Consider the following 57,671-nt stretch of genomic DNA (forward strand, 5'->3'; position numbering starts at 1 on the left):
TAAATTCTGGAGTATATCGTTTACTGCTCATAAGCACCTCGTTAATTAGCCATTTTATCTAACTAAAAGGTGTCTACAAAATCGGTGGCTATTCAACGTGACTTCTCGGCATCGTTTATTTAAATATCGAAAATCCACGTAAAGATGCCCATATCGACTTGTTATGCTACCCATGTGATTTCTCTCCTATTGCAAACATAAACTGCTAAGATTTGCCAATAATGGTTTGGTCATGTCCTCCTCGATACGCTCCCAAATGTATAAAATTTTACGTCCACCAAAAGGACGAATATAGTGAACACCCTCGATCAAAACCGAATCCTTCAACTGATTACGAATAGTTCGTTCGTTGTAATGGATTCGCCCTGATAGCTCTTTGGTTGTCAGATATGTTAGACTCATGATATTGCTTCCTTATAAAATTTATCACAATTAAGGTAAAAATTAACCTTAAAATGATATTAACACAATTTTATCTCAAAGCAAGTTATTTTTACCACAAAGGAGGTAATTTTGTGATTACTTGTAATTTACCTGTTCTGTTGGCTGAGCGAAGAATGAAAGTTTCTGATTTAGTTCGAGCTACGGGAATGAGTAAAACCACACTGCATAAACTCTATAATGGTCAATCAACGCGGATTGATTTTGAGACACTCGATAAAATTTGCGACTTATTAGAAGTCGAGGTCGGAGATATTTTGGTACATACAAATGATGCACATTCATCTGCAGAATAGTTGCTAAAAAAGACGTGGACACTTTCAGTCAATTTTTGGTCACTTTTAGCCACTTTTTTCGAAGTCAGGATACAGGGCTTGACTTTTGGTAAAACTTAAAATTGAGAAACCCCGAACAATCAGCCTTTCTAAGTGATTGAAAGCAGGCATAAAAAAAGCCCCAATCTTTTGATTGAGGCTTTTAGAATTTGGAGCGGGAAACGAGACTCGAACTCGCGACCCCAACCTTGGCAAGGTTGTGCTCTACCAACTGAGCTATTCCCGCATGCGGCACATCATAGCGCATTGGCGATTTTGGTCAAGCAATTTTCCAGAAGAATCGATTTAAATGCACATTTATTCGTCTGTTATCAAAACTGCCATGCTTTGTTATCAAATTTTATACTTAATTGAGAATATCATCGTTATACACTGTATCCATAAAAGTAAAAATTTCGGAGTTTTGATGAAAAAGGTTTTGACTGCCTCTGTTTTGGCAAGCGCTTTGGCGATTACAGGATGTACCAGCACAACATCTACCAGCACCACGGGTGTAGACCGTAAGCAATTACTTTTAGTCTCTGACAGCGAAGTGAACGCTCTATCTGCACAGAGCTATAACCAATTGAAATCACAAGCCCAATCAAAAGGGGTGCTGAATACCAATAGTGCGCAAAAAGCACGCTTACAACGTATTGCCAACCGTTTGATTCCTCAAGCAAAAGTGCTTCGCCCAGAAGCCGCATCTTGGAAATGGGAAGTGAACTTAATTAAAAGTGATGAGCTGAATGCGTTCTGTGCGCCAGGCGGCAAAATCATGTTCTACACAGGTATTATCGATCGCCTCAAACTCACTGATGACGAAATCGCTGCGATCATGGGGCACGAAATGGCGCATGCACTGCGTGAACATGGTCGTGAGAATGTCTCTCGCCAATATGCACAACAAGCAGGTTTAAGCATTTTAGCGGCAGCGACTGGTCTATCTGAGGGTCAAGCACAACTTGCACAGATGGTCGGTCAGATCGGTATCAGCTTGCCAAACAACCGCACGCAAGAGTCTGAAGCGGATGTGCTTGGTACAGAGCTGATGGCACGTGCAGGCTACAACCCGAATGCCTCGATTAGCCTATGGAAAAAGATGATTGCAGCAAGCAGTGGTAGCTCTCCGCAATTCTTGAGTACCCACCCGAACCCAGCAAATCGTATTCAAAACCTACAAGCCTTGATGCCAAAAGTGATGCCACTGTATCAACAAGCCAAACGTTAAGCGTAAACTTTTAAGTGAAACAGAAAATACCGCATCGTTCATGATGCGGTATTTTTTTATGGCAATAAATTCGGGAACTTGAAGAAAAGATCGCTTTGATTGAAATATGCTATATTTATCGTCACTCATTGCACAGTTTTCGCATTACATCAATATTGAAGGTCGCCTCATGCAACTGCAAACTCAACTTGAAGCATTAGTGCAACAGCTTTCTCCAAGCCATTTGGAAATTTTAAATGAATCCTCTGGTCATGGTGGCTACTTCCCTGGCAAAGAAAGTCATTTTAAAATCACCATTGTCAGCGATGCGTTTCAAGGCTTACGGTTGGTACAACGTCATCAAAAAGTCTATGGCTTAGTTGGTGATTTACTTGCACCATCGAAAATCCATGCGTTGGCGATCCATGCCTATACGCAGGATGAATGGACAGGCGAACGCCCTGACAGTCCAGATTGTGCGCACGCACCAAAGCACACAAGCAATTAAATTTATTTAGATTTCCAGTCGAATTCAAATCCAAATTTTTCATCAGAGCGCCAATATGGATCAGCATCTCATCATCAAAATCATGCACATGTCGATCGCCAGTTTGGTGTTTATTTTATTGATTGTGCGTGCTTTTCCTGTTTTGATCTTAAAAAAGTGGACGGTTGAACGCACCGTGTCCAACAAGATCATCGTCGGTCTACAACATTTGAGCTATAGTGTGTTGATTCTGTCAGGACTGTGGCTGCTTTGGGACAATCAATTTCAGGTTGAAATGTGGTTTTATGCCAAAGTGATTTTATTTTTGGTGATTTTATCTGCATCATTCAAAGCATTTAGTCGCAAGTCAGAGCGCTTATTGGTGCAACGTCAAGCAGGCTTAGTGATTGCGATTGTGGCATTTATTGCGCTATTTGCATTGATCGGGATCAAACCTGAGCTTGGCTAAATACAGCTTGGCTAAATTTTGAATAGATTGTTTTTAGAGATGTCATTACGAACATATTTTTTTGACTGATTTTATTGACTTGTTTTTTGAATTGGTTCGATACAACCAAAAGAAGGAATGGAGAACAACATGCTAACTCGCGTTGTATTTAACCAAAAAGGTGGTGTAGGTAAATCAAGCATTACCGTCAACTTAGCGGCAATCAGTGCCGCACAGGGCTATCGTACCCTAGTCATCGACCTTGATCCGCAATCGAACTCCAGCCAGTACATTCTTGGTAGTGCGCATGACAGCACCCACTCGAGTGCAGAATTGCCGACATTTAGCCCGAATATGTATCATTTCTTTGAAGAAGTGGTGGCACAGCCTCAAAGCAAAGGCATTCTCGGTTCGGCAATCGGTTCGATCTTAAATAATAAAGTCAAAGGCTTAGATGCTGTGATTCATCAGAGTCCATTTCCAAATCTGCATGTGATTCCATCCAGTGCTGAGCTTGGTTCACTTGAACATGCGCTTGAATCGAAACATAAAATTTACAAACTGCGTGATGCACTACAAAAAATCGCATCACAATACGATCGTGTCTATATCGACACGCCGCCAGCATTTAACTTCTTTACCTTGTCTGCGTTGATTGCGTCAAATCGTGTCTTGATTCCATTTGACTGTGACGTCTTCTCACACCGTGCACTATTAACTCTACTTGAAAATGTCGTCGAAACTCGTCAAGATCATAATGATGACTTGGCTGTGGAAGGTGTGATTGTCAATCAGTTCCAAGCGCAAGCCAAGCTACCAAGAGAGATCGTAGCACAGCTACGTCAGGATCAACTGCCTGTATTTGACACCATGCTCCCGCCGTCTGTGATGATGAAAGAATCACACTTGAAGAATCTACCGTTGATTCACTTGGCTGCGGATCACAAGCTGACACAGACCTACCGCCAACTATTTGACGAGATTGAGCGTGAATAATGAATAAATTAACTCTATCAACCGCATTGGCTACTAGCCTATTCCTCGGTGCTTGTGCTACAGGTCCAGTCAAACCTGCCTATGTTTCACCAACACAATATCAATCGTGGAACTGCGCACAGTTGCACACCGAATACGCACGCATTGGCAAATATGTCAGTGACGGTGTTGAACCTGAAAAGCGTACCGGGATGGGCGTTGGGGTCGGACTCGGTGTCGGTGGTTGGGGTGGTGGCTGGGGCATCCGCCCGAATATCTCGGTGAGTATGGGGCAGTCCAGCAACAGCAAACGCACGGAAGTCGCCAAACTCTATGGACAACAAGATGCGATTGCACAGGCTGCACAATTTAAGAATTGTCCGATTCAAAACCTACGCCAGAGCAACTAGCAAATAAATATAACCTATTGTAATTTAATATTATTTAAAACTTATCCGAGTTACATACTCATACTTTGATGCAATTTTCAGCAGGCATGGCTTGGGATTTGCATCATAATTGGGGTAACTTAGCCCCCTGTTCACCAAGATCGGAATCTATGCTCGAATATAGCTTCGTTATTATTGCCCTGTTTGCTGTGATGATTATTCCTGGCCCGACCAATGCACTTTTGGCGAGTTCGGCACAGCACATCGGTATGCAAAAGTCACTACGCTTGATTCCTGCGGAGTTGATTGGCTATATCTATGCCATGGCATTATGGTGGCTGATCGTGGCATTTACCCATGATATTTGGCCTTTATTTATCGATATTTTGCATATCGCCAGTGCGCTCTATGTGTTTTGGCTGGCATTTCGACTGTGGAAAATGAAGCATCTGCACGCCCACAGCCAACGCTTCAAAAATATCAAAGCCATGCAACTGTTTTACTCTACCTTTAAAAACCCCAAAGCAGCGCTTTTCTCCGTCGGCGTATTTCCCAACTCCACATGGAACAATCTTGAAAACTATGCCATCAGCATGCTGTTATTTAGTGCGGTGCTGATCCCTTCGGCATTGTTCTGGATGTTTTATGGTAGCCGTTTGCTCACGGGCAAATTCAAAGGCATCAATCAAGAACAACTCTACCGCAGCTCTGCACTACTGCTCTTGGTTTGCATGCTACCGATCATTTTCCGCTTCTTTAATTAAGCCTTTTTAGATGCGCATCTGAACGAGCACACTAAAATTCGCCACAACTTCACAGCACAACGACACCACTTACAAAAATTGTCACTTTCTACCCTATAGTTACAAAAAACTTTAAAAAAATAGTGAAATAAATCAACATTATTTGTGACACGCTTAACAAAAATAGTAAATAAGGTTTGAAATCCGTCAGTAAGCATAGTATTTTAGTTATTAATGAGAATTTTTAACAACCGTGATTGCACCGCACATTCAAATGCAACAATCACATCATCGGGGGAGTTCATGATGCAATTTAAATCGGTAATGCTAGTGTTAAGCATGACTGCTGGTTTCGCGTCATATTCACACTCAGCACAACTCGAAGCGCCAAAGCAACCACAAGTGCAAAAGCAAGACGTATCGCTGATTAAAACGGTAGCAGATGCAAAGAAAAGTACCGCCACGGCAAAAAATACCAACCAATTGACGGCGCTAGACAAACTCATCGAAAGTGCCAAACTGGCTAAGGCATCGCAACCGTCGACTGAAGAAAGCCAAGCACTTGCACGCTTGAATAACCTAAAATTGAGTGTAGTTTCACGCAATAAACAAATCAGCAATCTGTTTCAAAATCTATTCGGTAGCTGATTTTTGTTAGAACCTACAACATCGTAGTAGGTTCAAAATAAATGTACCATCTTCCTCAAAAAGCTGTCTACGGACAGCTTTTTTCTATTGCAATCGCGCTAAAATTGTATGCACAGTGCGACATGATGATGGATAATGTTAATGATTTTGCTGTAACCGATATGCTCCTGGACTCACGCCTGTCCATTTTTTAAACGCACGGTGAAATGCACTTACTTCATGAAAATTTAACGCCTGACTAATATCTTGCAAAGACAATTGGCTATTTTCGAGCATTGTAATTGCCAAATCTCGACGTATCTCATTTTTAAGTTGCTGATAGCTACAGCCTTCACTTTTTAAACGCCGTTGAATGGTCGCCTCTGACATATTGAAATGAGGTGCAATTTCTGACAGTTCAAGCCATTGTGCTGGCGGTTCTTGCATTAAATAACGTCGAATTTGGGCACTGGTTGAATGCGGATTTTTATAACGAATCAGTAGGATATGTGGGGTTTGTTGAATAAACTGATACCACGATTGACGATCTTGTTTAATTGGTAATTTCAAGTAATTTGCATCAAACTGAATATAGTTTTCGGGCATTTGATAATGAATATTTTCGCAAAACCGCACCTTGTAATCGTCATCATCGACAGGCGCTTCACACTTTAGCTGTATTTGATTGAGACTAACTCGCTGTCCAACCAACCAGCACATCAACGCATGGATCAACATGATGTATGTGGCATAGCTGAACATCCGCTTCGGCTGCTGGCGATCATAGATCATAATATAGGCGTAATTCTCCTGCACCATCAGTTGTGCGGTAAAATCATCCAGTATCAGATTCATAAACTGTAGGATATGATGAATTGCCTGCTCGAGCTGGGTAGTGTATAGCAGGGATTTGGATAAAAACTGAAAACTTCCTCGGCGCATGGCATGCCGATCCATGCCAAAAAACTCATCATCGAGCGCATTTGCCAACTCAGTCCAAAGCTGTGCATATTGATTGACCGATACTCGCGCTTTATTTGCTTGTAATAGTGTGTGGTTAATGCCTGCTTTTTCTAATATTTCTCGCACAGCATAGCCCTGCTGCTGTGCTTCCCATATGGCTTCATGCACTAATGCAATGGAAATCGAGTCTTTATCAGCGCTTGCGTGTTCCATTGCAGTCATTTTGACGTCCATATTTCTTATTCTCTATCCAGCATTGCCCAAAACAGTCATCACGAATGCCATATTTGGAAATTGCACTCAACAGCTTCTATGTTTAAGTTTCTCCTATGGGCGAAGAAATTAATTTCTGATACAAGGCAGCAGAGCGAAGGTGTACAAGTCGTACTACGAGCAAGGTTAACGCTGTAGCAGGATTTAAGTTCTCTGGCTATATCGCTATCTTTCACATCATAAAGGGAAAATAAATGAAGATACAAGGGAAAGTCGTGATCGTCACAGGTGCTGCCTCTGGCTTGGGTGCAGCAACTGCGCAGTATTTGATTGCGCAAGGTGCAAAAGTCATCTTGGTCGATATGAACCAAGCGCTTGGTGAACAGCTCCAGCGTGCACTGGGGGAAAATGCCCAATTTAAACCATTGGATGTGAGCGATGAAAATGCGGTACAACACTTCTTTGATGAGGTCGCCTCTGACTACCAGCAGTTAAATGGTTTAGTCAACTGCGCAGGTGTGGCACCTTCAGCCAAAGTGCTCAGTCGTGACGGCATCCATGCGCTGGCGTTGTTTCAAAATGTATTAAATATCAATGTTACAGGCACTTTTAATATGTTGCGTTTTGCTGTGCAATTGATGGCGAAATACCCACCACAAGCGGACGAAGAGTGTGGCGTCATCATCAATACTGCCTCTGTGGCAGCCTATGAAGGTCAAATTGGGCAGACCGCTTATGCGGCATCAAAAGGTGCCATTGTCTCGATGACTTTGCCACTCGCTCGCGAACTCGCCCGTGAAAAAATCCGTGTCATGAGTATTGCGCCTGGCATCGTTGAAACACCAATGCTCAAAGCAATGCCTCAACATGTTCAAGATGCTTTGGCAGAAATGGTGCCATTTCCAAAGCGTCTGGCACAAGCCGAGGAGTTTGCCAAACTGGTTGGACATATTTTTGAAAATAGCTATCTCAATGGCGAAGTGATTCGCTTAGATGGTGCGATTCGCATGCAGCCGAAATAGGCTGGTAAACAATAATAAATAGGATAGGACAGTCCAATGTTACTCAATGACGAACAACAAATGGTTCAAGACACACTGCGTAGTTATTCGCAAGAAAAGCTCAAACCCACCGCAGCGGCACGTGATAAAACCGCTCAATTCCCAACCGAAGAGCTGCAAGCGCTTGGCAAACTTGGTGCGCTCGGCATGACGGTTTCAACTGAGTGGGGTGGTGCTGGTTTAGATTATATTTCACTGGTTGTTGCACTTGAGGAAATCGCCGCTGGTGATGGGGCGATTTCAACCATTGTCAGTGTACAAAATGCCCTGCCATGTGGCATTACCGAGCGCTATGGCAGTGATGCACAAAAGCAAAACTATCTGACCAAACTGGCAACTGGCGAGTGGTTAGGTTGTTTTTGTTTAACCGAACCACAAGCTGGCTCCGATGCAGCAGCTTTAACGTGTAGTGCTGTGCGAGATGGTGATGAGTGGATAATCAACGGTACCAAGCAATTCATTACCACAGGGAGGCATGCGCAACTTGCTTTGGTTTTTGCGGTCACGGACAAAACCGCAGGCAAAAAGGGCATCTCGTGTTTCCTCGTGCCGACCGATACTCAAGGATATATCGTGTCTCGCCTAGAGGATAAAATGGGGCAACATTGCTCAGATACGGCAACGATCGTCTTCGAAAACTGTCGGATTCCTGCGGATCACTTACTTGGTGCTGAAGGTGAGGGCTACAAAATTGCCCTATCAAACTTGGCGTCAGGACGTATTGGTATTGCAGCGCAGTCCGTTGGTATGGCTCGTGCTGCTTTAGATGCTGCGGTGGAGTACGCCAATCAACGCACAGCGTTTGGTGTTGAAATTGTACAGCATCAAGCAGTGGCTTTTCGTTTAGCAGATATGGCGACCCAAATTGAAGCTGCACGACAACTCGTTTTCCATGCGGCAAGCCTCAAAGATGCAGGATTACCCTGTTTAAAAGAAGCCTCTATGGCCAAACTTTTTGCGTCAACGATGGCTGAGCAAGTGTGCTCTGATGCCATTCAGATTCATGGTGGCTATGGTTATGTTTCTGACTTTCCTGTTGAGCGAATTTATCGAGATGTTCGGGTAAGCCAGATTTATGAAGGTGCATCTGACATTCAACGTTTGGTGATTGCACGTGAAGTAACCCAGCGCTAAACCGATGTGTTTTCGACCTTGGTAGATGCTCAAATCTTGCAAAATGTTTGCGGGTTTTGGAAATTGCAAGGACATTTAAAGCATGGTTAGCTAAGAACTGATTTGAAAAGATATACCGTCAAAGTGGATTTGACCGACTAGAAATGGATGATATGAGGTTGTCATGATGAAAACCCTAGAGCAAGCCCAACAAGAATTTAATTATGAGCAACTGATTCAGGATCAATTGGTTGGTCAACCCAATGCCATCAATGCCTATGTTGAATGCTGTCAACGTTATGTTGGACAACAAAAAATCGCCCTGTTTTGGGAAGGCAAAAATGGCGAGTCGCAACAGTGGTCCTTTGAACAGCTCGACACAGCATCAGCCCAATTGGCAAATTATTTTAAATCCATCGGTATTCAGGTCGGTGACTGCATTGCAGGCTTATTGCCACGGACACCTGAGTTATTAATTACCATCTTCGCAACATGGCGAATTGGTGCCGTCTATCAGCCGCTATTTACTGCATTTGAATCTAAAGCCATTGAACATCGAGTGCAGACAGCGAAAACCAAACTGATCGTTACCAATGCCGAACAACGCCCAAAGCTAAACCACGTTAAAGCGGAACACATTCTCACGGTCAATGCAGGGGCAAACCCAACCGACAATGAAGCTGACTTTTGGCAGGAAGTTCAAGGTCAATCCGATCAATGTGATGCGGTTTTGCGTACTTTTGATGATGATTTTCTGATGATGTTCACCTCGGGAACAACTGGCTTAGCCAAGTCCGTCCCAGTCCCACTCAAAGCGGTGCTGGCATTTAAAGGTTATATGCTGCATGCGGTCGATCTCAGAGAGGACGATGCCTTTTGGAATCTAGCAGATCCAGGCTGGGCTTATGGGTTGTACTATGGCATCACAGGCCCGCTCAGCCTAGGACACAGCATTATCATGGATGAGCGTGGTTTTAATGTCGATCATGCCATCGACGTGATCAAAAAATTTCGAGTGAGTAATTTAACGGGTTCGCCGACGGCATTTCGGATGTTTTATGGGTTTAAAGAGCGCTTTGATACATCGATCAAATCCCACCTGCGCGTCGTCAGTAGTGCGGGTGAGCCGCTCACCCCTGAAGTGATTCATTGGTTTAAAAATGCATTAGATGTCAATATTTTTGATCAATATGGACAAACTGAGCTGGGGATGGTGATTGCCAACCATCACGCCTTAGCCCACGAGAAAAAGGTCGGCTCGGCAGGATTTGCCAACCCTGGACACCGTTTTGCAGTGTTAAATGAACAGCATCAAGAGGTCGAGCGTGGCGAGATCGGGACGCTGGCAATTGACTTTAGTCAGTCCCCGTTGACGTGGTTTAAAGGCTACGGTGGCGGTAACCGAAAATCATTTGTTGGGCAATATTACTTAACTGGAGATACGGTAAAACTCAATGAAATTGGCGGAGTCGATTTTGTAGGCAGAGCTGATGATGTGATTACCACCTCAGGCTATCGTGTGGGTCCTTTCGACGTGGAGAGCACCTTGCTGGAGTGTGAAGAGGTTTTAGAATCCGCAGTCGTTGGTAAGCCAGATTTGGAGCGCACGGAGGTGGTGAAAGCCTTTGTTGTACTCAAGCCACAATATCAGGCCAGCAAAGCCTTGGATGAAAAATTACAAGCCTATGTTCGCTCACGCTTATCGAAACACGCCTATCCGAAAGAGATCGAATTCGTTGAAAGTTTACCGAAAACATCCAGTGGGAAAATCCAGCGCAATCTTTTAAAGCAACAAGAAGTGGAAAAAGTCGCACGTTCACAAAGCAAGATTTAAGCGCTCGTCACCATGAGCGCACTCTTCAACCCGCTTCAACTCTAAATCCTTCATTTGAGAATGCTTGAACCGATCAGCATTCTCAAAGTTTTGCATACTCGGCTTCATCAAAGCCAACCAGCAATTCTGTCCCCGTATCCAATACAGGGCGCTTAATCATACTTGGCTGTGCCATCAAGGTCGCAATCAATTGTTGCTCATCTGCCAAAGCAGCCTCTTGTTGCTCACTACTGAGCTTTTTCCATGTGGTGCCTTTTTTATTTAAGATCAGCGCTTGTCCAGCTTGTGCCAGCCATTTTTTCAAGGTGTCTTCGTCTATGCCTTGTTTCTTATAATCGTGAAACTGATAATTCACCCCACGTTCATCTAAAGCCTGAAATGCTTTTTTCATGGTATTACAGTTTTTTATGCCATAAATCGTGATCATTTGCTTTCTCCAACGATGGGTTTTAAAAATATAAAGCGGTGTTGTGGCGAATTACAGATTTTGCAAATACACTAAGCGCAATTGCAAACTCATTTGCCCACGAAATTCATTTTTTTCTAGGCTGTAGGCAATTCTCACCGTTTTGGCAATATCTTCACCTTCAAGTTGTTCACTAAAGTTAAACCCGATGGCGTCAATGCTGTGATTGTGATCAACCAAAAGTTTTAATTTTAAATGCTTTTCTTTAAGCCATTGAAAATCTGCAACCTGAAAAATCCCTTCAAATATCGGCGCTTCAAAACCCTGTCCCCACGGTGCTAAGCCGTCTAATTTGGCTAAGAATTGTAAACTGAGTTCCTCAGGCTTCAAACTGCCATCGGTAAAAATTTTCGCTTGAAATACATCAGGATGAGCTTGTGCGACCACTTGCCTGAATGCTTCTCGAAACGCCTCAAAATGCTGTTTCTCTATGGTTAATCCCGCTGCGGCAGCATGTCCACCAAAGAATTTGACCAAGTGCGGTTGTTGCTCTGCCACCGCTTCGATGGCATCTCGAATATGAATCCCTGTGATCGAACGTGCCGACCCCTTAAGATGCGTGCCATCTTCATCTAGCGCAAAGACGATACTTGGGCGATGAAAATGCTCTTTTAAACGTCCTGCGACGATGCCAATCACACCTTGATGCCATTCAGGTTCAAATAGTACAATCGCTTCAGGAATCTGATCTTGTGCGATTTGGATGTTTTGCAGTGTGTCAAAAGCCTGCTCACGCATGCCCTGCTCGACTTGGCGACGTTCGATATTGAGCCGATCCAACTGATAGGCATAGGGATACGCACGATTCAGATCAGGCGCTAACAAGCACTCGATTCCGATCTGCATATTGTCCATGCGCCCTGCCGCATTGATGCGAGGACCCAGCACAAAACCAAAATCGCTGGCTTGCAGTTGCGCTGCATTTTTTCCTGCAATCTCGACCAAAGCTAAAATACCCGCACGGCACTGCCCTTGTCGAATGCGCTCTAGTCCTGCCTGTACCAGAATACGGTTATTCACATCCAGCTTTGCCACATCAGCAACCGTGCCCAGCGCCACTAAATCAAGGAATTGGGTCATGCGCACGCTGGATTTACCATTTTTTTGTCGATGCGTTGCCAGCCGAGCCAGCAGATAAAATGCCACCCCCACGCCTGCCAACGATTTACTGGCAAAGGTGCAACCAAGCTGATTCGGATTGACTACGGCTTCGGCATTTGGTGTCGGCTTGGTGGTCAGGTGATGGTCGGTAATGATGACTTGCATCCCGAGTTCATGGCAACGTGTCACCCCTGCATGACTGGAAATGCCGTTATCCACCGTCATTAACAACTCAGGTTGGAAGCGTTCATAGGCAAGTTCTGCAATCGCAGGCGTCAACCCATAGCCATATTTAAAGCGATCAGGCACGATATAATTCACATCTGCACCCATCGCCTGCAAAGCTAAAATGCAGAGTGCAGTACTGGTCGCCCCATCAACATCATAATCACCAACAATTAAAATTTTTGTTTTTTTATCAATTGCTTGATCAAGCAGATCAACTGCTTGATCTATACCCAATAAATCAGGTTGCAACAGATTTTTTAAGTGTAAATCGAGCTGTTCAACCGCCATATTTCGTGCAGACAAAATCCTCGCCAACGTCTCAGAGGCAAGATGTTGGTATTGCGTTAAAGGCTGGTGTAAAGGACGTTGTTCGAGTTGAATCTGATGCATAATTAGTCAATGAACGTGTTTATAATTTTCTTCCAATTCGCTCAACCCTAAGGCATCAAGCGTTGAATTTGCCAAACATCATCCTGCTTTTGATAGCAAATTCGATCATGCAGGCGATTCGGTCGACCTTGCCAAAATTCATAATAATCTGGCACCAGACGATAGCCACCCCAAAAATTGGGTTTATCCAGTTGCGGTACATGTTCAAACTGCTGTACCGCCGCATCAAAGCGTTGTTGCAATGCTTCACGGCTCTCAATCACACCACTTTGCGGGGTGCTGACATGTGCTGCGACTTGGCTGTCCCGTGGGCGTTTATGGTAGTAAGCCGTTGATTCAATTTCTGAAATTTTCTCAACTCGCCCAGAGATGCGCACTTGCTGCTCATACTCTGCCCAATAAAACAGAATCTGCGCTTGTGGATTTTCCGCCAAGTCGAGTCCTTTTTTACTGTCATAATTACTATAAAAATCATAACCTTGCTGTGTTGCACCACGCAGTAAAACCGTTCGCACGTGCGGTACAGCCTGTGCATTGGCAGTGGCTAAGTACATGGCATAGGGCTCATGCAAATTGCCTGTCAGCGCCGTATTAAACCACAGTAAAAATTGTTCATGCGGTGTCTGTGCTACGTGATCTTCATGAAGTTCGCCACGTTGATAACTCAACCGTAATTCACTCAAATCTTTGATCTGATTGCTCGGCTCTGACGCTGTTGACATTATGTTTGACCTTATTTTAAAACGCTGAAATTACAGATGATGCGACAAAATAATCAGCTATCCTCATGACTCGTCATGAATGTTGGCTTGTTTACGAATTTGATCTGCCAAGTGTTTTGCCAATTGACTGACTTCATCCAGATCATCGCCTTCCACCATCACCCGAATCACAGGCTCTGTACCTGATTTACGGATCAGCAGACGCCCTCGCCCTTTGAGTTGTTGCTCAGCTTTGGCGAAGGCATCGACCAACACAGGATCGGCAAAAGGATCAATCATTTGCGCCAAACGGACATTTTCTAACACTTGAGGAAATAACTGAAAACCTTTGACCAACTCATCCAAGCTAGTATTTTGCTCAACCAAGACGCGCATTACTTGCAATGCCGCAATAATCGCATCGCCCGTACTACTGCGATCTAGAGTCAAAATATGTCCAGACGGTTCACCGCCGATAAACCATTCTTGTTCTTCTAGAGCCTGTAACACATAGCGATCGCCGACTTTGGCACGGATAAATGGAATCTCTGCCTTTGCCAATGCCAGCTCGAGCGCCATATTACTCATCACCGTACCGACGATACCTCGTGGTGCTTTCTTGGCTTTGGTGGCGAGAATATACAAAATATGATCGCCATCAATCAGTTTGCCATGACGATCCACCAACATCACTCGATCGGCGTCACCATCAAAAGCGATGCCCAAATCTGCGCCGTGTTTGACCACAGCCTGCTGTAGATTTTCAGGATGGGTCGAGCCACATTGCTCATTAATATTGGTACCATTAGGCTTGTCATAAATACTAATGACTTTGGCGCCGAGCTCACGAAATACCGCAGGACCGACGCTATACGCCGCACCATTGGCAGAATCAATGACGATGGTAAAATCTTGTAGATTCAAATGGTAAGGAAAGGTTGATTTACAAAATTCGATATAACGTCCTTGCGCATCATCCACACGAAAACTTTTACCGAGTTGATTCGGCTTATCGATCACGATGTCTTTTTCAAGCGCTTGATTAATTTGATCTTGCAAATCATCAGCGAGTTTTTTGCCTTCACTCGAAAAAAACTTAATACCATTATCAAAATATGGATTATGCGATGCCGAAATCACAATGCCTGCATTGGCATGTAAGGCACGAGTCAGATGCGCAATCGCTGGTGTCGGCAGTGGTCCGAGCAAATGCACATATACCCCAGCGGCGTTCAAGCCCGCTTGTAGCGCAGACTCCAAGATATAGCCTGATAAGCGTGTATCTTTCCCCAACACCACGATGGGCTTTTTCTTGGGAAAGGCACGTTTTAACACCGTTCCTGCTGCAAAACCTAACTTTAATGCAAACTCAGGCGTAATTGGGGTTTGACCAAACTGCCCACGAATCCCATCGGTGCCAAAATAACTCATTGAACGTCTCTTATATCTTGATGGTTTATGTCGAATTTTCCTCATTTTACAATAAAAAAACAGCCGCCCATAGGACAGCTGTTTTGTTTTATCGTAAAGCATTGGGAGATGACATCATCAGCCCGATCAGCTTCGCAAATTCATCTCAGAATTAGCCTAAACGATAGTTTGGTGCTTCTTTGGTAATGGTCACATCATGCACGTGCGATTCTTTCATACCTGCAGATGTGATTTTCACAAATTTGGCATTTTGGCGTAAGTCTTCTACGGTTGCAGAGCCTGTATAACCCATCGATGAACGCAAACCACCCATCATTTGATGCACGATATTGCCCATTGGTCCTTTGTACGGTACACGTCCTTCGATACCTTCTGGAACAAGTTTTTCCGCACCTGCTTTGGCATCTTGGAAGTAACGATCTGCCGAGCCACTTGCACCCGCCATCGCACCCAATGAACCCATACCACGATAGGCTTTGTAATAACGCCCTTGGAAGAATTCCACTTCACCCGGTGCTTCTTCAGTACCTGCCATGAGTGAACCAACCATGATGGTGCTTGCGCCCGCAGCGATCGCTTTCGACATATCACCTGAGAAACGAATCCCGCCATCAGCGATCAATGGAATTTGTTCTTTTAAGGCATTCGCCACATTATCAATCGCAGAAATCTGTGGCACACCAATACCTGCAACGATACGTGTAGTACAGATCGAACCCGGTCCGATACCGACTTTGACCGCATCCGCACCAGCGTCCATCAATGCCAATGCAGCATCACCTGTAGCAATGTTGCCACCGATCACTTGCACTTGTGGGAAGTTTTGTTTGACCCAACGTACACGCTCGATCACCCCCGCAGAATGTCCGTGCGCAGTATCGACAACGATCACATCGACACCCGCATCGACCAGAGATTCCACACGGCTTGGTGTTTCTGCACCCGTGCCAACCGCTGCACCAACACGTAAGCGACCAAGGTCATCTTTACAGCTATTCGGATACAGTTCAGCTTTGCGGAAGTCAGTCACGGTGATCAAGCCTTTGAGGTTTTGTTGATCATCCACCACCAGCACTTTTTCAATGCGATGCTTTTGCAATAAAGCCTGAATATTTTCTTTTGACTCACCTTCACGCACAGTCACCAAACGATCTTGTGGTGTCATGATATTGCGTACAGGCTGTTCAAGATTGGTTTCAAAACGCGTATCACGCCCTGTCACGATACCCACCACTTTTTCGCCTTCAACCACGGGCACACCGCTGATGTTGTTGGCTTGGGTGATTTCCATCAACTCACGCACGGTGGTCTCAGGGGTCACGGTAATTGGATTTTTCACCATACCCGCTTCAAATTTTTTCACACGACGTACTTCAGCCGCTTGTGCTGCAATATCCATATTTTTATGCAAAATACCAATACCGCCATGCTGCGCCATTGCAATCGCCATACGGGATTCTGTCACCGTATCCATTGCCGCAGAAACAAGCGGAATATTGAGTTGAATATCACGAGTCAGGCGTGTCTTTAGGGAGACATCTTTTGGGAGGACTGTAGAGTAAGCAGGGAGTAACAAGACATCATCGAAGGTTAACGCTTCTTGAACGATGGTCAGCATAATAATCTCACTGGTAATTTCCGTGCGCTATTATAACCAAATTTCGATCTGAATTGCACTGCTGATTACCAACTTTAGATAGTTTTCAAATAAATAATTTATGCTTTTTCCCACATAGTTTGTGCAAACCCACCGTCATCAGCCAAATATAATTTAAGATTTGATTTATATTTCCGATTGTCTAAATCACGGTAAACCACTTCAATCGGAAGTATTTCACATGCTTTCCATGAATCAGCTTTTCCAAGATGCCAAAATGCGTTTTTTACTGACTTTCCATTACCCAATACTGGGATACAAACATTACTGTAAAAACATCTAATTGCATCCTTAGGAATACTTGAATCTACGGATACCTTTCGCACATCACTTTCATTAACATTAAAAACAATATCTATTGCAGGTCTATTGCCAGTATTTTCAACAATTAAATCCAAACTTGTACCGCAGCTACCCGCCGAATGTGTTGTAACCCGAACTATAACTATGGGTCGATTTACATGCCTCAAAGCATAGAGAGCAAAGGATAAAGAGCAGAGTGACAAAATAATTGAAAGTAAACTAATGAGTATGGTAATGGACATTCGATAACCTTTTAAATATCTTAATTTTGCCGATCAATTAAATTTATCATGCTCGTGTATCAAAGATGCAGAGATTGCAAAATACATTTACCGAATCCAACCTGAAAACGCTTAAAAAAAATGTTAAGGTCATCACAAGTAACAATAAATTTGAGGACGTTATGCGTTTGGCATTTTTGAAATTCAACAACATGGCAACAGCGATGATTATGAGCAGTGGGCTGATGGCAGCAAGTTTAACGCATGCACAGCTCACCATTAATGGACAATCCATTCCTGTCACAGGCGCATCCAATACCTACAGCTCGAATAGCATCAGCAATAGTGACTATCAACCCCGAAATAACTTTCAAAGTTGTCTTGCCAACTTGCGCTCAAGCGCCATCGCCAAAGGCGTGTCGGGCTCAACTTATGATCGCTACACGCAGTCGTTGACACCAGACTATTCAGTGATTGAAAAACTCAACTATCAACCCGAATTCAGCACCGATATTTGGGACTACTTATCAGGTTTGGTCGATCAAGAACGTGTCGATGATGGACAAAAAAATATGGCGCAATATCGCAGTGCGCTGAATCGTGCGTCGACACAATATGGCGTACCCGCCGAAACCATCGCCGCAGTCTGGGGTGTAGAAAGTAACTACGGCAATATTTCAGGAAAATATCCACTGATCCAAGCACTCGGTACGCTCAGCTGTGAAGGGCGCCGTCAGTCTTATTTTCGTGGTGAATTTTTCACGACCTTGAAAATTTTGCAACGTGGTGACTTGACTGAAGATCAACTCAAAGGCTCTTGGGCGGGTGCATTTGGACATACCCAGTTTATGCCATCGACCTATGATCGCTTAGCGGTGGACTTTGATGGCGATGGTCGTCGTGATTTGGTCTCTAGCGTGCCTGACGCACTGGCGTCTACAGCGAATTTCCTCGACAAAGCAGGCTGGCAATCGGGCATGCCATGGGGCTTTGAAGTCAGCGTACCCGATGGCTATTATGTTGGCGGTGAAGGGCGTCGCAACAAAAAGTCACTCAGCTACTGGTCTGGCAAAGGCGTGACCCGCATCGATGGCTCACCTGTGATTCAAGGTAATCTGAGCAGCTCAAGTCAAGCTGGACTACTTGCGCCAGCGGGTGAAAATGGACCAAAATTTTTAGTCTTTAAGAACTTCGATGCACTGTATAGCTACAACGCCGCGGAAAGCTATGCGCTTGCCATCGCCATGCTATCAGATCGCTTACAAGGCAAATCAGGCATCCAAGCCGCTTGGCCAACCGATGATCCAGGCACATCTCGTGCACAGCGCCGTGAAATCCAAACCTTGTTGCTACAACGTGGGCATGCGATTGGCGATGTCGATGGTTTGATCGGTGATAAAAGTCGTCAGGCGATTCGTATCGAACAACAGCGTCTAGGGTTACCAACCACAGGACGTGCAGGTCAGCGTATTTTGACTGCGCTTCGTGCCGAAAGCGTGATGGGACAATAGTACTGAACTTTGCGAACTGAATGCGTGGCAACTTAGCCATTCAATCATCTCAATTACACTGTTACAGTGTGTAGCAGTGTAATATTTCTCTTGCGTTCAACCGCATTGAGATTACAATAATTCCTTTCATCCAAATTCTGTATAGAACAAGTATTTTTCACGTGACTGAACAAGCCTCAAGCCCTGCGACGACCTCTACACCATCTGCTTCTCCACGCCGTATTCTAATGATGGCGGCGGGCACAGGCGGTCATGTCTTTCCTGCACTTGCAGTTGCCAAAGCATTGCAACAGCGTGGACATCAGGTGTTTTGGCTGGCGACACCGCACGGCATGGAAAATCGATTATTACAACAACACGATATTCCTATTCATCAAATCGACATCCAAGGCGTGCGTGGCAATGGCATTGTCCGTAAGCTCAAAGCGCCTTTTAAAATCTTAGCCGCCACCTTGGCAGCGATGCGCATCATGAAATCACTCAAGATTGATGCGGTGGCGGGTTTTGGTGGTTATGTCTCTGGGCCTGGTGGTTTGGCAGCTCGTGCGTTAGGTATTCCTGTATTAATTCATGAACAAAATGCCGTAGCAGGATTCACCAATACCCAGCTGTCACGTATTGCCAAAACAGTATGTCAAGCCTTCCCCAAAGCCTTTGCTGGGCTGAATGAGTCGCCGAAATTGGTGACCACGGGCAATCCTGTACGTCAGGAAATCAGTGAGATTTTGTCCCCAAAATGGCGCTATGAACAGCGTGAAAGTGAGCAACAGCCCTTAAATATTCTAATCGTGGGTGGTTCGCTGGGTGCGCAAGCCTTGAATGAACATATTCCTGCCGCACTTACGGCATTAAATGTGCCCATGCATGTGCGCCACCAATGTGGTCAGCAACAGCTTGAAACGACACAGCAACGCTATGACACTTTGCCAAAGTGTGATGGTTTTGACAGCCAAGTTTTGCCGTTTATCGATGACATGGCAGCAGCCTACAGCCAAGCTGATTTAATCATTTGTCGTGCAGGTGCGCTCACAGTGACAGAAGTGGCAACCGCTGGCGTGGCGGCGATTTTTATTCCGCTACCTTCTGCGGTCGATGATCATCAGACGGCGAATGCACACTATTTGGCAGATGTTGGCGCAGCCAAGATTTGTCCACAGTCCACGCTGACAGCCGACAGTTTGCAACAGCTCCTTGCACCACTGATGCACCGAGCAACACTATGCGATATGGCTGTCAAAGCACGCCAACAAGCACAAAGCCAAGCTACAGCGCAGGTCGCCGAGCTGGTTGAACAGTTATAAATCGCACATTGCCCCAAGAGAATTTTTGAGAAGAATCATGACTGAAAACACACTGACTGCGAAACACGCCAAACAACTGATTAAAATTCCTGAAATGCGCCGTATCAAGCATATTCATTTCATCGGGATTGGTGGCGCAGGCATGTGTGGCATTGCCGAAGTGCTGAAAAACCAAGGCTATAAAGTCTCAGGTTCCGACATTCGTGCCTCAAAAACAACGGCACAGCTTGAGAAAAATGGCATTGAAGTGTTTATCGGGCATCACGCCAGTAATATCGATGGTGCCAATGTCATCGTGGTCTCAACAGCAATTGATTTGGAAAACCCAGAAATCCAAGCAGCTAATGAGCTACGCATTCCCGTGGTACGCCGTGCCGAAATGCTCGGGGAGCTGATGCGCTATCGTCATGGCATTGCTGTTGCGGGCACACATGGTAAAACCACCACCACTAGTCTACTGACCTGTATGTTGGCTGAAGAAAATCTTGATCCGACCTATGTCATCGGTGGTTTATTGAATCGGACTGGCGTCAATGCTGCGCTCGGTGCGAGTCGGTATATCGTGGCAGAAGCAGATGAATCCGATGCGTCATTCTTATATTTAGAACCGATGGCTGCGATTGTCACCAATATTGATGCCGATCACATGGATACTTATGGCGGTAGCTTCGATGTGCTCAAAGACACCTTTGTGCAATTCCTGCATAAATTGCCGTTTTATGGTTTGGCTGTGGTTTGTGGCGATGATGCCAACATCCGTGAAATCATGCCTCGCATCGGGCGTCCTGTACTGACTTATGGCTTTGAAGAAGGCAATGACATTCGTGCCGTTGATGTCGAGCAAGATGGCATGCAGTCGCATTTCACGGTGTTGCGTAAAGACCGTGAACCACTACGCCTGACGATTAACCAACCAGGTCTACACAATATTCTCAATGCCTTGGCGGCAATTGGCGTGGCTACCGATGAAGGCGTGTCTGATGCGGCGATTGCACGTGCTTTAGAGAGCTTTAACGGGGTCGGACGTCGCTTCCAAGTACAAGGCGAATACGCCAAAGATGATGGCAATATCAAACTGGTCGACGACTATGGGCATCACCCCAAAGAAGTCGAAGCCACCATCAAAGCAGCGCGTCAAAGTCACCCAGATCGTCGCTTAGTCATGCTGTTTCAGCCACATCGCTATAGCCGTACTCGTGATTGTTTTGATGATTTCGTGGAGGTGTTGTCGCAAGTGGATGCGCTGGTGCTGATGGAAGTCTATGCGGCAGGTGAAAAACCGATTGTTGGGGCGGATAGTCGCAGTCTTGCCCGAGCCATTCGCCTGCGTGGTCTGGTCGAACCGATTGTGGTTGATCCTGTGGAGAGTCAATTGCCAAGCGTATTAAAGAATTTGTTACAAGCCAATGATCTATTATTAACACAAGGTGCGGGCAATGTCGGCACAGTTTCGGTAGAATTGGCACAAAATGCGCTTTACCTCAATAGCTAAGCCTGTAATTACTCGGTTTTTCAATTGTAGGATTGGCTTTTTAGACAAAAATTTGTGGTTTAGTGTTTCATTTAGCAGTTAGAAATAAGGAATTCACCGTGTCTCAGGTGCAAGATAAGTTTGGAAAAGTTGCGGTATTACTCGGTGGAAAATCTGCGGAGCGTCAAGTTTCATTAAATAGCGGTCAATCGGTGTTAGATGCACTATTGCGCAGTGGCGTCAATGCGGAAGCCTTTGATCCACTGACTCGCCCAGTGACTGAGCTGACGGCGTATGATCGTGCCTTTATCGTATTGCATGGTCGTGGCGGAGAAGATGGACAAATCCAAGGGGTGCTGGACTGGCTCAACGTGCCCTATACAGGCACTCAAGTGCAAGGTTCAGCCATTGGCATGGACAAAGTCAAAACCAAACAAATTTGGCAAGGTAGCGAACTGCCGACTGCACCGTATCGTCTGATCACTGCCGACACCAATTTTAATGAAGTCATCGACAAACTCGGTTTACCACTCATTATTAAACCTGTGCATGAAGGTTCTAGCATCGGCATGAGTAAAGTCGAGAAAGCTGAAGATTTTCAAGCGGCACTGTCCAAAGCCACCACGCACGATTCGATCGTCATGGCAGAGCAATGGATCACAGGCTCTGAATATACCGTAGTGATCTTAAATGGTGAGGCACTGCCTGTGATTCGCCTTGAACCACCAAAAGATGTGGCATTTTATGATTATGAAGCCAAATATAAGCGCAATGACACCCAGTATGGCATTCCATCTGGCTTGTCCGATGCTGATGAAAAACATTTGCAAGAGTTAGCGCTTCGTGCCTTCCAAGCGGTGGGTGCATCAGGTTGGGGGCGTATCGATGCCATGCGTGATGCGCAAGGCAATTTTTGGCTACTTGAAGTCAACACTGTGCCGGGTATGACCGATCACTCGTTGGTGCCAAAAGCTGCACAAGCGATTGGCTTAAACTTCGATCAATTGTGTTTGACAATTTTAGAACAAACTTTGGACTAAAGCATTTAAGATATGGCTCAGCTTCCACTTTCACTCAAACGTCGAAAAGCTGCAACGACATCGATACATGACAAATCGCCGACCATCAGCGATACCGTATTGTCGTGGGGAAGTTGGCTGTTGCTGATTTTTGCGATTTTGGTGTTTTTATTTGGTGGTTATGCGCTGTATCAACGCTTTATGCATGCACAAATCGATCATATCGATGTGCTTGGTGTGTCTGCGAACGAACAACGCTTTTTGGTCAATTACCTGAAAGAAGACACCGAAAATGGCTATTTCACCACAGATTTAGAACAAATTCGTGATCATGCTTTACAACTTTCATGGGTGGAAAGTGTGGTGGTCTCTCGAGCTTGGCCTGATGCGATTGTGGTTCGTGTTACGCCTCGTCATGCGGTGGCACGTTGGGGTACAGGGCGTTACTTAAGTGATGATGGCACGGTATTTCAACCAATCGACAAGAACACACAAAAGCAATTGCCGATGTTGCACGGTCCAAGTTCGCAATCACGCATGATGATGAATAAATATCGTGACATCAATCAAATGTTTAGAGCACAAAACATGCACCTCAAAGAGCTCTATCTGACGGAGCGTATGACGTGGTTTATGCAGTTTGATAATGGATTACGTTTGATTGTTGACCAAGATCAAACCATGGGTAAACTCCAGCGCTTGAGCGAGATTGCCAAAACCGATCTCGGCTTGGTCTGGAATAATATTGCAGGGATTGATTTACGTTATCGTAATGGTCTCGCCGTACAGTGGAAAAATGCACAGCCTTTAAAAATTGAAAATGGGCAATTTGTCATTCCACAAATACAACCCACTGCGACACAGCCAAATACGATACAACCGAATCAGGTCAGCCCGTAATGAAATTTACATATATTAGCGCACTGAATATCGTGCAAAACAACTTAAAAAGCGGTAATAAACAATGAGTGAAGCTGTGCCATCAGTCGTGGCTATAGACATTGGAACACACAAAGTATCGGTGTTAATTGGTCGTGTCCATGCGCCAGATCAAATCGAAGTCATCGGCATGGCACATGCCCGCAATCGAGGCATGAGCAAAGGCAAAATCGTCAGCCTTGATAAGGTCGTCTCTGCAATTAAAAATGCCGTACAAGAAGCCGAAGACAAAGCAGAATGCCGCATCAATAGTGCGTGGATTTCGATTCCAAGTACAGGCTTACAAAGTTTTTATGCTTCAGGTCGCACACCGATTTCTAGCTTTGATAAAACCATCAGCACCAATGAAGTGGTGCGGGCACTGGAATTGGCAAAAACCAGTCATTTATTACCAGATTATTATCTCGCTAGCGCTGTGCCGCTGGGCTTTGCCGTCGATGACAATGAAGAATGGGTACACAATCCGATCGGCTTGTCTGGACAAACTTTAACTGGACATTATCAGCTGATGATGCTGCCGATCAGCACCATGCAAAACCTTGATAAAGCGTTGAAAAATGCAGGTATCGGGGTGGAGAAAATGGTCATTTCATCTTTAGCGACTGCCGAAGCCAGCCTGCTTAAAGATGAAAAAGAATATGGCGTCTGCTTGATCGACATCGGCGCAGGCACCACCAATCTTGCGGTCTATCTGGGCGGACACTTGGCATTTGCCAGTACGTTACCGCTTGGCGGCGAACACGTCACCCGTGATATTGCAGCGGTTCTGCAAACCACCACCGAAGAAGCCGAGCGCATTAAACATTTACATGGCTGTGTTGACCACAGTGTGATCAAACCCGATCATATGATCCAAGTGCAAGGCATCGATGGCCCACAAACCATTAGCCGTATTGAACTGGCAGATATTATCAAAGCACGCTATGACGAAATCTTTGATCATATCTATCAAGAGCTGAGCCAAAGCGGTGCCATTGCAAATCTATATCACGGCGTGGTACTGACTGGTGATGCCAGCCAAATCGAAGGTGCTGTCAATCACGCACGCCGTAAGCTCGGTGTATCTGCACATCTTGGTAATCCACCGCTACAGGTTTATTGCAAAGATGAAAATCTACCTGCGCTACGACGCTCTCTGTACACCACCGCCAGCGGTTTATTGATGTTTAGCCAAAGTGAAGCACAACAAAGCGTGGTTGAAGAAGATGCGCATCGTGGTTCGGTCTGGGATCGCATGGTCAACAGCAGTAATGATTTGCTCTCAAGGCTAAAGAATTTTTTCTAATACGGAGTTTAGTAAGTTCAGGTTTTTTGTTTGTAATAAATTGAGTATGTGATATTACAAACTGAAATCTGCATGCTAATATTTAACTTTTACATTTCGAGCAGTATACGGGCATAAGTGACTGCTATAACAATTTTGGAAGTCGGAAGGTCATGCCTACAAATTCAATTACTTATATAGACGATGATGAAATGGACAGTTACGGACAAGCACGCTTCACCGTTTTTGGGGTTGGCGGTGGTGGTGGTAACGCCGTTCAAAATATGGTCGAACAAAAAATCGCAGGGGTGAAATTTATCTGTGCCAATACAGATAAACAAGCGCTAGATCGCATGTCTGCACCAAACAAAGTGCAACTCGGCGAACAAAGCACCCGTGGTCTTGGCGCTGGCGCCAACCCAGAAGTTGGTCGTACTGCTGCAGAAGAAACCCGTGATGCCATTCGTCAGCACCTTGAAGGGTCTGACATGGTCTTTGTGACTGCTGGCATGGGCGGTGGTACAGGGACTGGTGGTGCACCTGTGGTGGCGGAAGTTGCCAAAGAAATGGGCTTACTCACTGTTGGTGTAGTCACTACGCCATTTCGTTTTGAAGGACGTCGTCGTATCAAAGCGGCTGAGCTCGGTATTGAAGAGTTAGAAAAGCATGTCGATTCGCTGATCATCATTCCAAACTCTCGTTTGTTGGATGTGTATGGCGACATCTCGATGAAGGATGCCTACAAAAAAGCCGATGATGTGCTACTCAATGCGGTACGCAGTATCTTCGACCTTGTGGTCAATCCTGGTCTGATTAACCTTGACTTTGCCGATTTAAAAACCGCCATGAGCACACGTGGCTATGCGATGATGGGTACAGGTATTGGTCGTGGTGAAAAGCGTGCTGAACAAGCTGCTGAAATGGCGATTCGTAGTCCACTCCTTGATAAAGTCAATATCAGCGATGCCAAAGGCGTATTGATCAACATCACTGGTGGTGAAGACGTTTCTTTACGTGAAGCTGAAACCATTGCTGACTATGTAGCGCAAATTGTCGATGAAGACGAAGTGCAATTATTCTACGGTACAGCAATTGATCCTGACGCACGTGACGAGATTCGTGTCACCGTTGTTGCTACAGGTCTCACTCGCAACAATGAGCCAAGCGCTGCCGTTGCTAGCAAAAAGCCTGTTCAAGCAGCACAAAATGCTCAATCTAATGAGACTGCGGATGCAGATGATGTACCTGCGATTAGCCGTCAAGCGCAAAACAATGCTGCCAATGATCAACCATCGCCTACATCAAACAATGGCTCGCCACGTCCTGCACCAATGAGTATTCAGGATTACCTGAAAAATCAGCAACGTAAATAAATTTTCAATTGATAATAAGGATAGTTCGCAAAAAGCAACTATCCTTATGTTTTTTTACAATCTATTTTGTGCTACCTTATTTACAATTGCTAAACTTGTAAGAAAATATGTTTAAACAGAGATCAATCCGCCGAGTTGTTCGAGCCAGCGGTATCGGATTACATAGTGGGAAAAAAGTCAGAATGAACTTTTTGCCTAGCGAATGTGATACGGGGATTGTTTTCCGTCGCATAGATCTTAACCCAGCAGTTGAGATTCCCGCTGAAGCGATGCTGATCCAAGAAGCCTATATGTGCTCCAACTTGGTGAAAAATAAAGTCAAAATCGGCACCGTTGAGCATGTCATGAGCGCCATTGCTGGACTGGGTATCGACAATTTGATCATTGAAATTGATGCACCAGAAATTCCGATTATGGATGGCAGCGCAGGGCCTTTTATTTATCTGCTACTTCAAGGTGAACTGACCGAACAAGCCGAAGCGAAAAAATTCATCAAAATAAAAAAAGAAATCCATGTTCAAACTGATGATAAAACCGCCTCTTTTCGTCCATTTGATGGCTTTGAATTGAATTTCACCATTGATTTTGACCATCCTGCCTTTGACAAAAAATACCAATCCACCTCAATTCTATTTTCCACTGAAAATTTTGTTGAACAAGTCAGCGAAGCGCGAACTTTTGGCTTCGTCAAAGACCTAGAGCTGTTGCAGGCCAATAATCTTGCCTTAGGTGCCAATCTCGACAATGCCATTGGTTTGGATGAACATGGGGTGGTCAATGAAGGCGGTTTACGCTTTTCGGATGAGTTTGTGCGCCATAAAATCCTCGATGCGATTGGCGATTTATATCTCCTTGGGCACCAGATTATTGCCAAATTTGACGCTTTTAAGTCGGGTCATGCACTCAATAACAAACTTTTGCGTGCTGTGGAAGCCGATGCTGACAGCTATGAAATTGTAACATTTTGTAATCAAGAATCTTGCCCGATTAAATATGTTCCGCTGAGCTAAACACCTGTCAGCAAACAACTTAATGTTATAATATTACAAAACCATCACGCCTTATATACTCTACAATTCCCCGATTTTCATGCTTCGGTAACATTTCATTCTTAGTCTTGGCTTGCCAAACGTAGCAAGGCTTCGCTAAGCTTGGCATCTTTCACGATTCGAGCGGCTTGTTGTATCTCTTCTTGAGTTTGATTTGACAATCGTTTCTTTCGTGTATATTTTTTGCTACTAGATGATTGTGAAACAGATTGCATAACTACTTTGATCTGTTGCACGTCGGCTAGAGCAGGGATTGCTTTTAGATTCCGAATATATTGGCTTTGCAAATAACGCACCTGACTGATCAATGCTTGATTGTCGCCCGCAATAATGAGCAAACCATGTTGATAACATACAACCTGCCACACCGCTCCAGCGGGAAATAAAGGTTGAATTAATTTTGTAAGTTGTTGCCATGCGCCAACTTGCTTTTGTAGAAATGTAAAATTTCCGACTCGTTGTGAAGATGGCTGAAAACGCCCTTGAAATAATGCTTTGGACTGTTGCATAAATTGATCATCTTCGATAGTTGATCTCTCTATGGTAGTGCCAAATTTTTTATACGCAAGTGATTCACGATCGAATTGGGATTCGAGGTTTTTATTTATGCATATTCGTCGTTTTTTACTTGCTTTGTCTTTCGCAAGCTCTGCCATGTCAGTGGCTTTTGCGGACTACCAATCATTAAACTCAATGGAATCGATGGATCGATTAGAACAATTATCACGCACCTTGGGAAAAGGTTCGTATTCTCAGGATGAGAAAACCATTAGCAATGCAACTTTAGTGTCTGCATCGCAAGATAATTCGGTCGAATTCAATAACGCTTCATTAAGTAAATATGGCAGTTCATCATCTAATGCTTGGATGTCTGCACATCCACTGCCTGACTCTCGTGTCAGCTCATCTTACGGCACACGCACCTTACTAGGCACGACTCGTAAGCATTCTGGAATTGATCTTGCTGCACCATCGGGCACGCCAATCTACACCACAGGCGCTGGTGTAGTGACCAAATCAGGCTGGGGCAGTGGTTATGGCTATTATGTCGAAGTCGATCATAACAACGGCTATAAGACACGTTATGCGCACGCATCTCGTTTGATTGCTAAAGTAGGCGATTATGTCAATGCAGGTGAACATATTGCCAATGTCGGCTGTACTGGACGTTGTACTGGACCTCACTTACACTTTGAAGTGGTGAAAAACGATAAGCGTCAAAATCCATCGACTTATCTCGCCTTATTGCCATAAGCCAAATATTGACCTATTTTTAAAGCGCTCAATCGATATTGGGCGTTTTTTATATCAAAATTAGCTTAATTTTTTAACAATTAAAATACTTTTATTTATTATTTTATTTTGTGATGATTTTTTAAGAATCATAGCCTCAACGCACCATTCTGTGTGAATATTTGTTTTTTATCACCTTTTGCCATTTATTTTAAAAATATAAGTTTTATGCTATTTGGTGTCGTCTTTTAGTCTTAGGATAGGCGACTTTTGTGGTGGTTTGTGGAAAGATAAATCAGGCTAAAGAAATAGGATAGGTGGCAAATATGGCTTTTTATGGTGACAAGGATGCTTTGGAAACAAAAGAATGGCAGGATGCATTTGACTCAGTCATCGAACATATGGGAACGGAACGTGCAGCGTTTATTTTAAAAGCATTATATCAGCGTGCAATCGCCAAACATGTCCCTGTACAGCGCTTAAATACCCCTTATTTAAATACTATTTCTGTCAATGAACAGCCTGCAATGCCCGGTGATCCAGATATGGAACGTCGTATTCGTGCCTTGATCCGTTGGAATGCCTTGGCGATGGTGCTTCGTGCCAATAAAGTCGATGATCTTGGTGGACATTTAGCGACTTTTGCCTCAAGTGCAACATTGTATGATGTTGGTTTTAACCACTTTTTCCGTGCCAACAGTGACAATTTTGGCGGCGACATGATTTATTATCAAGGTCACTCTGCCCCTGGGATTTATGCACGCTCATTTTTAGAAGGTCGCCTGACCGAAGATCAACTGGAAAATTTCCGTCGTGAAGTCGATGGCAATGGATTGTCGAGCTATCCACATCCGTATCTCATGCCTGAATATTGGCAATTCCCAACGGTATCCATGGGTCTTGGTCCAATCATGTCGATTTATCAAGCGCATATTCAAAAATACCTGATGAATCGTGGCTTAATCAAAGAAGAAGACCGTAAAGTCTGGGCATATCTTGGCGATGGCGAAATGGACGAACCTGAAAGCCTAGGTGCGATTTCACTGGCAGGTCGTGAAGGTTTGGATAACCTGATCTGGGTCATTAACTGTAATTTACAGCGCCTTGATGGTCCTGTGCGTGGTAATGGTAAAATCATTCAAGAACTGGAATCGATTTTCCGTGGTGCAGGCTGGCGTGTCATTAAAGTAATCTGGGGGCGTCATTGGGATCCATTGCTCAATAAAGATGATTCTGGCGCATTAAAAGCCGTGATGGAAGAAGCGGTGGATGGTGATTATCAGCGCCTACAAGTCAAAGGCGGTGGCTATGCCCGTGAAAACTTCTTTGGCAAATATCCTGAAGCGAAAAAATTGGTTGAACATCTGAGCGATCAAGACATCGATGCGCTAAACCGGGGTGGTCACGATCCGTATAAAGTCTTTGCTGCCTATGCTGCTGCGATGCAAGCTAATGGTCAGCCAACAGTGATTTTGGCGAAAACCGTAAAAGGTTACGGACTGTCCCATGAAGCAGAAAGTATCAACAAAACCCACCAAATCAAAAAACTCCCTGTTGAATCGCTAAAATACTTCCGTGATCGCTTCAATTTGCCATTTAGCGATGAACAACTTCAAGAGCTGCCATTCTTCCGTCCTGCAGAAAATTCACCTGAATTGAAATATATGAAAGCCCGTCGTGAGGCTTTGGGTGGTTATTTACCAGCACGTCGTAAAGAAAGTGAAGCGCTACCAATTCCTGAGCTGAGCGTATTTGACGCCGTGCTTAAAGGCAGTGGTGAAAAAGAATTGTCTACCACCATGATGATGGTACGCTTAATTTCAGCCTTGCTTAAAGAAAAAGCCATTAAAGATCGTGTGGTACCGATCGTGCCTGATGAAGCACGTACTTTTGGTCTAGAAGGCATGTTCCGTCAGCTCGGGATTTATGCGGTCAATGGTCAGCATTATACCCCTGAAGACAATGAACAGTTGATGAACTACCGTGAGGCCAAAGACGGTCACATGCTACAAGAGGGCATCAACGAAGCAGGGGCAATGAGTGCGTGGACTGCTTTGGCGACCAGTTACTCGACCAATGACCTGCCAATGATCCCTATGTACATGTATTACTCGATGTTTGGTTTCCAACGTATTGGCGATTTGGCATGGGCAGCGGGTGATGCACAGGCGCAAGGTTTCTTGCTCGGTGCAACCGCTGGACGCACCACATTGAATGGCGAAGGTTTGCAACACCAAGATGGTCATTCTCACATCTTGGCTGCAACTATTCCAAACTGTGTGGCATATGATCCATGTTTTGGTTATGAACTTGCGGTGATCGTACACGATGGCTTAAAACGCATGTATCAAGACCAAGAACGTGTGTTCTACTACCTGACTGTGATGAATGAAAATTACGAGCATCCTGCGATGCCTGAGGGTGCTGAAGAGGGTATTCGTCGTGGTATCTACCTATTTGAAAAAGACGATCAAGCCACTGTGCAACTGCTTGGCTCAGGTGTGATCCTGCGTGAAGTGATCAAAGCTGCGAAAATCTTGCGTGAAGAATACCAAATCCATAGCAATGTCTGGAGCGTCACTAGCTTTAATGAATTGGCTCGTGACGGTATGGCATGTGAAGAATACAACCGTAATCACCCGCTCAGCGAGGAACCTAAAGAAAGCTGGCTCTCCGAGCAGATGCGCCCATATCATGGCACGGTCGTCGCAGCGACTGACCATATGCGCATGTATAGCGAGCAGATTCGTCCATATTTACCTGACAATCGTCCTTATGCCACTCTCGGAACAGACGGCTATGGTCGCTCAGATACCCGTGAAAAGTTGCGTAGCTACTTCGAGGTGGATGCAGCACATATCGTTGTTGCAACCTTAAAACAGCTCGCTGACGAAGGTGAAGTGGACAATCGTTTGGTTAAAGATGCGATTACCAGCTTTGAAATTGATGTGGATCGTCCAATTGCTTGGCAACCTCAAGATCACGCTGAGATCAAACCTGTGGCTGAATATGTTGAACCAACATCAACAGAGGAGAAATAATCATGCAAATCATTACTCCTGATATTGGTGTAGATCAAGCGCAAGTCACCGAGATTTTAGTCAAAGTTGGTGATCAGATTGCTGAAAATGACAGTATTTTGGTCTTAGAATCTGACAAAGCCTCGGTCGAAGTGCCGAGCACTGCCAGTGGTACAGTAAAATCCATTTCGGTCAATGTAGGTGATACCGTGAAAGAAGGCACACTGTTGATCGAATTGGAAGCTGGAGAGTCATCACAAGCCAATGAGCAATCCGACGCCAAAGCTGAAGCTACACCAGAAACTGAAGCACCGTCAACTGACGATGCAAAAGTAGAAGAAGAACCTGCTAAAGATGCACCTCAAGCCGAAGCACCATCTGAAAGTCGTGAAATCCAACTGAAAGTGCCTGATATTGGCGTGGAGAAAGCCTCTGTTGCCGAAGTCTTGGTCAAAGTCGGCGATGTCATTGCCGAAGACGACAGCATTATCGTGGTGGAATCGGATAAAGCCACGGTCGAAGTGCCAAGTACTGCCAGTGGTGAAGTACTCTCTATCGCTGTTAAAGCTGGCGATATGGTGAAAGAAGGCGTGTTGATGTTGACGGTGAAGTCAACATCAGGTGCAGGCGCACAAAGTGGCGAGAGTGCGACCACAACAAAAGCGCAACAGCCTTCTGAAGAAAAAGCGCAAACGACCTCCGCTGAAAAACCACAGGCTGAATCTGCGCCAGCAGCGTCATCTAGTACTGAACAAAGTACAAGCACCACAAAACTCACTGATGCTGAAATCGAAGCCAATGCCAAAGTCTATGCAGGACCTGCGGTGCGTCAAATGGCACGTCAACTCGGCGTCGTGCTCAGCCAAGTCAAAGCAACGGGTTCAAATGATCGGATCTTGAAAGAGGATGTTTATGCCTATGTCAAAGGTCGTTTGAATACATCGTCGCCGTCAGCAGGCACTGCTGGTGTAGCACAAACCTCAGGCCTACCAAAACTACCTAGTTTTGATGCGTATGGTGGTGCTGAAGTCAAAGCAATGACTCGCTTGCAACAAGTATCCGTACCACAGCTGTCTTTAAACAATTTTATCCCGCAAGTGACGCAATTTGATCTTGCAGATATTACGGCGCTCGAAGCATGGCGAAATGAGCTCAAAGCTGACTTTAAGAAGCGTGGTACCAGCCTAACGATTTTGGCATTTATCGCCAAAGCCGTTGCGCATTTGCTCAAGCAAGAGCCGTATTTTGCTGGTCATCTTGCCGATGATCAAAAATCGGTGTTGTTACGCAATGAAATTCATATGGGTATTGCAGTCGCTACAGAGGATGGTTTGACCGTGCCTGTGCTACGCAATCCTGATCTGAAGTCGATTGCGCAAATTGCCACAGAACTTGCTGAACTCAGCCAAAAAGCACGTGATAAGAAGCTCGCACCAAAAGACTTACAGGGTGCGAACTTCACCATCACCAGCCTAGGCAGTATCGGCGGTACAGCATTTACACCATTGGTCAATTGGCCACAAGTTGCGATTCTCGGAATTTCCCCTGCGACCATGCAACCTGTTTGGGATGGGCAACAATTCCAGCCAAAATTGATGCTACCATTATCACTGTCTTACGATCACCGTGTAATTAATGGCGCTGATGCTGCGAGATTTACCAATAAATTGACCAAATTATTGCAAGATATCCGCTCAATTTTGTTATAAGCCACATAGAGAAACTTTGGTTTTCAGTGAAAATCAAGGTTTCTTCTCTTCATTCTCACGCATAGAAAAAGCCTTAAGACGAATCTTAAGGCTTTTTTATACTGCTTGTGATCTACAACATCCTGTCACTTGGTGCTTCACAGCACATGTTATCGAGAAACGTCCTGTTTCTATGCTTGGATTATTTTTGTCATGTGGCGAGTTCCATTCCCTCATATGCTTCACAGCAAGTTTTGTTATCAAAGACATCCTGTCTGTTGATGTTTGTAGTATAGGGCTCAGATTTCGGTCTGAAAAGTCATCATATACGCCAAAAGTTGTAAGCCATAGCTTACAAAAAATCCAATTTGTTGCATAACTCCTAGTCTTTTTTCAATCAATTTAGCATATGATCATGATTCATGAGATTGTTGGGAATGATGATGCACACTGCTGAAATTGGCTTACTTGAACCACAAGTCGTGTGGCGACACTTTCAAACCTTATGCAATATTCCACGTCCATCGAAGCATGAACAGGTATTGCGTGACTATCTTCAGCAATGGGCAATACAGCGTGGTTTAGACACCGAAGTCGATGAGATCGGCAATTTGGTCATTCGCAAGCCCGCAACGCAAGGTATGGAAAAAGCGATCCCTGTGATTCTGCAGGGACATCTCGATATGGTCACCCAAGCCAATCGAGATACGCCGCATGATTTTCTACGTGATCCAATTCAACCAATCATTGAAGAGGGTTGGCTGGTGGCTAAGCACACCACATTAGGTGCGGATAATGGCATTGGCGTGGCACTTGCTTTGGCTGTACTTGAGTCAGACGATGTTGCACATGGAGCAATTGAGGTTTTGCTCACCGTTGATGAAGAGGCGGGGATGAGTGGAGCTCGGTTTTTATCGCCAAATATTTTACATGGACAATGGTTGATCAATATTGATACCGAACAATGGGGAGAATTGTACCTCGGTTGTGCTGGGAGTCAGGATGTCGAAGTCAATCAAACTGCTCAGTTTATCGCAGCGCCACCAAATTTAGCCTTTTACGATGTGCAAATCCTCGGTCTAAAAGGCGGACATTCTGGTTTAAATATTCATGAGGGGCGGGGGAATGCCAATGTGATTTTGGCGCAATTCTTAGCCAATCATTTAGCAAAATTACACGGACATTTGGTTGCTATGCAAGGTGGAACAGCACGCAATGCCATCGCTCGCGAAGCCTCAGCGACCATTGCGATTCCGATCAATCAATTGGAAAATTTACAAACTGCTGTACAAAACGCTGAAAATATGTGGCGGGAAAGGCTACAAAATACCGATGGTGATGTACAGATTCAACTGCAAAATTCTCCACAAAAACATGCCCACATTTTAGAAGAAAAACAACAGCAACAATGGTTTCACGCCTTAGCCAGTTGCCCTTATGGTGTGGCAAAATTGAGCCAAAGCATCGCTGATATCGTGGAAACTTCCAATAATATCGGTGTGGTTAAAGTCGATCAGAATGGTCTCATTACTTCAATCATGGTGCGCTCATTGGTTAATTCTGATGCTGGCGCATTAGCGGAGCGAATTCAACAGCACTTTATTTCACACGATTGTTATGCCGAGTTGACGCCTTTAGTCTCGGGCTGGACCCCAAATCCTGACTCTCAAGCCTTAGCCTGCTTGCAACAAGCCTACCGAGATGTATTCGGCATTGAGGCAAAGCGTAAAGTGATTCATGCAGGATTGGAGTGTGGCATCATTGCAGAGCATTATCCACATTTGGAAATGGTCTCGTTTGGTCCTGATATACGTGGCGCACATGCGCCTGGGGAAAGGGTAAATATTCACACTGTGGCGCAGTGCTGGCAATTGCTCAAATCTGCTTTAGCCAATGTGCCGAATAGATCCGCTAAAATGAAAGCCTGAGAAAGTAAAATAGATGTTTCACGTGGAACATGTTGAACAGATGCTTCTAAAATTTATCCTAAATTTTAGGCAAAAAAAACGGCAACAGGGGTGTGTTGCCGTATAAAATCAAAAAGGAATTTTACACTTGTCATTATAATTAAATAAGTTTAAATGACAATGCACTTTTTCATATTTTGTGTAGATTATGACCTATCAACCCTACAAAGCAAGATTAAATTTCAATTTGCATATTTTCATTTAATGCTAAAGATTCAGGCAAAATTTGAGATAAAGCACGACACTGTGCTGTCAGCTCATCCTTGGACTTCGGTGTAAGCGTGATGTGACCGAGCTTACGACCTTCTCGTTCGGATTTATCATAAAGATGTAAATGTGCACTATCCAGCGCCAAAACTGATTCAGTTTTCGGATATTGAGAAATAATATTCACCATAACCGTTGGTCGGATTGTTTGCGTAGAACCTAGCGGCAAGCCTGCAACAGCACGAATATGATTTTCAAATTGCGAACATACCGCACCTTCGATCGACCAATGTCCAGAATTATGTACACGAGGCGCCATTTCATTGGCGAACATGCCTTGCTCAGTCACAAACAGCTCAAGCGTAAGCACACCGACATAATCTAAATGATTCAGCAAGCGAGTAATATATTCTTCAGCAATCGGTTGCAAGTGTAAACTATTCGGCGCAGGGACGATGGAATGCGACAAAATGCCATGATGATGGTGGTTTTCCGCCAAATCCCATGTGCGCACTTCGCCATCTTGCCCACGTACCGCAATGATCGATACTTCACGGTTGAACTGCACAAAACTTTCGGCAATTAATGATTTTGCTGCACCAAGCTCAGCCCATGCCTCATTGATTTGCGTTTCATTTTTCAGGACAAATTGACCTTTGCCATCGTAGCCACCTGTTGCGGTTTTCAGCACAATCGGCAAACCCAAATCACTGACAGCCTGCTGTAAACTTTCCAAACTATCCACTGCACGATATGGCGCAACAGGAATGTCTAATTCATCAAATAAAGATTTTTCCAGCAAACGATTTTGCGCAATCGCTAAAGCCTGACGTGGTGGATAAATTTGCTTAGATTGAGTGAGCTGATCTACATCAGCAAGCGGGGTATTTTCAAACTCCAAACTAAATACATCCGCACTTTTCGTAAATTGTTGCAAGCCGTCTTGATCTTGGCTGGAAATCACTTGACCCAATACCGCTGATGGACAATCTGTATTTGCTTCGAAAAAAGTACATTGTATATTCAAAGGTAAAGCCGCTTGCGCCATCATCCGACCCAGCTGACCACCACCAAAAATACCAATCGTCATCTTTGACATGATCTCGTCCTTAAACCTGACCTGGGATGTTATTGTTCGCTACTTTCTCTGTTTGGGCAGTGCGAAAATCTGCGATGTTTTTGGCAATATCGGCACGCTGTAAACCAACAATTTGCGCCGCCATGATCGCTGCATTGGTCGCACCAGCAGGACCAATCGCCAAAGTACCGACAGCAATACCCGCAGGCATTTGCACGATCGACAGGAGCGAATCCACGCCATTTAAAATAGACGATTTCACAGGCACACCGAGCACAGGCAAATCTGTCTTGGCTGCACACATCCCTGGCAAATGCGCCGCACCACCCGCACCTGCGATGATCACTTGAATACCACGCTCACGTGCGGTTTCAGCATATTCAAACAAGCGATCTGGGGTACGATGCGCAGACACCACTTCCGCCTCAAAAGGCACATTGAGCTGTTTCAGCATATTCGCTGTGTGCTCAAGTGTTGCCCAATCAGATTGTGAGCCCATAATAATTCCAACTAAAGGCTGAGCATCGGTGGTATTAACCGCATTCATTGGCATAGTTCCGCTAAGTGATGGCTTAAAAATATTCGGAGAATCAAAAACTAAAATTGGTTGATCGAACCGAATTTTGATGATGAGAAACTGCGCATTATAGCTTTTTTTACACTGAAACTAAATGCAATGGAATTAAATTTAAAAGGCTACTTTTGAATTTAAAAACAATTTCATCTCATTCGATGTTTTAAATTTAGAAATGTGGATAAATCAGACTCATCCAAAATAATTATTTTTTTATTTTCATTACGTTAAGTTGTGGATAAGTTTGTGCACAACTTAAGAAATATCTTAAGCTGCTTTAAAATTTCCATATTTTAAAGATTCAAAGTTTATGGTGAAATTTTGAACTGGACTAGAATTGCACAAAAAGATGCAAAGGGAAAGCAATATTTTTTGCTTTCCGATCAGTGTATTTTGCTTCACAATTTACTGGATAAATTCAAATTAAATACTTGAAAATAATAAATTTATTTTCTCAACACATCTGCAATACTTGGATCTTTATCAAATACAGATTTTGCATAAGGGCAGAGTGGAATAATTTTTAACTGCTTTTCTCGTGCGAATGCCACGACTTTATCGAGTATTTGACGTCCAATACCTTGTCCACGATAGTCTTCAGACACGTCGGTATGATCGATGATAAACATGCCTTCACCTGCCCATGTATATGCCATTTCTCCAGCCAGATTTTCTTTGCCAGTATCGCCATCTAATGCCTGAAATACACCATGTTTGCCATCGTCTTGTTGTTGAATATTCATATTTATTTCCTCTTGGTATTTTTTCATTTTCGCATGAAAAAAGCGCCAAAACTGACGTTTCGACGCTTTGATTTTGACACTTTTCACCGATCAAGTTGTGATTAAAAGTGTAAATCTGTCAAATAAAACAACGCATATCAGGCATCAATATCTGCATTCAGTGCGTTTTCTTCAATAAAGATACGGCGTGGTTCAACATCATCACCCATCAGACAGGAGAACATGCGATCTGCTTCAATCGCATCATCAATGGTGACTTGAAGCATATTGCGGTTTTCAGGATCCATGGTGGTTTCCCAAAGTTGTTCCGCATTCATCTCGCCTAGACCTTTGTAGCGCTGAATCATCATGCCACGACGAGAGTCTTGCAAAATTTGTTGCCACACTTGATGGAAGTTTTCGACGAAAATTTTGCGCTCACCTTTTTCCAAGAATGCGCCTTTTTCCAATAAGTTAAACCAACTTTTTGAATTTTTTAGCAGGCGTGCATATTCGGTTGAGTGAAGTAGCGAACCATCGAGTAAATAATGATGTGGCAGATTGTGCACATACACCGTCACACGTGGATAATACGTCGCCTTCGTTTCGCCTTCGACCTGTACGTCAAACTGCTCCAGCTCAAACTCACTACGCAAACTTGGTTGTAGACGATTCATCACCGCAACCAATTGTTCACTCCATTGTTGCACATAGGCTTGATCAGTTTTTTGCTCAGTGTGAAACGCTTCAAGCTCAAGCAAAGCATCAAGCAGAGTCGCAGGGAAGCGCTGGGTCAAACGGCTAATCGACTTCTGTGACACTTGATAATCTTTGATGAGTTGCTCAAGTGCAGCACCACTGACCGCAGGTGCATCCGCATTGGTATGTAGTGCTAAATCATCAATCGCATTAGAAATCAAATAAGTTTCGAGTGCTTCATCATCTTTAATATATTGTTCTTGCTTGCCTTTTTTCAGCTTATATAGCGGTGGCTGAGCAATATAAATATAACCACGTTCGACCAATTCTGGCATTTGACGGAAGAAGAAGGTCAAAAGCAACGTGCGAATGTGCGAACCATCGACATCCGCATCGGTCATGATAATGATTTTGTGATAGCGCAATTTATCAGGATTATAGTCTTCACGACCAATTCCAGTACCGAGCGCAGTAATCAACGTACCGACTTCTTGGCTAGAAATCATCTTGTCAAAACGGGCACGTTCGACATTGAGAATCTTACCTTTCAGCGGCAAGATCGCTTGCATTTTACGGTTACGACCTTGTTTCGCAGAACCACCCGCCGAGTCACCCTCGACTAGATACAGCTCTGATAACGCTGGATCTTTCTCTTGGCAATCGGCTAATTTCCCTGGTAATCCTGCAATGTCTAAAGCACTCTTACGACGCGTCATTTCACGGGCTTTACGTGCAGCATCACGAGCACGTGCAGCATCAATGATTTTGCCTGCAATGGATTTTGCTGCTTGCGGATTTTCCAAAAGATACGCTGAAAATTCTTTATTCATTGCCTGTTCAACCGCAGGCTTAACTTCACTCGATACCAATTTTTCTTTGGTTTGTGAAGAGAATTTTGGATCAGGTACTTTCACCGAAATGATCGCTGTTAGACCTTCACGCGCATCATCACCCGTGACGGATACTTTTTCTTTCTTAAGGATATTTTCGCTTTCAAGGTATTGGTTTAAACCACGTGTCAACGCTGCACGGAAGCCTGCCAAATGCGTTCCGCCGTCTTTTTGCGGAATATTATTGGTAAAGCACAGTACATTTTCTTGATAAGATTCATTCCATTGCAAAGCAACTTCGACACCAATGCCGTTATCTGCATCCACTGTGAAATGGAAAATTTCATTGAGGTGCGTTTTGCCTTGATTGATGTATTTTACAAACTCAGACAAACCACCTTCAAAATCAAATACATGCTCTAAATCAACACGCTCATCACGGAGTACAATGCGTACACCTGCATTCAGGAATGACAGTTCACGTAGGCGACGTGCCAAAATATCGACATTAAAAATGGTTTGACTAAATGTTTCGCTACTTGGTAGGAAGCGCACGGTGGTGCCTGAATCAGTGGTTGTACCCGTTTCTTTCAATGGATATTGTGGATCGCCGTGACGATATTCTTGTTCAAAGACTTTGCCCTGACGCTTGATCTTTAAGAACAGTTGGCTAGAGAGGGCATTGACCACCGAAACACCAACACCGTGCAGACCACCCGATACTTTATAGCTATTGTCATCAAATTTACCGCCTGCGTGCAGGATGGTTAAAATCACTTCTGCGGCAGACACGCCTTCTTCAGGATGAATCTCTGTAGGAATACCACGACCATTATCCGATACGCTCACCGATTCATCATCATGAATGGTGACTTGAATCTCATCACAATGTCCTGCTAAGGCTTCATCAATGGCATTATCGACGACTTCAAACACCATATGATGCAGACCAGTGCCATCATCAGTATCACCGATATACATACCTGGACGTTTACGTACCGCATCGAGTCCACGCAGGACTTTAATACTTGAAGAATCATACGCCTTTTCAGCAACAGGTTCAGGTGCTTGATGTGCTTCTGTATTGCTGATTTGTTCGTTATTCACGTGTTCACTTTTATTTGCATCACTTTCTGCATTATTTTGCGCTGAACTCATGATTTCTCCCTGAATTTTTCATTGCCAAATGGTTTCGATCTATCAACATCGCATAAGATTGGTTTAGATTGAAACCGAACGCACTTGCCCAGATTCGACACAATACAATTGATACGGCAACTGGATGTCATCCATATAGTGTTGCACGGCTTGTTGATCTAAAGTGGTGAGGAAAACCTGACTACCTAATTGATGCAAACGGCGTATTAATCGTTGTTGTGCCTGCGTATCGAGCTCTGCGGTTAGATCATCCAATAATACCACAGTTTCCTTATTTGAGCGATTTAAAAGGGCAATTTGCGCCAGTTTCAGCGCCACGATCAGTAGCTTTTTTTGCCCACGTGACAACACTTCTTCGGCATCACCAATTGGCGTTTTAAAGCGTAAATCGGCACGATGCACGCCATAATTTGTAGTACGTCGATCAATGTCTTTTTGTAGACTTTGCGCTAGATGTTCAGATAATCCTAACTCAGTCGAAAACCCTGCCACATATTCCAACTCAATCTCTAAATGTGGCAAAAGATATTTGAGTTCTGCCTGCACATCCGCTTGCCATTGATCCACGATCAATTCACGTAATAAATGAATCTGCTCGCCAGAAGTCGCTAAGAGTTGATCCCATGTTTTGACTTGTTCACGGCTGACAGGGTAGCTTTTTAGTAGACTATTACGTTGTTTCAACGCTCTTGCATAGTTCTGCCATACCGCAAAAAAATCAGGTTCCACGTGAAACATAAGCCAATCCAACATTTGCCGACGAGGCTTTGCGCCATGATCGATAATGTCGGTACTTTGTGGCTCGATCACTTGTACAGGAAGTAATTTTGCCATTTGACCTTGCGTTGCCACACTATCGCCATTGACCCGCATGGTCTGTTCACCACTACTGAGCTTTTGCAAACCAATACGATATTCCTGCGACTGCGCATAGATCATGGTGTCGGCTTGATGATATTGAATATAATGCTTTGGAATATGGGTGCGAAAAGAACGCCCTGTGGCAAGCAAATGAATAGCTTCGAGAATTGAGGTTTTGCCTGAACCATTTTCGCCGTAGAAAATATTAAACGGCTGCAAGTCATGCATTGCAACCGTTTGAATATTTCGAAGTCGTTCGATACGCAGTTTTTGCAACAGCATTGTGTGCTTAGACTCGCATTGGCATCACGACATAAGTTTGCGCAGGCTGATTTGGATCTTGAATCAATACCGATTGATTGGATTCTGACATTTGCATTTGCACATCATCGCCATCCAACACATTCACCACATCAAGCAAATATTGCGCATTAAAAGACATTTCTAAAGTATCACCTTGATACTGCATAGCGAAGTCTTCAACCGCCTCATCCTGCTCGGGATTATTGGCTTTAAGCTGTAATACGTCAGCATTGAAAGTCAGGAACACACCACGCAATTTTTCATTACTTAAAATCGCCACACGTTGCAAGGTTTGTTTGAAGGCATCGTGCGCCAAAGTTGCAATTTTATCGCCACCTTTTGGAATCACACGACGATAATCAGGGAATTTTCCATCAATGAGTTTAGTCGTAAAACGTACTACGATTGCTGATTCATTGTCTTTGCTTGGCTGTTCAATGGTCACATTGAGTAATTCACGCCCAATCAAAATCGTTAAAGGTAAATCTTCCACCGTTAACAGACGCTGTAACTCACCGACTGCTTTACGAGGTACGATGGCTTGCTGTACTTCATTGGTATTCGCCTGCGCAGTCGCTTCAGACAAAGCCAAACGGTGACCATCAGTGGTGACCGCACGCAGATGGTTTTGCTCGATTTCTAACAACGTCCCCGTCAGATAAAAACGCACATCTTGCACCGCCATGGCAAACGATGTTTTTTCAAACAAATGCTTTAACGCCACTTGGGAAACCTGTACTTGCGTGCCTTGTGTTGCTTCATTGGTCAGCAATGGATAATCTTCCGCAGGCAAGGTTCCAAGGACAAAGCGACTTTGACCCGACACCAAAATACAGCGCTGATCATCGGTCACTTGCAAATCAAGTAACGCTGAATTCGGCAACGATTTACAAATATCCATTAGCTTGCGTGCAGGTACAGTGCTTTCACCCGCTTGCACACATGCGCCAGCTTCCAGCGCAGTACTTGCTACCAGCTCCACTTCAAGATCTGAACCTGTAATGGTTAATTGACTTTCACTGACTTGGATTTTGATATTTGACAGAATATTCATGGTATGGCGACGTTCGACAGCCCCCATCACATGGGTCAATACATTCAATAATGTTTCTTTCGCTATGTTTAATCGCAAAGTGGTCATGAGTCAAAATCCAAAATTTCAGCAAGGTGTAATCAATATCGAACGTTTAAAAGTGTTTGATGTGACTTGATAGAAATGAACGCCCAATCTAATCATATTCGGCGAAAATTAACAATTGAAAATTTATTGCATTTCCGCACAAGAAACACAATAAATCATTAAAAATCAAAAAATTAAATAACTAAATTAAAATTAAACAGCATCATCCATTAGCTTTGTAATAGTCGATGCAGATTTTTATAATCTTCATTAAAACCAACATCTTCATTGCGCAGGCTTTGTACTTTTTCACAGGCATGCATCACGGTACTGTGATCACGTCCGCCAAATGCCATGCCAATTTCAGGATAACTATCACCTGTCAGCTCACGTGCAAGTCCCATTGCCATCTGACGAGGGCGTGCGTAGATTCGAGTTCGTTTTGGTCCAGTCAATTCTTTAAGGGGAATGCGGAAATATTCGCAAACCACTTTTTGGATATTTTCTACGCTGATATTCCGTGCACGAATTGCAAGCACATCTTTGAGTGACTCACGCACCACATCCAGATCAATCGACGAACCACGAAAACGTGCCGTTGCAACAACTCGGTTTAATGCGCCTTCGAGTTCACGCACATTGGCAACCACTTGCTGTGCGATAAACAATGCACAATTTCGAGGCAAATCAATCTCATTACTTTCTGCTTTTTTCAGCAAAATTTCGGTGCGTGTTTCAATATCTGGCGGTTCTACACCAACCGATAAGCCCCATGAAAAGCGTGAAACCAGACGTGGATCAAGCTCAGTCAATTCTTTAGGATAACGATCCGAAGTTAGAATAATTTGCTTAGATTCATCAAGTAGCGCATTAAAGGTATAGAAGAATTCTTGTAGACTCTTCTCTTTACCAGCCAACAAATGAATATCATCGACTAATAATAAATCTAAAGAACGACAGTGTTTCTTAAATTCTTCCATTTTTTTGCGTTGTAAGGCACTGACAAAATCTTCAACAAAACTTTCTGCCGTCATGTACATCACTTTGGCATTGGGCTTTTGCTGGAGTAATGCATTGCCGACAGATTGCATTAAATGGGTTTTACCCAGTCCAGTCGGTCCATAGAGGAACAGCGGGTTGTGCTCCGCTGCGCCAAGTTGCGTCAGTACTTTTCGGCAAGTATCTGCTGCCATACGGTTTGAGCGCCCTTCAACAAACAGATTGAAGGTAAATAATGGATTGAGCTGACGCTTTTTACCTTGTTTAGTCGACACTTCATTCGAGGTCGCTTTAGGAATGACAGGCGGACTTTGTAATGCAGAAGTGGTGGTCGCAGGTGTTTCTTGCTTGGTTAAAATATCTTTACCTGGACTTGAGCCCACCAACACTTCAACTTGACGTACACGCCCTTCAGAAATTTGCTCCGCCATAATTGAAATCAACTCTTGATAGTCTTTTTCAATATGACTTTTCCAATACGGGCTCGGTACATACAGCTTTAAACAATCTGGATGTTCTTCTGCCTCAAGCGGTCTGATCCACATGGTAAAGTGGTTATCAGACACATGCTTTCTTAAGCGTTCTAAACATTCTGCCCAAAGCATCGATGTCTCCCGATCCATAATCAATTTAAATTTAAAAAAATGCTGTCGCCCGTTGAAGGGGTCGCCATTCTACCCAAGATCACCCACGCTGTCATAAGGCATCCTGCTCAAGTGTGCAATTTATCCACAACCACATCAAATTTAAATTTATAAATTCAAAAAATCACTGCTGTGGATAACTATTTTCCCAAAGTGTGGATAAAATAACACGAAAACTTATCCACAATTCATTATTTTTAAATAAACAAAGTTACCAACAATACAACCACATGAATTTTATAAAAATATACCCACTTTCCGCAGAAAAACACGATACTAATAACAATAAATTTAAATTTTAAATTTATAAATTTAAATTTAAGTCCCATTGAGTTGTGCACAAGATCAGTAGTTTAAATTTAAATTCAGTTTGCGCAATATGAATTCAAAAAAATCAGAATTGATAACGATAAGAACTTACACTTTCTCATCTTTTGTAGAAATTTTAGACTGATCCCCAATAAGAAAACTTTAAAAGTAACTTGACCAAAGCAAGTAATAAAGGAGTTGTAGTGAGAATTGGTAAGGAATAAGCACATTGAGTAAGATGAAATACAACAAGCATCATCAGTTTTGATAAACTTTGAATTCAAACTAAAGCAGAACACACATCACTATACTTTGTGAACTTTTGAATTTAAAACGCTAGCCGTATTCTTGTTTGGTTTTGAATTTAAAAAATTGTCCGTATTGAGCTTGCATGTAGCATGGGCTTTGTATTTATCAATAGAATGAATTTAAAAGCGCTTAATTTGAATTCATTTTGATTTGGTGATGCGATTTTTGAATTTAAAATTAAAAAATGATGGTTTTTGTGGAAAACTTGCGATAGTTCTTTATTTTTTGCATTGACAGTTGGCTGATAGATGCCTAAAATTGCGCACCTTAAATATAGTACATTGATTTGGAGTTTCAACATGAAACGTACATTCCAACCAAGTGAATTGAAACGTAAACGTGTTCACGGTTTCCGCGCTCGTATGGCTACTAAAGCTGGTCGTCAAGTGCTTGCTCGTCGTCGTGCAAAAGGTCGTCACAGCTTAACAGTATAATCTTGCATTATACTGTTTTCTGCTGATGAGGTTGTATGGCACTTTATACGTTTGGTGCAGATCAGCGATTACTTTGCGCCAAAGATTATGAAGGTGTATTTAATGCAACTTTGTTTAAGGTGCACCAACCGAGCTTTTTGATTCTCGCTACTGCAAAGTCTCGGGATGCTTCGGCACGTATCGGCTTAGTGGTTGCTAAAAAGAAAGTGCGCCGTGCACACGAACGTAATCGCGTCAAACGTATTAGCCGTGAAAGTTTTCGTTTACATCAACGAGATTTGGCTGGCTTAGATATTGTGGTCTTGCCCAAAGTCGGTATAGAACACATTTCTAATGCAGACTTGCATCAACAATTACAATTGGCGTGGCAAAAGTTATCGAAACAATTTGCTAAACATCGGCGCCAAAATTCTCCGCTTCCTGCTTCGACTCCATCTGTCTCGACTTCTTCTGTTTCGAATCAGTAGAGTATTAGCCAATGCAAAAGTTTCTTCATTGGTGTATTCGTTTTTATCAAATTGCGATTAGTCCTCTACTTGGACCACGTTGTCGTTATATTCCCACCTGTTCTCAATATGCGATTGAAGCGATTCAACTTCATGGTGCAACAAAAGGTGTGTATTATAGCGCCAGACGGTTGTGTCGATGTCATCCTTGGGGTGGTTCTGGCTATGATCCAGTGCCGAGAAAGCCTTTTCGATGTATTTCGTTGCACGTTTCGGATGCTCAAATTTCTTACGTTTATGTACCCTTGCGTAAACGTCAAAACAATTCAACTGCTTTTAATCAATTAGGGTAATCATTATGCAACAATGGGCTCGATTTGCGATTCTCGGTGCCATGTTTGTGACTGCTTATTTGCTGATTTTGGCTTGGCAAAAGGATTATGGCGCTCAGCCAGACGCTCCTCAGCAAGCTGCGGTCGCACCAGCTACAAATTCTGCCTCTGATATTCCAACGCAAAATACTGCGACGACGGATTCAGATATTCCACAAGCCAATAATGCAGCAGCAAATACACCAAGCGTATCAACTAGCAGTAATTCACAGCAATTGGTGTCTGTAAAAACAGATATGTACAATGTCTGGATTGATCCAAAAGGTGGTGATATTGTTCGTTTAGAATTGCTGTCACATGATCAAAGCAAAGACAGCGATCAGCCTTTTGTGATGTTGCACAATGAAAAAGGCACTTTTGTTGCAGAATCAGGTTTGATTGGCGCCAACGGTATCGACAGCAGTGGCAAACGCCCAAATTATGAAGTCGATAAAATGGCGTATACTTTGGCAGATGCCAAAGCAACCAGTACAGAAAATGGCGAAGCGCATAAAGTCCTTGAAGTGCCAATGGTCTATAAGACGGCTGATGGCGTAGAAATTTTCAAAATTTTCAAATTTACTTCGGGTAAATATCCGATCCAAGTCACGCATCGTATCGTTAACCGTAGCGCAAGCAACTGGCAAGGTCAGATGTTTGGTCAGCTCAAGCGTGACAGTGCACCTGATCCAGGCAAATCTGCACAAGGGATTTTCACTTTAGGCACGTATTTGGGTGGTGCTTGGGGTACGCCTGAAGAGCACTATAACAAGCTGAAATTTGCCAATTTCAATGAAGAAAAATTGAACCAACAAGCCAAAGCAGGTTGGGTGGCAGTGGTTCAGCATTATTTTGTCTCGGCTTGGGTGCCAGATCAAAGCTATACCGCACATTTAGAATCACGTAATAGCGGTGATTATCATATTATCGGCTTCCGTTCGCCATTGGTGAATGTGCCAGCGGGTAAACAATATGAAATCTCTGCAAGTCTGTATTCTGGTCCAAAAATTCAATCTGAACTGAAAGAATTGGCAACAGGACTCAATCAAACTGTAGATTATGGTTGGTTGTGGCCGATTGCAAAACTCTTGTTCTGGGGCTTGGATTTCTTCCATAAAATCGTCGGCAACTGGGGCTGGTCAATTGTTCTATTAACCTTGTTGGTGAAATTGATCTTGTGGCCGTTATCGGCAAAAAGCTATCGTTCTATGGCGAAAATGCGTGTCATCGCACCTGAAATGCAACGCATGAAAGAAGAGTTCGGCGAAGACCGTATGCGCTTCTCTCAAGAGATGATGGCACTGTACAAGCGTGAACAAGTCAATCCATTGTCAGGTTGTTTGCCATTATTACTGCAAATGCCGATTTTCCTTGCCTTGTACTGGGTATTAATGGAAAGTGTGGAACTGCGTCATGCACCGTGGATGTTGTGGATTCAAGATTTGTCAGCGATGGATCCGTGGTTTATTCTGCCGTTGATCATGGGTGCAACCATGTACTTCCAGCAGATGCTCAACCCACAACCCACTGATCCAATGCAAGCCAAAGTGTTCCGCTTGATGCCGATCATGTTCACCGTGTTCTTGTTGTTCTTCCCTGCGGGCTTGGTTCTGTACTGGATCGTCAACAACTTGATTACCATCGCACAGCAATGGTTTATCAACCGTAGTGCAGCCAAACAAGGTCTCAGCACTGCCAGCAAATAATCTCATCCTAGCGATCATTCGCACAGATGAGCAACCGCCTCAGATTTCGATTTGAGGCGGTTTTTCCATTCTAAGATATGCCATCGGCTCTAGCCTTTCCTGCCAATTCATGAAAAAATTCCTCAACTTCTTTTATCGTACATCAAGCGAATCTCATCATGAGTCAATACAACACGCCAATCCAAGCCACTCAACCCACGATTGCAGCCATTGCAACGCCGTCGGGACGAGGTGGTGTCGGCGTGATTCGCTTATCAGGCTCAAAATCTTTTCAAATCGCTGAAGCACTGACACAGAAAAAATTACCTGAATTACGCATGGCTGGATTTCGTCAGTTTTATGATGAATCAGGTGAAGTACTCGATGAAGGGTTGATTTTGCGCTTTGCCAATCCATCTTCATTCACAGGCGAAGATGTGGTCGAGATACAAGGGCATGGTGGCGTAGTCATTCTCAATACCTTGTTAGCCCGAGTTTTGGCGCTTGGTGCAACCGCTGCCAAAGCAGGTGAATTCTCCATGCGTGCTTTTGAAAATGGCAAAATGGATTTAGTCCAAGCCGAAGCCATTGCCGATTTGATTGATGCGACGTCACAGGCGGCGGCACGTTCTGCGGTGCGCTCGTTACAAGGTGCGTTCTCACTACGAGTCAATGAAGTCTTAGAAAAACTCATTCATCTGCGCTTACACGTTGAAGCAGCGATTGATTTTCCTGAAGAAGAAATTGATTTTCTCGCAGATGGCAAAATTTTGGCGTTGCTCGAAAATGTACAATCTTCGGTAAAACAAGTGCAACTGTCCGCCAAACAAGGGCAATTGCTCCGTGAAGGTTTGCAAGTGGTGATCGCAGGCAAACCCAATGCAGGAAAATCAAGCCTACTCAATGCTTTAGCAGGCAATGATCGTGCGATCGTCACCGATATTGCAGGGACGACACGTGATGTATTGCATGAAAAAGTTAGCTTAAATGGTTTACCGATCACCCTGACCGATACCGCAGGATTGCGTGATACAGGTGATGAGGTGGAGCAAGAGGGTATTCGCCGTGCTTATAAAGAGATTGCACAGGCGGATTTGCGTTTGTTTGTCTATGACATGAGTGCTGAGCAACAACCGATTGCATTAGCACAGCAATTCTTTGCGGAATATATGGATTCGAAGCATCTGATCCTGATCGCCAATAAAAGTGATCTCACTGATGCCACACCACAAGTGGACAGTTTGGATGGTTACAAACGGGTAATTTTGTCGGCGAAGCAACAGCTTGGTATTGATGGATTGATCGAGGTCATCACGCAATATGCAGGCTTCCAACCTGAGGAAGATAGCTTTATCGCTCGGACACGGCACTTAGATGCCATGCAACGTACACAATCCTATCTAGCAGAGGCTCGAGAACAGCTTGTAGAGTATCATGCGGGGGAATTGGTGGCTGAGTCACTACGACTCGCTCAAAATGCCTTAGGTGAGATTACAGGTGAATTTAGCGCTGATGATTTACTTGGGAAAATCTTTGGATCGTTTTGTATTGGGAAGTAATTCGCGGTTATTCTTTTACTTTATGTTGATCAGTAATTTTGCTTTTCCTATCTGCAAAAACTCAGACGTCCTTTGGATTATAGATGTTTAAATTAGAAGAACATATAGCAAAGTCTAATTCTAATAAAACATAACTATATGATTTTATTGATTTATTAAATTTAAGAAAGAACTGTATATTAATAAGCAAGTTTTTATGTCAATATTATGTTGTTGTTTTATATGGATTAAATTTGCATAAGCAAGAATTTTAAAAAATTAAGCAAGCATCGGGTTAGATACTTGGGTACTATTCCTCAATCAATTTTATTTTGATAAGCAAGAATTTTAAAAAATTAAATAATTTTTTTATTTATTGTATCTTATTGCTTTTTATGGAATTATTTATTCTAAGTAAGATGTAGTCCAAAATAAGCAAGGTATTGGTATGCAAACAGTTTTTTCTAAGTTAAATACAATCATTACTAAAGAATATTTACAACAACAGAGAGAAAATCAGTATTTTGAGAGAAAAGGCTTAGGGGAAAAGGAAATTAAGCCGACTAAAATTGCAGAAGAACTGATAGGAATGCTAAATGCAGATGGTGGAGTGTTGGTTTTTGGTGTATCTGATAGTGGTGAAATTCAAGATCTAAAAAGTTTAAATAATTTAGAGTCATACCGAAAACTGGCGTTCGATTTTATTGAACCTCCTTGTGCGATTGAATTAGAAGAAATTGAAATTGATGGAAATCTAGTCTTTCTATTTCATGTAGAGCAAGAGTTGGAGCGAGTATTTCAAAGAAAAGATAATCAAAAAGTATACCTAAGGGTATCTGATGAGAATCGTGAGTTAGATAGAGAAAGAGTAAGAAAATTAGAATATGATAAGATGATCCGTCATTTTGAGGAGGAAATAGTCAGTAATTTTGATCAAAATGATTTAGATGAAACACTATTAGCAACGTATCAAGAAAAACTCAATTATTCTAAAGGAAGTTTTTTTGATTTATTGAATAAGCGTCACTTAGTAGATAAGAAAGAACAGAAGTATCAGTTTAAAAATGCAGCGATACTTTTATTTGCAAAAGATCCAGAAAAATACATTCCTTCAGCATCTGTTAGGTACATTAGATATCAAGGTACTGAAGCAAAAGTTGGTGAAGAGCATAATGCTATAAAAGATGAAAGATTTGAAAATAATATTCCCAACTTAATTGATGAGTTACGTGTATTTTTGAAGGCATCATTCAAAGATTATTATTTTCTAGACATTACAGAAGGAAAATTTCTAAAAGTACCTGAATATCCTGAAGCCGCTTGGTTGGAAGGTATTGTAAATGCTCTTTGCCATCGTTCATATAATGTTCAAGGTAATTCTGTCTACATTAAACATTTTGATGATCGAATTGAAATAAGTAATAGTGGACCTTTACCTGCTCAAGTCACAATCGAGAATATTAAAACAGAAAGATTTGCTCGTAATCCAAGATTGACAAGAGTACTTGAAGATTTAGGTTATGTACGTCAACTCAATGAAGGTGTGTCTAGGATTTATGAGTCAATGGAAAGATCGATGCTTTCTTTGCCTGAGTACAAAGAAAGAAATGGAAGTGTCATTCTAACTTTAAAAAATAGAATTAGTGATCACACTAAAACTATTGATACCTCAATTATGAAAGAAATTGAAAGAAATTTTTCTAAGTATAATGAAACGCAGAAAAATATATTAAATTATTTGTTTCATAATGGAAGTGCTACAGTGTTAGAGCTATCGGAACACACAAAAATTAATGAAAATACAATACGAAGTTATTTAAATGCATTTATTACCGAAAATTTAATAGACCGACAAAGTGTAAAAAAGCGAGATATAAATGCCAAATATATTATAAAAAAAAGATAATAGTTAAGTTCTATATTCTACTTGAAAAAGGGAGATCGGAAAAGAAAATTTAATTATGTGCTTTTTTTCAACGCCCTCGGCGTCATGCCAAACCAACTTTTACAGGCACGGCTCAGTGCAGATTGTTCTGAAAAACCAAGTACCGAAGCGATTTGACTCATCGATACCTGTGAGTCAGCCAAATACTGCAGATGACAGACCGCCAGTCCTAAATCCATAGATTGCCGTTTGGTGTGTATAGCGTCTAGATTGATTGAATGATTGAGTTGTATATCAAAAATAATCTCGACCACATCATGACTATTTTCAAACAATTGATCAGTCACGTGTTCATTGATATACAGCCGTAGCGCAGAACCATGCAGAAATAATAAATCTGAACTGTATTTAATCACTTCTCGAAGCGTGGATGCGCTTTGTAAAATGAGCCCAAGCATCCCTAAAATCCCAATATCTTGAAAGCGTGAGATGCGCAATCCCAAATCCGCACAATTGGATTGTTGCGCACTGTCTTCAAGCAAATAAATCATCGCACTGTGTGCAATCCACGCGTTATCATCTTGTAATTGTTCAAGGCTGATGCCGTGTCTTGTAATGATTGGAAGTGGATCCGTGCCGAGCTGGTGCATGACATCAAGATAGCCACGCAGCGCTGAGCTATGCACGCGATCTTCATGGTGACCTTGGGTAAGCGCTTGCGCAGTGAAATGTTCCATATCAGCAATCCATGCTTTGATTAAATCGTCTCAATAAGTCAAAAAAAAGACTCATTAAGTCAAGTTATCAGAAAAAATCATCGACACAATGGGATTTGATATCTTTTTTGCGATTAAGCGATTGATTGCCTAGAAACATTGTATGGTCTAGAAAAAATGTCGTTTAACACAATGATTTTACTGAATGATTTTATGGAAAGAACAGAAGGACTTTGTGATGAATTTTAAACAGATTATGGTGGCAGGTAGCGGTGTATTGGGCTATCAAATTGCATTTCAAACCGCATTTCATGGCTTCAAAGTCACTGTATATGATGTGAATGATCAAGTGCTTGATAAGGCAAAAGCCAAATTTCATGAATTATCAACGTGCTATCAACAGGATATGCAAGCGAGTCAGGCACAGTTAGATGCCACTTTTGCTAATCTCAGCTATCAATCGGATTTGGCGCTTGCTGTACAAGATGCAGATTTGGTGATTGAAGCGGTGCCTGAAGATCCGTCAATTAAACGTGATTTTTATGAAAAATTGGCCAAAGTTGCCCCTGAAAAAACCATTTTCGCCACCAATACCTCGACCTTGTTGCCAAGTCAGTTTGCTGAATTTACCGGTCGTCCTGAGAAATTTTTAGCATTGCATTTTGCCAATCGTATTTGGAAAAATAATACTGCGGAAATCATGGGACATCAGTCTACAGATGCACAAGTGTATGCGGATGTGGTTGAGTTTGCCAAAGCCATTGGTATGTTGGCATTGCCACTGCATAAAGAGCAACCCGGCTTTATTATCAATACGCTGTTAGTGCCTTTTCTTGTTTCTGCGCTCGAGCTTTGGGTGAATGACGTTGCCGATCCTGAAACGATTGATAAAACATGGATGAAAGGTCTGGGTAACCCAATGGGACCATTTGCGATCATCGATATGGTGGGGATTACCACGGCGCATAATGTGGCAAAACTGCAAGCCGAAGCGACGCAAAGCCCAGTGATGCAGCGTATCGTCGATAAGCTCAAAACAGAGATGATTGATCAAGGGAATTTGGGTACACCGACAGGCAAAGGGTTTTATAGCTATCCGAATCCTGCATTCGAACAGGCAGATTTTTTAAAAGATTGATGTATATCAGATGATTTGACCAAAAGATCGTCCATCACCAATCGAATCAAGAGTAGCAATCGTGCTGCTCTTTTTTTAATTAAAAAATGAAAATTAAACACAAGTAGATCATGAATATTCACAAAGTATTGACTCAATATGTCAAAAAATAGACTCGAAATGTCAAGATATCATTGAAATTCAGTTGCAGAATAAAGGTTGAAAAATAGACAAACTCGTTTGGCAAGGAGCCATCACATGAAAGCGAATTATGATGTTGTGATCATCGGTGCAGGTATTTCAGGCATTGATATGGCATGCCAGCTCAGCATGTATCATCCGAATAAACGCTATATCATTTTAGAACGCCGTCAAGATCTCGGCGGTACATGGGATTTATTTAAATATCCAGGCATTCGCTCGGATTCAGATATGGCGACTTTTGGGTTTAAATTCCGTCCATGGAAAAAAAGCAAAGTCCTCGCTGAAGCGACCGAAATTAAAGATTATCTCAAAGAAACAGCGGAAGAATATGGTGTACTTGAGCATATCCGCTATGGCACAGAAGTGTCTCAACTTGATTTTGACAGTCAAAGCAGTTGCTGGACGATCAGCATCAAAGATGTACACACAGAGCAAAGCGAGAAATTCAGTGTGAATTTGTGGTGTCATGTACAGGTTATTACAACCATGACGCAGGTTATCAGCCAAAATTTGAAGGTGTGGAAAATTATCAAGGCACCTTTATCCATCCGCAATTTTGGCCTGAAAATTTAGATTACACAGGTAAAAATGTAGTGGTGATCGGTAGTGGCGCAACCGCCGTGACGTTGATTCCTGCAATGGCTGATAAAAGTGCGCATATCACTATGTTACAACGCTCTCCAAGCTATGTTTCTGTGATTCCAGGTCAAGATAAATTGTCTGAGCTTTTGGCAAAAGTCTTGCCTGAACAGACACTGTATAACTTTACCCGTAATAAAAATATTTTGATGCAACGTGGGATTTATAAATTGTCACGTCGCTTTCCAAAACAGATGCGCCAATTTTTACTGCATGGTGTGAAAAAACGTGTCGGTGAGGATTTTGACATGGCGCATTTTACCCCGAGTTATAACCCGTGGGATGAGCGAGTGTGTGCTGTACCTGATGGCGATTTCTTTGATTATATCCGTGATGGCAAAGCCTCTGTGGTCACCGATCACATTGATCATTTCGATGCGGATGGCATTCAGCTGAAATCAGGTAAACATCTGCAAGCGGATGTGGTGGTGTCTGCGACAGGTTTAAATCTACAGATTTTAGGGGGAATGCAACTTAGCGTTGATGGGCAGGCGATCGATATTACCCAAAAGATGATGTACAAAGGGGTATTAATTCAAGATATTCCAAACTTTGCTTATATGGTCGGTTATACCAATGCCTCATGGACACTGAAAGTGGATATGGCAGCAGAATATGTCTGTCGTCTACTTGCTGAAAAAGATCAGCGCCGTGCGCAAAGCGTGATGCCAGAAGCGAGCCAAGGCGAAGCGATGGACAGCAGCATCGTCTCAGGTCTGAACTCAGGTTATGTCAAACGTGGCGAACAAGCAATGCCACGACAAGGACGCACCAAGCATTGGATGGTTGCACATCATTATGAGAATGACCGTGACATGCTCAATGCACCGATTGCAGATCCTGCACTACGTTGGGTGAGTTAAGCGACGCATTCACAATGTGTAAGATGAGTCGCTGATGTGATCGATCACTTTTATGATCAATGAATACGGAAAAATCAAAGGAAAATAGGATGTTTAAGAAAAAACAATCAGCAGTCAGATGGATCGTCGGTGGAAGTAGTGGTATCGGCTTGGAGTTAGCAAAACGCTATCTACAAGCAGGCGATAAAGTCTGTATTTTTGCCCATGCAGAAGTCGATGAGGCAGTACAACAACTGAAAAAATCGGTTAAAAATGCCAAACAAGCCGAGCAAAACATTCAAGGCTATACGCTTGATGTGCTGAATATTCCACAGATCGAGCAACATTTTGCACAAGCCAACCAAGACATGTCATTACCAATGACCGTGATCAACTGCGCAGGAATTGTTTATGCTGTACCGTTTGAAGAACAAACATCTGATCAGTTTGAGCGTCAGATCAACATTAATCTGAGCGGCAGTCGCAATGTAGCATCCGTAGCATTGCCGTATCTCAAACAAGCCCGAGGACAAAGCAAGCAAAATCCTAAATTGGTCTTGGTGGCTTCGATGGCGGGCATACTGGGCTGTTATGGCTATGCAGGCTATTGTGCCTCGAAGTTTGGTACGATTGGTTTGGCGGATGTACTCCGTTTAGAGTTGAAATCGCAAAACATCGATGTGGCTGTGGTCTGTCCGCCTGAGATCGAAACGCCAATGGTGTTTGAAGAAAGAAAAATTGGCTCAAAAATTACCACGCAACTCAAACAGATGGGTGGCTCGCTCAAAGTCGAACCTGCCTGCAAAGAAATCATGGCTGGGATTCAGAGCGATGCATTTTTTATTATTCCAGGCAAACAAGCCCGTGTGCTGAAACGCTTGATCGGTATGTTTCCGATGGTGGCTAGACAGCAAGTCGATAAACAATTGGCTGAAATCATGGCGAAAAGTGCTTAAATAATTCAACCTAAACCCATCGTATGATCAATATTGTACGATGGGTTTTATATTTTGGATACTCACAGTGTTAAATCAGGCTGTGCTTCATGATCCATCTCAATTTTTTGTAATTGCTCATGTAATCGTTGTGCCAGTAATTCAGGTTGTATGGCTTGCGGTACATGCCCTGTATCCATTGTGATTACTGCATCTACAGGTTGCAATTGATACATTAGACGTTGCATGCGAATGTCGAGAGATTGATCTTTTAAGGCTTCGACATATATTTTTTTCACCTGTGCAAAGCGTTGCGCTGTCAAAATCGGTCGCAGATCACGTCCTGATTCAGGCTGTGGCTTAAGCTGTGCGATGAGCTGTTGTGCCAGCTCAGACGCACAATCTTGCAGGAATATTTTCTGTGCACCTTCGGCACTAACCATACTTTTGCCATCTTCAAAGCGGAGATACGGCGCAATGCCTTGAAAATTCATCTGCGGAAATGCTTTTTCACAGTGTTGGATAAAATCTAAAAAAGTACTGCCCGAAGGTAATAGCATGCCCACCAGATAGATGAGGCATTCAATTTTTTCGGGAATCATTTCTGCGACTTGGCTAATGGTCAGACCACCACCACTATGCCCGAGCAGAACAACGGATTCACCGAGTTTTTCAATATAATCACAAACGTAGGTGCTGTAACCCTGTAAATCTGCGCTGTAGTGAGTATATTTTCTCAGCTCAGATTGTATTTGATATGGCTGTTGGGTGTTCAATGGTTTGCTATGGTCATGATCTGGTGTAATAAAACAGCCATTTTCTGGCAAATCCAACGCATGCACCAGCCAGCCGATTTGTTCTAAATATGGCGTCAATAGTGCAAATGACCAACTGCCTTGCCATGCGCCGTGCACCAATACGATATGCTTAGCCATACGTTCTCCGATACATTTCGATAAAGTGTTGTTCTACCGTGGTCGCTGGATATTTCGCAGTTTGTGTGTCATCAAGACAGCAATTTAAACAGGACACTTGATAATCTGGATTGCCTGCAAAGAAAAAGGGCACAGAATAACGCTCTCGTCCTGAACGATTGATGACACGGTGTAGCGTGGATTTGTAACGATCATTGGTCCAGCGAGCGATTAAATCCCCAAGATTGACCACATAAGTGCCTTCGATTGGCGGGGCATCGATCCAATCTTGATGCTGATTATCCCAAACTTGTAAACCACCATTCTGATCTTGGAGCAATAAGGTGAGTGCGCCAAAGTCGGTATGTGCACCGCAACCTTTTTCATTAGGTTCGGGATTGGCAGGTTGTGGCGGATAGTGTAATAAACGCAGAGTAATCAAGGCATCCTGACTAAAAGTGTCAAAATAAAACTCATCTAAGTTTAAAGACAATGCCAATCCTCGCATCAAGGTTTTGGCGAGCTGTTCGAGTTGGGCTTGATACGCCATCATGGTGTCGGCAAAGCCATCCAGTTCGGTTGGCCATTGATTGGGGCCATGATTGAACTTCTTTTGGTGCACTTCGATACTATTTGGTGCATATTCACGCCCACAATAGAAGCCTTCTTTCAAATCTGCGGGTGTGCCAGCTTCCAAAGTTTGGTTTTTCAGTGGCTCATAACCTCGATTGGCGATCGATAAATTTTTATGAATTCGGTTTTTTTGCTGTTCATCTAAGGCAAAAAATTGCTGACTTTGTGCAAAAACTTGCTGTTGTAAATTGGCATCAATGCCGTGGTTTTGGATATAAAAGAATCCTTTGTCCAGACAGGTCTGACCAATAGTTTTAGCAACCGCTATTCGCTCACTTTTTTGTTCGCTAAATAATCCCGCAATATCGATGACAGGAATGCTTTGCATGATGTATTTCCTTTTGTTTA

At 43.4% G+C, this 57,671-nt stretch carries 49 protein-coding genes, 1 tRNA gene and 2 pseudogenes; 32 read left to right on the top strand and 20 right to left on the bottom strand.

Going from position 1 to position 57,671, the window contains the following annotated elements:
* Positions 1–186: 186 nt before the first annotated feature.
* Positions 187–402, bottom strand: a complete 216-nt coding sequence (locus BLQ60_RS11675; protein WP_092620704.1) for a hypothetical protein — start codon at positions 400–402, stop codon at positions 187–189.
* A gap of 113 nt (positions 403–515) precedes the next feature.
* Between BLQ60_RS11675 and BLQ60_RS11680 the strand changes: the two genes are divergently transcribed.
* Entirely contained in the window at positions 516–737 is a 222-nt protein-coding gene (locus BLQ60_RS11680; protein ID WP_092620706.1) for a helix-turn-helix domain-containing protein, read from the top strand.
* 189 nt (positions 738–926) lie between these two features.
* Here the strand turns inward: BLQ60_RS11680 and BLQ60_RS11685 are convergent.
* Positions 927–1,002, bottom strand: a tRNA-Gly gene (locus BLQ60_RS11685).
* A gap of 180 nt (positions 1,003–1,182) precedes the next feature.
* On the opposite strand from BLQ60_RS11685, the gene BLQ60_RS11690 reads away from it, so the two are divergent.
* The 7 genes from BLQ60_RS11690 (at position 1,183) to BLQ60_RS11720 (ending at position 5,655) form a co-directional block, all read left to right on the top strand.
* On the top strand, positions 1,183–1,986 hold the full coding sequence (locus BLQ60_RS11690; RefSeq protein WP_092620708.1) for a M48 family metallopeptidase: 804 nt from the start codon (positions 1,183–1,185) through the stop codon (positions 1,984–1,986).
* Between the two features lie 169 nt (positions 1,987–2,155).
* Positions 2,156–2,473, top strand: a complete 318-nt coding sequence (locus BLQ60_RS11695; protein WP_092620880.1) for a BolA family protein — start codon at positions 2,156–2,158, stop codon at positions 2,471–2,473.
* A gap of 55 nt (positions 2,474–2,528) precedes the next feature.
* Complete coding sequence (locus tag BLQ60_RS11700) at positions 2,529–2,921, top strand: SirB2 family protein (RefSeq protein ID WP_092620710.1); 393 nt, start codon at positions 2,529–2,531, stop codon at positions 2,919–2,921.
* 129 nt (positions 2,922–3,050) lie between these two features.
* Positions 3,051–3,896: a ParA family protein gene (locus BLQ60_RS11705; RefSeq protein WP_092620712.1), complete on the top strand. Its 846-nt coding sequence runs from the start codon at positions 3,051–3,053 to the stop codon at positions 3,894–3,896.
* Complete coding sequence (locus tag BLQ60_RS11710; protein ID WP_092620714.1) at positions 3,896–4,285, top strand: hypothetical protein; 390 nt, start codon at positions 3,896–3,898, stop codon at positions 4,283–4,285. The genes BLQ60_RS11705 and BLQ60_RS11710 overlap by 1 nt, the downstream gene beginning before the upstream one ends.
* Positions 4,286–4,434: 149 nt before the next feature.
* On the top strand, positions 4,435–5,028 hold the full coding sequence (locus BLQ60_RS11715; protein ID WP_092620716.1) for a LysE family translocator: 594 nt from the start codon (positions 4,435–4,437) through the stop codon (positions 5,026–5,028).
* Positions 5,029–5,346: 318 nt separating this feature from the next.
* Positions 5,347–5,655: a hypothetical protein gene (locus BLQ60_RS11720; protein WP_143005219.1), complete on the top strand. Its 309-nt coding sequence runs from the start codon at positions 5,347–5,349 to the stop codon at positions 5,653–5,655.
* Positions 5,656–5,793: 138 nt separating this feature from the next.
* Here the strand turns inward: BLQ60_RS11720 and BLQ60_RS11725 are convergent, their stop codons facing one another.
* Positions 5,794–6,819, bottom strand: coding sequence for an AraC family transcriptional regulator (locus tag BLQ60_RS11725; RefSeq protein ID WP_092620720.1), 1,026 nt, complete (start codon positions 6,817–6,819; stop codon positions 5,794–5,796).
* A gap of 245 nt (positions 6,820–7,064) precedes the next feature.
* On the opposite strand from BLQ60_RS11725, the gene BLQ60_RS11730 reads away from it, so the two are divergent.
* From BLQ60_RS11730 to BLQ60_RS11740, 3 genes are all read left to right on the top strand, one after another.
* On the top strand, positions 7,065–7,832 hold the full coding sequence (locus BLQ60_RS11730; RefSeq protein WP_092620722.1) for a 3-hydroxyacyl-CoA dehydrogenase: 768 nt from the start codon (positions 7,065–7,067) through the stop codon (positions 7,830–7,832).
* A gap of 36 nt (positions 7,833–7,868) precedes the next feature.
* A complete protein-coding gene (locus BLQ60_RS11735; RefSeq protein ID WP_092620724.1) occupies positions 7,869–9,005 on the top strand; it encodes an acyl-CoA dehydrogenase family protein in 1,137 nt (378 codons plus the stop codon).
* 166 nt (positions 9,006–9,171) lie between these two features.
* The gene (locus tag BLQ60_RS11740; RefSeq protein WP_092620883.1) at positions 9,172–10,818 is read left to right on the top strand and encodes an AMP-binding protein; all 1,647 of its coding nucleotides are present in this window, start codon (positions 9,172–9,174) and stop codon (positions 10,816–10,818) included.
* Positions 10,819–10,900: 82 nt separating this feature from the next.
* On the opposite strand, the gene BLQ60_RS11745 is transcribed toward BLQ60_RS11740, so the two are convergent.
* From BLQ60_RS11745 to BLQ60_RS11770, 6 genes are all read right to left on the bottom strand, one after another.
* Positions 10,901–11,245 carry an arsenate reductase gene (locus tag BLQ60_RS11745; RefSeq protein ID WP_092620726.1) on the bottom strand — a complete coding sequence of 115 codons (345 nt, stop codon included), beginning with the start codon at positions 11,243–11,245 and terminating at the stop codon, positions 10,901–10,903.
* A 51-nt stretch (positions 11,246–11,296) separates the two neighbouring features.
* Complete coding sequence (gene recJ / locus BLQ60_RS11750) at positions 11,297–13,003, bottom strand: single-stranded-DNA-specific exonuclease RecJ (protein ID WP_092620729.1); 1,707 nt, start codon at positions 13,001–13,003, stop codon at positions 11,297–11,299.
* A gap of 47 nt (positions 13,004–13,050) precedes the next feature.
* Positions 13,051–13,725 (bottom strand): pyridoxamine 5'-phosphate oxidase, encoded by a 675-nt coding sequence (gene pdxH, locus BLQ60_RS11755; RefSeq protein ID WP_092620731.1) that lies wholly within the window; start codon positions 13,723–13,725, stop codon positions 13,051–13,053.
* Between the two features lie 63 nt (positions 13,726–13,788).
* A complete protein-coding gene (glmM, locus tag BLQ60_RS11760) occupies positions 13,789–15,135 on the bottom strand; it encodes a phosphoglucosamine mutase (RefSeq protein WP_092620733.1) in 1,347 nt (448 codons plus the stop codon).
* Between the two features lie 151 nt (positions 15,136–15,286).
* Positions 15,287–16,753, bottom strand: coding sequence for an IMP dehydrogenase (gene guaB / locus BLQ60_RS11765; RefSeq protein WP_092620735.1), 1,467 nt, complete (start codon positions 16,751–16,753; stop codon positions 15,287–15,289).
* Positions 16,754–16,851: 98 nt separating this feature from the next.
* Entirely contained in the window at positions 16,852–17,337 is a 486-nt protein-coding gene (locus BLQ60_RS11770; RefSeq protein WP_092620737.1) for a hypothetical protein, read from the bottom strand.
* Between the two features lie 191 nt (positions 17,338–17,528).
* Here BLQ60_RS11770 and BLQ60_RS11775 point away from each other — a divergent pair, with 191 nt between their 5' ends.
* The 8 genes from BLQ60_RS11775 (at position 17,529) to lpxC (ending at position 27,204) form a co-directional block, all read left to right on the top strand.
* Positions 17,529–18,827: a lytic murein transglycosylase gene (locus BLQ60_RS11775; protein WP_092620885.1), complete on the top strand. Its 1,299-nt coding sequence runs from the start codon at positions 17,529–17,531 to the stop codon at positions 18,825–18,827.
* A gap of 221 nt (positions 18,828–19,048) precedes the next feature.
* Complete coding sequence (murG, locus tag BLQ60_RS11780) at positions 19,049–20,128, top strand: undecaprenyldiphospho-muramoylpentapeptide beta-N-acetylglucosaminyltransferase (RefSeq protein WP_378235188.1); 1,080 nt, start codon at positions 19,049–19,051, stop codon at positions 20,126–20,128.
* A 37-nt stretch (positions 20,129–20,165) separates the two neighbouring features.
* A complete protein-coding gene (murC, locus tag BLQ60_RS11785) occupies positions 20,166–21,620 on the top strand; it encodes a UDP-N-acetylmuramate--L-alanine ligase (RefSeq protein ID WP_092620741.1) in 1,455 nt (484 codons plus the stop codon).
* A gap of 107 nt (positions 21,621–21,727) precedes the next feature.
* Complete coding sequence (locus BLQ60_RS11790) at positions 21,728–22,639, top strand: D-alanine--D-alanine ligase (protein WP_092620888.1); 912 nt, start codon at positions 21,728–21,730, stop codon at positions 22,637–22,639.
* A gap of 12 nt (positions 22,640–22,651) precedes the next feature.
* Positions 22,652–23,518: a cell division protein FtsQ/DivIB gene (locus tag BLQ60_RS11795; RefSeq protein WP_092620743.1), complete on the top strand. Its 867-nt coding sequence runs from the start codon at positions 22,652–22,654 to the stop codon at positions 23,516–23,518.
* Positions 23,519–23,582: 64 nt separating this feature from the next.
* The gene (ftsA, locus tag BLQ60_RS11800; protein WP_092620745.1) at positions 23,583–24,842 is read left to right on the top strand and encodes a cell division protein FtsA; all 1,260 of its coding nucleotides are present in this window, start codon (positions 23,583–23,585) and stop codon (positions 24,840–24,842) included.
* Between the two features lie 191 nt (positions 24,843–25,033).
* Positions 25,034–26,194 carry a cell division protein FtsZ gene (gene ftsZ / locus BLQ60_RS11805; RefSeq protein WP_378235189.1) on the top strand — a complete coding sequence of 387 codons (1,161 nt, stop codon included), beginning with the start codon at positions 25,034–25,036 and terminating at the stop codon, positions 26,192–26,194.
* Between the two features lie 107 nt (positions 26,195–26,301).
* Positions 26,302–27,204, top strand: coding sequence for a UDP-3-O-acyl-N-acetylglucosamine deacetylase (gene lpxC, locus BLQ60_RS11810; RefSeq protein WP_092620749.1), 903 nt, complete (start codon positions 26,302–26,304; stop codon positions 27,202–27,204).
* A gap of 101 nt (positions 27,205–27,305) precedes the next feature.
* Here lpxC and BLQ60_RS11815 read toward each other — a convergent pair whose 3' ends face one another.
* Positions 27,306–27,752 (bottom strand): hypothetical protein, encoded by a 447-nt coding sequence (locus BLQ60_RS11815; RefSeq protein ID WP_092620751.1) that lies wholly within the window; start codon positions 27,750–27,752, stop codon positions 27,306–27,308.
* A gap of 97 nt (positions 27,753–27,849) precedes the next feature.
* Between BLQ60_RS11815 and BLQ60_RS11820 the strand changes: the two genes are divergently transcribed.
* The 4 genes and pseudogenes from BLQ60_RS11820 (at position 27,850) to BLQ60_RS11835 (ending at position 35,112) form a co-directional block, all read left to right on the top strand.
* A complete protein-coding gene (locus BLQ60_RS11820; RefSeq protein WP_092620753.1) occupies positions 27,850–28,497 on the top strand; it encodes a M23 family metallopeptidase in 648 nt (215 codons plus the stop codon).
* A gap of 305 nt (positions 28,498–28,802) precedes the next feature.
* On the top strand, positions 28,803–31,517 hold the full coding sequence (gene aceE, locus BLQ60_RS11825; RefSeq protein WP_092620755.1) for a pyruvate dehydrogenase (acetyl-transferring), homodimeric type: 2,715 nt from the start codon (positions 28,803–28,805) through the stop codon (positions 31,515–31,517).
* Between the two features lie 2 nt (positions 31,518–31,519).
* A pseudogene (locus BLQ60_RS11830) lies at positions 31,520–33,205 on the top strand (2-oxo acid dehydrogenase subunit E2); the annotation flags it as partial.
* 422 nt (positions 33,206–33,627) lie between these two features.
* Entirely contained in the window at positions 33,628–35,112 is a 1,485-nt protein-coding gene (locus BLQ60_RS11835; RefSeq protein ID WP_092620759.1) for an aminoacyl-histidine dipeptidase, read from the top strand.
* A gap of 214 nt (positions 35,113–35,326) precedes the next feature.
* On the opposite strand, the gene BLQ60_RS11840 is transcribed toward BLQ60_RS11835, so the two are convergent.
* The 7 genes from BLQ60_RS11840 to dnaA all read right to left on the bottom strand — a co-directional run bounded on the left by BLQ60_RS11840 (position 35,327) and on the right by dnaA (position 44,307).
* Positions 35,327–36,457 (bottom strand): 5-(carboxyamino)imidazole ribonucleotide synthase, encoded by a 1,131-nt coding sequence (locus BLQ60_RS11840; RefSeq protein WP_092620761.1) that lies wholly within the window; start codon positions 36,455–36,457, stop codon positions 35,327–35,329.
* A gap of 10 nt (positions 36,458–36,467) precedes the next feature.
* Entirely contained in the window at positions 36,468–36,983 is a 516-nt protein-coding gene (gene purE, locus BLQ60_RS11845) for a 5-(carboxyamino)imidazole ribonucleotide mutase (protein ID WP_092620763.1), read from the bottom strand.
* Between the two features lie 473 nt (positions 36,984–37,456).
* The gene (locus tag BLQ60_RS11850; protein ID WP_092620891.1) at positions 37,457–37,780 is read right to left on the bottom strand and encodes a GNAT family N-acetyltransferase; all 324 of its coding nucleotides are present in this window, start codon (positions 37,778–37,780) and stop codon (positions 37,457–37,459) included.
* Between the two features lie 110 nt (positions 37,781–37,890).
* Entirely contained in the window at positions 37,891–40,419 is a 2,529-nt protein-coding gene (gene gyrB, locus BLQ60_RS11855; RefSeq protein WP_092620765.1) for a DNA topoisomerase (ATP-hydrolyzing) subunit B, read from the bottom strand.
* 63 nt (positions 40,420–40,482) lie between these two features.
* Positions 40,483–41,562, bottom strand: a complete 1,080-nt coding sequence (gene recF, locus BLQ60_RS11860) for a DNA replication/repair protein RecF (RefSeq protein WP_092620767.1) — start codon at positions 41,560–41,562, stop codon at positions 40,483–40,485.
* Positions 41,563–41,569: 7 nt separating this feature from the next.
* Entirely contained in the window at positions 41,570–42,715 is a 1,146-nt protein-coding gene (dnaN, locus tag BLQ60_RS11865) for a DNA polymerase III subunit beta (RefSeq protein WP_092620894.1), read from the bottom strand.
* A 218-nt stretch (positions 42,716–42,933) separates the two neighbouring features.
* Complete coding sequence (gene dnaA, locus BLQ60_RS11870) at positions 42,934–44,307, bottom strand: chromosomal replication initiator protein DnaA (RefSeq protein WP_092620769.1); 1,374 nt, start codon at positions 44,305–44,307, stop codon at positions 42,934–42,936.
* A gap of 956 nt (positions 44,308–45,263) precedes the next feature.
* Here dnaA and rpmH point away from each other — a divergent pair.
* The 6 genes from rpmH (at position 45,264) to BLQ60_RS11905 (ending at position 51,344) form a co-directional block, all read left to right on the top strand.
* The gene (gene rpmH, locus BLQ60_RS11880) at positions 45,264–45,398 is read left to right on the top strand and encodes a 50S ribosomal protein L34 (RefSeq protein WP_000831329.1); all 135 of its coding nucleotides are present in this window, start codon (positions 45,264–45,266) and stop codon (positions 45,396–45,398) included.
* 35 nt (positions 45,399–45,433) lie between these two features.
* Positions 45,434–45,865: a ribonuclease P protein component gene (gene rnpA / locus BLQ60_RS11885; protein WP_092620773.1), complete on the top strand. Its 432-nt coding sequence runs from the start codon at positions 45,434–45,436 to the stop codon at positions 45,863–45,865.
* An 11-nt stretch (positions 45,866–45,876) separates the two neighbouring features.
* Entirely contained in the window at positions 45,877–46,197 is a 321-nt protein-coding gene (yidD, locus tag BLQ60_RS11890; protein ID WP_092620775.1) for a membrane protein insertion efficiency factor YidD, read from the top strand.
* Between the two features lie 5 nt (positions 46,198–46,202).
* Positions 46,203–47,921 carry a membrane protein insertase YidC gene (gene yidC / locus BLQ60_RS11895; RefSeq protein WP_092620777.1) on the top strand — a complete coding sequence of 573 codons (1,719 nt, stop codon included), beginning with the start codon at positions 46,203–46,205 and terminating at the stop codon, positions 47,919–47,921.
* 158 nt (positions 47,922–48,079) lie between these two features.
* Entirely contained in the window at positions 48,080–49,459 is a 1,380-nt protein-coding gene (mnmE, locus tag BLQ60_RS11900) for a tRNA uridine-5-carboxymethylaminomethyl(34) synthesis GTPase MnmE (RefSeq protein WP_092620779.1), read from the top strand.
* Between the two features lie 427 nt (positions 49,460–49,886).
* On the top strand, positions 49,887–51,344 hold the full coding sequence (locus BLQ60_RS11905; protein ID WP_092620781.1) for an RNA-binding domain-containing protein: 1,458 nt from the start codon (positions 49,887–49,889) through the stop codon (positions 51,342–51,344).
* A 53-nt stretch (positions 51,345–51,397) separates the two neighbouring features.
* Here the strand turns inward: BLQ60_RS11905 and BLQ60_RS11910 are convergent, their stop codons facing one another.
* On the bottom strand, positions 51,398–52,060 hold the full coding sequence (locus BLQ60_RS11910) for an AraC family transcriptional regulator ligand-binding domain-containing protein (RefSeq protein ID WP_092620783.1): 663 nt from the start codon (positions 52,058–52,060) through the stop codon (positions 51,398–51,400).
* Positions 52,061–52,277: 217 nt separating this feature from the next.
* Here BLQ60_RS11910 and BLQ60_RS11915 point away from each other — a divergent pair, with 217 nt between their 5' ends.
* The 3 genes and pseudogenes from BLQ60_RS11915 to BLQ60_RS11925 all read left to right on the top strand — a co-directional run bounded on the left by BLQ60_RS11915 (position 52,278) and on the right by BLQ60_RS11925 (position 55,797).
* Positions 52,278–53,177, top strand: a complete 900-nt coding sequence (locus BLQ60_RS11915; RefSeq protein ID WP_092620897.1) for a 3-hydroxyacyl-CoA dehydrogenase — start codon at positions 52,278–52,280, stop codon at positions 53,175–53,177.
* Positions 53,178–53,414: 237 nt separating this feature from the next.
* A pseudogene (locus tag BLQ60_RS11920) lies at positions 53,415–54,862 on the top strand (flavin-containing monooxygenase).
* An 89-nt stretch (positions 54,863–54,951) separates the two neighbouring features.
* Positions 54,952–55,797, top strand: a complete 846-nt coding sequence (locus BLQ60_RS11925; protein WP_092620785.1) for an SDR family NAD(P)-dependent oxidoreductase — start codon at positions 54,952–54,954, stop codon at positions 55,795–55,797.
* A gap of 62 nt (positions 55,798–55,859) precedes the next feature.
* On the opposite strand, the gene BLQ60_RS11930 is transcribed toward BLQ60_RS11925, so the two are convergent.
* Both BLQ60_RS11930 and BLQ60_RS11935 read right to left on the bottom strand, forming a co-directional pair.
* The gene (locus BLQ60_RS11930) at positions 55,860–56,711 is read right to left on the bottom strand and encodes an alpha/beta fold hydrolase (RefSeq protein ID WP_092620787.1); all 852 of its coding nucleotides are present in this window, start codon (positions 56,709–56,711) and stop codon (positions 55,860–55,862) included.
* Positions 56,704–57,651, bottom strand: coding sequence for an isopenicillin N synthase family dioxygenase (locus tag BLQ60_RS11935; RefSeq protein WP_171259106.1), 948 nt, complete (start codon positions 57,649–57,651; stop codon positions 56,704–56,706). Before BLQ60_RS11935 ends, BLQ60_RS11930 begins: the two co-directional genes overlap by 8 nt.
* Positions 57,652–57,671: the final 20 nt, after the last annotated feature.

The sequence above is a fragment of the Acinetobacter marinus genome (genome assembly GCF_900096915.1).
In the GTDB taxonomy this organism is placed as follows: Bacteria; Pseudomonadota; Gammaproteobacteria; order Pseudomonadales; family Moraxellaceae; genus Acinetobacter; species Acinetobacter marinus.

Coding starts and splice junctions, on each gene's coding strand:
- rpmH (WP_000831329.1), top strand. CDS start 45,264: ATGAAACGTACATTCCAACCAAGTGAATTGAAACGTAAACGTGTTCAC.
- BLQ60_RS11720 (WP_143005219.1), top strand. CDS start 5,347: ATGACTGCTGGTTTCGCGTCATATTCACACTCAGCACAACTCGAAGCG.
- BLQ60_RS11930 (WP_092620787.1), bottom strand. CDS start 56,711: ATGGCTAAGCATATCGTATTGGTGCACGGCGCATGGCAAGGCAGTTGG.
- BLQ60_RS11675 (WP_092620704.1), bottom strand. CDS start 402: ATGAGTCTAACATATCTGACAACCAAAGAGCTATCAGGGCGAATCCAT.
- BLQ60_RS11910 (WP_092620783.1), bottom strand. CDS start 52,060: ATGGAACATTTCACTGCGCAAGCGCTTACCCAAGGTCACCATGAAGAT.
- BLQ60_RS11835 (WP_092620759.1), top strand. CDS start 33,628: ATGCACACTGCTGAAATTGGCTTACTTGAACCACAAGTCGTGTGGCGA.
- yidD (WP_092620775.1), top strand. CDS start 45,877: ATGCAAAAGTTTCTTCATTGGTGTATTCGTTTTTATCAAATTGCGATT.
- rnpA (WP_092620773.1), top strand. CDS start 45,434: ATGGCACTTTATACGTTTGGTGCAGATCAGCGATTACTTTGCGCCAAA.
- recF (WP_092620767.1), bottom strand. CDS start 41,562: ATGCTGTTGCAAAAACTGCGTATCGAACGACTTCGAAATATTCAAACG.
- BLQ60_RS11770 (WP_092620737.1), bottom strand. CDS start 17,337: ATGTCCATTACCATACTCATTAGTTTACTTTCAATTATTTTGTCACTC.
- BLQ60_RS11915 (WP_092620897.1), top strand. CDS start 52,278: ATGAATTTTAAACAGATTATGGTGGCAGGTAGCGGTGTATTGGGCTAT.
- ftsZ (WP_378235189.1), top strand. CDS start 25,034: ATGGACAGTTACGGACAAGCACGCTTCACCGTTTTTGGGGTTGGCGGT.
- pdxH (WP_092620731.1), bottom strand. CDS start 13,725: ATGTCAACAGCGTCAGAGCCGAGCAATCAGATCAAAGATTTGAGTGAA.
- BLQ60_RS11700 (WP_092620710.1), top strand. CDS start 2,529: ATGGATCAGCATCTCATCATCAAAATCATGCACATGTCGATCGCCAGT.
- BLQ60_RS11740 (WP_092620883.1), top strand. CDS start 9,172: ATGAAAACCCTAGAGCAAGCCCAACAAGAATTTAATTATGAGCAACTG.
- BLQ60_RS11715 (WP_092620716.1), top strand. CDS start 4,435: ATGCTCGAATATAGCTTCGTTATTATTGCCCTGTTTGCTGTGATGATT.
- BLQ60_RS11690 (WP_092620708.1), top strand. CDS start 1,183: ATGAAAAAGGTTTTGACTGCCTCTGTTTTGGCAAGCGCTTTGGCGATT.
- BLQ60_RS11730 (WP_092620722.1), top strand. CDS start 7,065: ATGAAGATACAAGGGAAAGTCGTGATCGTCACAGGTGCTGCCTCTGGC.
- BLQ60_RS11695 (WP_092620880.1), top strand. CDS start 2,156: ATGCAACTGCAAACTCAACTTGAAGCATTAGTGCAACAGCTTTCTCCA.
- BLQ60_RS11935 (WP_171259106.1), bottom strand. CDS start 57,651: ATGCAAAGCATTCCTGTCATCGATATTGCGGGATTATTTAGCGAACAA.
- murC (WP_092620741.1), top strand. CDS start 20,166: ATGACTGAAAACACACTGACTGCGAAACACGCCAAACAACTGATTAAA.
- BLQ60_RS11775 (WP_092620885.1), top strand. CDS start 17,529: ATGGCAACAGCGATGATTATGAGCAGTGGGCTGATGGCAGCAAGTTTA.
- purE (WP_092620763.1), bottom strand. CDS start 36,983: ATGAATGCGGTTAATACCACCGATGCTCAGCCTTTAGTTGGAATTATT.
- glmM (WP_092620733.1), bottom strand. CDS start 15,135: ATGAGTTATTTTGGCACCGATGGGATTCGTGGGCAGTTTGGTCAAACC.
- BLQ60_RS11795 (WP_092620743.1), top strand. CDS start 22,652: ATGGCTCAGCTTCCACTTTCACTCAAACGTCGAAAAGCTGCAACGACA.
- aceE (WP_092620755.1), top strand. CDS start 28,803: ATGGCTTTTTATGGTGACAAGGATGCTTTGGAAACAAAAGAATGGCAG.
- BLQ60_RS11905 (WP_092620781.1), top strand. CDS start 49,887: ATGCAAACAGTTTTTTCTAAGTTAAATACAATCATTACTAAAGAATAT.
- BLQ60_RS11725 (WP_092620720.1), bottom strand. CDS start 6,819: ATGACTGCAATGGAACACGCAAGCGCTGATAAAGACTCGATTTCCATT.
- BLQ60_RS11820 (WP_092620753.1), top strand. CDS start 27,850: ATGCATATTCGTCGTTTTTTACTTGCTTTGTCTTTCGCAAGCTCTGCC.
- BLQ60_RS11705 (WP_092620712.1), top strand. CDS start 3,051: ATGCTAACTCGCGTTGTATTTAACCAAAAAGGTGGTGTAGGTAAATCA.
- ftsA (WP_092620745.1), top strand. CDS start 23,583: ATGAGTGAAGCTGTGCCATCAGTCGTGGCTATAGACATTGGAACACAC.
- lpxC (WP_092620749.1), top strand. CDS start 26,302: ATGTTTAAACAGAGATCAATCCGCCGAGTTGTTCGAGCCAGCGGTATC.
- BLQ60_RS11745 (WP_092620726.1), bottom strand. CDS start 11,245: ATGATCACGATTTATGGCATAAAAAACTGTAATACCATGAAAAAAGCA.
- BLQ60_RS11815 (WP_092620751.1), bottom strand. CDS start 27,752: ATGCAACAGTCCAAAGCATTATTTCAAGGGCGTTTTCAGCCATCTTCA.
- gyrB (WP_092620765.1), bottom strand. CDS start 40,419: ATGAGTTCAGCGCAAAATAATGCAGAAAGTGATGCAAATAAAAGTGAA.
- guaB (WP_092620735.1), bottom strand. CDS start 16,753: ATGCTGACCATCGTTCAAGAAGCGTTAACCTTCGATGATGTCTTGTTA.
- BLQ60_RS11710 (WP_092620714.1), top strand. CDS start 3,896: ATGAATAAATTAACTCTATCAACCGCATTGGCTACTAGCCTATTCCTC.
- recJ (WP_092620729.1), bottom strand. CDS start 13,003: ATGCATCAGATTCAACTCGAACAACGTCCTTTACACCAGCCTTTAACG.
- BLQ60_RS11735 (WP_092620724.1), top strand. CDS start 7,869: ATGTTACTCAATGACGAACAACAAATGGTTCAAGACACACTGCGTAGT.
- BLQ60_RS11840 (WP_092620761.1), bottom strand. CDS start 36,457: ATGTCAAAGATGACGATTGGTATTTTTGGTGGTGGTCAGCTGGGTCGG.
- yidC (WP_092620777.1), top strand. CDS start 46,203: ATGCAACAATGGGCTCGATTTGCGATTCTCGGTGCCATGTTTGTGACT.
- BLQ60_RS11925 (WP_092620785.1), top strand. CDS start 54,952: ATGTTTAAGAAAAAACAATCAGCAGTCAGATGGATCGTCGGTGGAAGT.
- mnmE (WP_092620779.1), top strand. CDS start 48,080: ATGAGTCAATACAACACGCCAATCCAAGCCACTCAACCCACGATTGCA.
- BLQ60_RS11850 (WP_092620891.1), bottom strand. CDS start 37,780: ATGAAAAAATACCAAGAGGAAATAAATATGAATATTCAACAACAAGAC.
- dnaA (WP_092620769.1), bottom strand. CDS start 44,307: ATGCTTTGGGCAGAATGTTTAGAACGCTTAAGAAAGCATGTGTCTGAT.